This window comes from Mesorhizobium sp. WSM3866 (assembly GCF_002294795.1).
In the GTDB taxonomy this organism is placed as follows: Bacteria; Pseudomonadota; Alphaproteobacteria; order Rhizobiales; family Rhizobiaceae; genus Mesorhizobium.
Window position 1 is genome coordinate 1 of sequence record NZ_NSGC01000006.1, and the last position, 55852, is coordinate 55852.

The following is a 55852-nucleotide window of genomic DNA, read 5'->3' on the forward strand; positions in this document are numbered from 1 at the left end:
TCGCGCCGGCCACTTCCTCGCCTTCATCCATCTCGCCGCAGCTATGTTATGGATGCGCTGAATGTCGATTCAGCCTAGTCCTTGACGGTCGAGATGTCGGGCGCGTCGACCGCCTTCATGCCGACGACATGGTAGCCGGAATCGACGTGATGGACCTCGCCGGTCACGCCGCGCGACAGGTCCGACAGGAAGTAGACGCCGGAATCGCCGACCTCTTCCTGCGTCACCGTCTGCTTGAGCGGCGCGTTGTACTCGTTCCATTTGAGGATGTAGCGGAAGTCGCCGATGCCGGAGGCGGCAAGGGTCTTGATCGGGCCGGCCGAGATGGCGTTGACGCGGATCTTCTTGGCGCCGAGGTCGACGGCCAGATAGCGCACGCTGGCCTCGAGCGCCGCCTTGGCGACGCCCATGACGTTGTAGTGAGGCATAACCTTCTCGGCGCCGTAATAGGTCAGCGTCAGCAGCGAGCCGCCTTCGCTCATCAGCGGCTCGGCGCGCTTGGCGATGGTGGTGAAGGAAAACACCGAAATATCCATGGTGCGCAGGAAATTATCGCGCGTCGTCTCGACATAACGGCCGGTCAGCTCGTCCTTGTCCGAGAAGGCGATGGCATGGACGAGGAAGTCGAGCTTGCCCCAGTGCTTGGCGATGTCGGCAAAGACTGCGTCCAGGCTTTCCGGATCGGTCACGTCGCAATGGCCGGCGACATGCGCGTTGAGTTCCGCCGCCAGCGGCTCGACGCGCTTCTTGAACGCCTCGCCCTGATAGGTCAGCGCGATTTCGGCGCCGTGATCGACGCAAGCCTTGGCGATGCCGAAAGCGATCGACCGATTGTTTGCGACGCCAAGGATGAGGCCTCGCTTACCGGCCATCAGGCCCTGTCCACCCGCCATGTGCGCAATTCTCCGCAAGAATGTCTGCTTTGTGGAGCCCTATCGCACAGGCACAGGGCCCCTTCAAGCGTCGAAAACAGACTGGCTTGAGGAGAAAACCGCTTCGATCAGCCTTTCCGCTTGCGCATCAGGGCTTCGAGATCGGCGTCTCCACCCTCCGGCAGCATCAGCCGCACATGGGCGTAGAGATCGCCATGGCCACCTACTTTTTCCGGCAGGCCCCTGCCCTTCAGGCGCAACACCTTGTCCGAGCTCGACCATGCGGGAACGTTGACCGCGAGCTTGCCGGTCGGCGTCTCGACGGCCACCTTGGCGCCGAGCACCGCGTCGGCGAGTTCGATAGGCAGGTCGACATGCAGGTCGCGGCCCTCGATGCGATAGCGCGGATGGCGGCGAATGTGGATCTTGACCAGCGCGTCGCCCGGCTGGCCGGGCCCCTGCTCGCCCTGACCCTTCAGGCGGATGGTCTGGCCCTCCTCGACATAGGTGGGAAGCTTGACCGCCATCTTGCGGCCGTCAGGGAACATCGCCGTCACCTTCTCCGCGGTGGCGGCCTCTTCGACGGTGATGTCCAGCGTGACATTGAGGTCAGGCGCCTGGACCGGCTGGCGACGGTCGCCACGGCCTGGACCGCGCCCACCCGAAAAGGCCTCGCCGAAGATCTGGCTGAAGATGTCGCTGTTGCCGTCGAAAGGATCGCCGCCCGGACGACCGGTGCGGAATTCGAAATGCGCCCCGCCGGGGCCCTGCTGACGGCGGAATCCGGCAAACGGATCGCCACCGGCCGCGCCCTCGAAGCCCTGGAATCTCGGCTTGCCGTCGGCGTCGATCTCGCCGCGATCGTAAGCTGCGCGGCGCTTCTCGTCGCCGACGATCTCATAGGCCTGGTTGGCGGCCGCAAAACGCTCTTTCGCCTTCGGATCATTCGGATTCTGGTCCGGATGATGCTGCTTGGCGAGCTTGCGGTACGCCGATTTTATTTCCTTGGCCGAGGCGTTCTTGGCAACGCCCAGCACCTCATAGGGGTCGCGCATGCTTCCTGCCTGAAAGAGAGATTGGGTCCACAGTTGCCCTCTATATGCGCTCGCATAGGAAGAAATTCCAGTGGTGCAAGATGCCAATGGAGACTGAAATTAGAGCGCCTTGAACTCCTGCATGCGCCAGCCTCCGGCGTCGGCAATGCACAGCTCGCCCTGATACATGGCGACGCCGTCGAAACTTTCCCGCGTCGCGTTGAAGCGGCGGCAGGTCAAGCCGCCATCCTTGAGTTCCACCAGCTCGGTGATCGAGCCGCGGGAGCCGGTGCCGGCATTGGCCCATGGCACCGCCTGGCCGCCGAGCTCCTGGATGTCGGCGGAAGACACCGCATTGCCGATCGTGGTCTGGTCCGAGTCGTTGTCGCTGCTTGCCGGCACGGCGGGCGCGGACGGCGCGCTGGAGGTGATGATCGAGCGGTCAACCTCCGCCTTCTCGAGGCTGAAGCCGCCGGCGCCACAGGCCGCGAGCGGAAGCGCCAATGTCAGCAACGCAGCCTTGGCGCTGGCCGAAGCAATAACGCTCCATTGCCCGCTGTCAAAAGCTTGCGCGATACGCGACAATCGGCGAACTCCTCCCGCAACGTTAAAAATTTGGAAAACTATGAACGAAAGCGAGTTAACAAGCGGTGACTTCGCCGAGGCTTTGGAGCCGTTCCGGCTGTTTGCCGAGTGGCTGGACGACGCCGTCAAGAGCGAGATCAACGACCCCAACGGCGTTGCGTTGGCAACCGTCGACGCCGACGGCATGCCGGATGTGCGGATGGTGCTGCTCAAGGGGTTCGACGAAAGGGGATTTGTCTTCTACACGAATTTCGAGAGCGCCAAGGGCCGCGAGATTCTTGGCAGCATGAAGGCGGCGATGTGCTTCCACTGGAAATCGCTGCGCCGCCAGGTGCGCGTGCGCGGGCCGGTGGAGATCGTCAGCGACGCCGAGGCCGACGCCTATTATGCGACGCGGCCGCGCGGCAGCCGCATCGGCGCCTGGGCCTCGAAACAGTCGCGGCCGCTGGAAAGCCGCTTCGCGCTGGAGAAGGCGGTGGCCGAATACACGGCGCGCTATGCGATTGGCGAAATCCCGCGGCCGAAACACTGGTCGGGCTTCCGCATCCTGCCGGAGACGATCGAGTTCTGGCACGACCGCCCGTTCCGGCTGCATGACCGCATCGTGTTCTCGAGAAACGACGGCGGCGGCTGGGACAAGACGCGGCTTTACCCCTGATGTCGCCGAGAGCGGAGATTTTTCAGCCTTTCTTGCGGGTCATGAAGGCGGTCAACGCGGCGCGCGCCTCGTCGGACTTCAGCCGCTCGCGGAAATGCTCGCTCTCTAGCTTGATGCGGGCGACGAGTTCCTCGCGCGGCTCACGCATCAGATCGCGGGCAATCTTAAGCGCCTGCGGCGGCTTGGCGGCGATCTCGGCCGCCGCTGCCAGCACCGCGCCTTCCAGGGCGTCTTCCGCGACCACGTCGTAGATCAGGCCGGCGGCCTTGGCGCGCTCAGCCGAAAAGCCTTCGCCGAGACCGAGCAGCGCGAAGGCGCCCTGGCGGCCGAGGACCTGCGGCGCGAGCAGGCTCGAGCCGGCCTCCGGCACGAGGCCGAGGTCGACGAAGGGCGTGCGGAAGAGCGTTCGCGGCGTGGCGAAGGTCAGGTCGCAATGCAGATTGAGCGTGGTGCCGATGCCCACCGCTATGCCATCGACACCCGAGACCATCGGCTTCTCCGCCTTGGCCAGCGCCATCAGGAAATCCCACACCTCATTCCCCCCCTCGCCGCCGGTGGCGATCACCAGGAAGTCCGCAAGGTCGTTGCCGGAAGAAAAGGCACCGGGCACCCCGAGAAAGACATGGACGCGAACGGTCGGGTCGGCATCCCCTTCAGAAAGGGCGGCCGACATTTTCGCATACATGGCACGCGTCAGCGCGTTCTTCTTGTCCGGCCGATTCATACGGATGATCTGCACGGCGCCCCAGCGCTCGATAAGGATATGGTCGGTCACGGTCGGTTCCTTCGGCTGACTGGCTGTTCAGGCGATCAGCGCCTTGCCGGCGGCGGCGAGGCTTTCGGCGCCGTCGATGACGCGCTCCTTGAGCGCGCGCGTCTCGCCTAGGAGGTTCTCGGCAAAGAAGCGGCAAAGCGCGACGCGGCCGCGGTCGGCTAGGCCGCCTTGCGCCAAATAAGCGCCGCCGGCGGCGAGCGAGATTAGGCGCAGATAGGGCGTGGCGCCGGCCATCGCGGCATCGGCCTTGCCGTCGGCCAACAGCCTTTGCAAGAAGCGCGTTGCCTCGTCGAGATCGGCAAGCGCGCGATCGAGATTGTCGGCGGTGCGGCCAAAACCTTCGATGTTGGAGGTGCGCACCGCATCGGCCATCGCTTTCAATTCGCCGATATAGCGATGCACGTGCGCGCCGCCGCCGAGCGGCAGTTTTCGCGAGACGAGGTCGATCGCCTGGATGCCGTTGGTGCCTTCATAGATCGGCGCGATGCGGGCGTCGCGATAGAGCGCCGCCGCGCCCGTCTCCTCGATGAAGCCCATGCCGCCATGCACCTGGATCCCCAGCGAAGCGACCTCGACGCCGACATCGGTCGAAAAAGCTTTTGCCAGCGGCGTCAAGAGATTGGCGCGGTCGCGCCAGTTAGCGGCGGCCTCGCCCTCGGCGACACGGGCACGGTCGATGGCGTGCGCGCAGGAATAGGCGATAGCACGCGCGATCTGCGTCAGCGCCTGCATTGTGAGAAGATTGCGCTGCACGTCCGGGTGATGGGCGATCGGCGCCATGCCGGACCCTGAATAATCAGATGCCTTGCCCTGCCGGCGCTCATTGGCATAGGCGATCGCCTTCTGCGTGGCAGTTTCGGCCACCGCAACGCCCTGCATGCCCACCGCGAGACGAGCGTTGTTCATCATCGTGAACATGCAGGCCAACCCCTTGTTCTCCTCGCCGACCAGCCAGCCGATGGCGCCGGGCGTCATGCCCGCAAAACCGTCGCCATAGATCATGGTGCAGGTCGGCGAAGCGTGGATGCCGAGCTTGTGCTCGAGGCTGGAACAGAAGACGTCGTTGCGGGCGCCGAGCGAGCCGTCGTCATCGACCAGGAACTTCGGCACCAGGAACAGCGAGATGCCGCGCGTGCCGGCGGGCGCGTCGGGCAACCTCGCCAGCACCAGATGCACGATGTTGTCGGTGAAATCGTGCTCGCCATAGGTGATGAATATCTTCTGGCCGAAGATGCGGTAGGTTCCGTCGGCGGCAGGCTCGGCACGCGTGCGCAAAGCGGCGAGGTCCGAGCCCGCCTGCGACTCGGTCAGGTTCATCGTGCCCATCCACTCGCCCGAGACGAGCTTCGCCAGGTATTTGGCCTTGAGCGCCTCGGAGGCGTGCTTGTCGAGCGCCTCGACCGCGCCCATGGTGAGCGTCGGGCCGATGCCGAAGGCCATCGCGGCGGAGTTCCACATCTCGAGCGCGGCGACGGCTAGCATGGTCGGCAAGCCCTGGCCGCCATATTCGGCCGGCCCGGACAGCGCGTTCCAGCCGCCTTCGATCCAGCGCCGGTAAAGCTCCTTCCAGCCGGGCGGTGTGGTGACAGAAGCGCCCTTCAACACCGCGCCATGCTCGTCGCCGATCTTGTAGAGCGGCGCAACCTCCTCGCTGGCGAAGCGCCCGGCCTCGGCCAGGATCGCGTCGACCAGGTCCTCGCCGAGGTCGCCGAAGGTGCCGTCGTCCAGCGCCGGCTTCAGGCCGGCTACCTGCTTCAGCGTGAAGGCGATGTCCTCGACCGGTGCGCGATACATGTTTGCTGCTTCTCCTCCAGTGCGGCCAACCGTAGTCGCGTAGCCGAAGCGAGGCCATTCATTCTTGGGGTTGGCCTGCGTCCTTCTTTTTACGTAAACGTCAAACACGCGGATTTTGCAAGCGTTGACTCCGTCATCCACGGCCGGAGAGGTTCAGTCGCTGTTCCGGCGCTGAACACCTCGCGGTTTGACAGCACTTCCTTAACCATAGCGGTTCAGGATCGTCGTCTGGTCAGTGGGGACACCCTGATTTGAAAAAGCCGGCGCGCCCTCTTCGCCGCTTGGCGCTTCTCGCGGCTGCGGTTGCGCTGGGCACGGCGGCAAAGGCCTCGGATTTCTCCGAGCCGTGGAAGAATGCCGACCGCGCGCTGGTGATCGACGCCTACGAATATAACTCCATCGATTGGGCTGAGCTTGCCACCGACAAGCGCATTGTCGGCTTCATCAACAAGGCGTCCGACGGGCTGCCGCCGCCCTATTTCTGCTTCGGCGACGAGACAGAGGTGAAGCTCTGCAAGGCGCTGTGGAAGCGCCATGCGGTGACGCGCGAGCTTTTCCAGACACGCAAGGTGGTGGCGAAGGCGCTCGGCCTGAAGTGGGGCGCCTATCACCTCGCCCGCCCCGGCAATCCGGTCGAGCAAGCCAACAATTTCATCGATTTCGCCGAGCCGGCGCCGGACGATCTCATTGCCCTCGACATCGAGGGCATCGACCCCACGCAATGGATGTCGCTCGAGGATGCGGAAGAATTCGTGCGCCAGGTGCATCGCCGCCTCGGCCGCTTCCCGGTGCTCTACTCGAACGGCAAGACCGCCCAGTACATCGCCGACAACCGTTACACCTACCGGCTGTTGTCGCGGTTGCCGCTCTGGTATGCGCGCTACAAGCCGGACATCGACGTGCATTTCCCGATGGGCAACTGGCAGGGTTACGCGCTCTGGCAGTTCGCGGCAAAGGCGAATTGCGGCCGCTTCAGCTGCCCCTATCGCGTGCCGGGCACGCCCAACGACATCGACGTCAGCGTCGCGCCGATGAAAGCCGATGCGTTGCGCCAGCAATGGGCCTTTGGCGGCCTGATCGACGTGCCGGCGGATTACCTCGCCTCGATCCCGGTGCCGATCCCGCGCGAAGCGGGCCTCGCCGGCAAGGTCACCATCACCTATGCCGATGTGGCGACGCCGCCGACCATCGAGGAAATGGTCGCGGTGCTCGGCGCGCGCTGGGAGAAATTCCGCGACGGATTCCGCATGCCGGTGGTCAAGACCGTGCCGCAGCGCCCGAGCTTCGGCATCGTGCAATATGTCGCCTGGAAACGGGCCGGACAGCGCACGCCCGAACAGCTCGACGCCGCCTTCGCGGCCGCCGATCCGGTCAGCACTGCATCGACGACGCTCGACCACCGCAGGCAGTAGTCAACGGCAGCGTCAACGATGATTGCCCAGGCTGGCATACATGCCGGTGGTGCGGAACTGTGTGGGCGTGATGCCGTAGCAGCGGCGAAACACCTTGGAAAAGTAGTTCGGGTCGTCGAAACCGCACAGAACAGCGACTTCCTTTACCGGCAGGAAATCGGCCTTGGTCAGCAACTTGGCGGCGCGCTGCAGCCGCTGCTGCAGGACGAATTCGGCCGGCGGCAATCCTTCGCTCTCGGCGAAGCAGCGCGAGAAATGGGCGCGGCTGAGGCCGCTGATTTCGACCAGCTCCGCCACCGGCAGCGGCTTGTCGAGATTGGCGTTGATGTGATCGATGACCGGCTGCATGGCGCTCTGCTTCTCGGCGAAGGCGTGCGAGCCGAAGACATCGTCGTAAAGCGCCATCGCCGCCTCATAGGCGATCGCCGAGGCCGCGCCCGGCGAGGCGGCGCCCTTGATCAGGCGCAGGCTGCAATCGGCAAGGTGATCGATGGTCGCCGGCTGCAGCCGGAACACGGGACCTGAGACGCTGAGGATCGACTTGTGGACGCGGAGCGCCTCCTCGCCGTTCATCGATATCCAGAAATATTCCCAGCGGTCGCCCTTGGCCAGCCAGTAGCGATGGTTGTGCGGCACCAGCACCAACAGCGTATCGTTCGCCTGCAGGCGGTAATTGCGGCTTTCATAGCGCAATTGTCCGGTGCCGCTGATCGTATGCTGGAGCACGGTAAACGGGATCTGGCCGCGCTTTCGCCCGTCCCAGTCGTAAGTCTCGTCCTCGCGCACCTCGTAGCCGGTGCTGGTCGGCATGGCGTGCAGGCGCTGGCGCCCGCGCGGCAGCGAGATCGTGCGCATTAGCTTTCCATTGGCGATCAGATCCTGCAGCACAAAATTACCCTCGAAAGCATAATCCTTCTCTGGCCGCGCCGGCGAATAAGCGCATAATCCGGCTCACTCAAGAACGGGAAAGACCCGCGGTCGAGGAGCGGGCGGGAGGAGAAAGAGCTGGATTTCCGGCTCCACATGGCGAGCGCGCCTGCCGGCGCGCGGCCATATCCTCCCTTGCTGCTCCTTGCCTAACATTCGATTGGATCGAGGTGAAGGTGATGAGCTTCAAAATCGCTATTATTGGCGCCGGCAGCGTCGGCTTCACCAAGAAGCTGTTCACCGACATTCTCTGCGTGCCCGAATTCAAGGACATCGAATTCGCGCTGACCGACATCAGCGAGCACAATCTCGGGATGATCCAGGCGATCCTCGATCGGATCGTGGAAGCAAACGGGCTGCCGACCAAAGTGACGGCGACGACCGACCGCCGCAAGGCGCTGGAAGGCGCGCGCTACATCATCAGCTGCGTGCGCGTCGGCGGTCTCGAAGCCTATGCCGACGACATCCGCATCCCGCTGAAATACGGCATCGACCAATGCGTCGGCGACACGATCTGCGCCGGCGGCATCCTCTACGGCCAGCGCAACATCCCGGTGATCCTCGACTTCTGCAAGGACATCCGCGAGGTCGCCGAGACCGACGCCAAGTTCCTGAACTACGCCAACCCGATGGCGATGAACACCTGGGCCGCGATCGAATACGGCAAGATCGACACGGTCGGGCTCTGCCACGGCGTGCAGCACGGCGCCGAACAGATCGCCGAGGTGCTCGGCGCGAAGTCGCCCAGGGAGCTCGACTATGTCTGCTCCGGCATCAACCACCAGACCTGGTTCATCGAGCTCAGGCTGAACGGCCGCGCGATCGGCAAGGACGAGCTGGTCGCCGCCTTCGAAGCGCATCCGGTCTATTCGAAGCAGGAGAAGCTGCGCATCGACGTGCTGAAGCGCTTCGGCGTGTATTCGACCGAAAGCAACGGGCATCTGTCCGAATACCTGCCCTGGTACCGCAAGCGCCCCGACGAGATCACACGCTGGATCGACATGTCGGACTGGATCCATGGCGAGACCGGCGGCTATCTGCGCTACTCGACCGAGACCCGCAAATGGTTCGAAACCGAGTATCCGCAGTTCCTCGAAGCGGCGTCGAAGCCGATCGACCCGGCGAGGCGCTCCAACGAGCATGCCAGCCACATTCTCGAGGCGCTGGAAACAAACCGCGTCTACCGTGGCCATTTCAACGTCAAGAACAACGGAGTGATCACCAACCTGCCGCAGGACGCCATCATCGAGTCGCCCGGCTTCGTCGATCGCTTCGGCATCAACATGGCCGCCGGCATCACACTGCCCGAGGCATGCGCCGCCACCTGCATGTCCTCGATCAACGTCCAGCGCATGTCGGTGCATGCCGCGATCGCCGGCGACATCGATCTCTTGAAGCTCGCCATGCTGCACGATCCGCTGGTCGGCGCGGTGTCGACGCCGGAGGAGGTCTGGCAGATGGTGGACGAGATGGTCGTCGCCCAGGCCGCCTGGCTGCCGCAATATGCCGACGCCGTGCCGGCGGCAAAGGAGCGGCTTGCGAAGTCGAAGGTCAAGACCCGCGAATGGGCGGGCGCGGCGCGGCGCAACGTCCGCTCGATCGATGAACTGCGCGCCGAAAAGGCGGCACTGAAACAGGCCGGCTGAGATTTCGGGCAGGCGGACCTGCAGGAGGCAGGTCAGCCGAAACGGTCCCCAAAATAAAGATCAAGCGGCGGGCAAGCAGCAGACGTTCAAAACATCTGGGAGGAGACAATGAGGAACTTACACAGAATTGGCATTGCCGCCGGACTGGCGCTCGGCGTTTCTATTCCGGCGCTCACCGCTTTCGCTTCCGAACCGACGATCCCGCCAGAGCCGGCGACATTCCCGGCCGAGGGCAAGATCCATTATGTGGCGCGCGACTCCATCCTGGAGTTCAAGGCGCTGCCCGATTACCACGAGCCGGACTGGGTGACGCAGAAATACGTCAAGACCGGCAAGCTGCCGCCGCTCAACGACAGGCTGCCCAAGGAACCGCTGGTCTTCAAGACCGCCAACATGCCGGACGGCATCGGCGTCTATGGTGACACGATGCGCCATGTCATCGGCGGCAGGCCGGAAGGCTGGAACTACGGTGCCGGCCAGACGCAAGGCTGGGGCGGCATCGACATCGCGCTTTCCGAATGCCTGACACGCACCGCGCCGCTGTTCCAGGTCGACGCCGAGGACACCGAGCCGCTGCCGAACCTCGCCAAGAGCTGGGAATGGTCGAAAGACGGCCACAAGCTCACCATGCATCTCGTCGAAGGCGCCAAATGGTCGGACGGCGTGCCCTTCAACGCCGACGACGTCATGTTCTACTGGGACGACGAGGTCGTCGACCCCAACGTGTCGCCGCTCAACGGGGCGACGCCCGAAACCTTCGGCGTCGGCACGATGCTCAAGAAGATCGACGACTACACCGTCGAATGGACGTTCAAGGAAGCGTTTCCGAGGCAATATCTCTATGCGATGGCCTATGGCACCTTCTGCCCCGGCCCGGCGCACATTTTGAAGCCGCAGCATCCGAAATATTCGAAGAACACCTACGACCAGTTCAAGAACGCCTTCCCGCCGGAATACATGAACATGCCGGTGATGGGCGCCTGGGTGCCGGTCGAATACCGCCCGGACGACATCATCGTCATGCGGCGCAATCCTTACTACTGGAAGGTCGACGAGAAGGGCAACCAACTGCCATATCTCAACGAGCTGCAATACAAGCTCTCGACCTGGGCAGATCGCGACGTCCAGGCCGTCGCAGGCTCGGGCGACTTCTCCAATCTCGAGCAGCCCGAGAACTTCGTCGCTTCGCTGAAGCGCGCGGCTGACAAGAACGCGCCGGCACGGCTTGCCTTCGGTCCGCGGCTCATCGGCTACAATCTGCGTATGAATTTTTCCGCCAATGGCTGGGGCAACCCGGACGAGCGCGGCCAAGCGATCCGCGAATTGAACCGCAACGAGGATTTCCGCAAGGCCGTGACCATGGCGATCGACCGCAAGGCGCTCGGCGACTCGCTGGTCAAGGGACCGTTCACCGCCATCTATCCCGGCGGCTTCTCCTCCGGCACCAGTTTCTATGACCGCAAGTCGACGGTTTATTACCCGTTCGATCTTGAAGGCGCCAAGGCCGAGCTTGCCAAGGCCGGTCTCAAGGATACTGACGGCGATGGCTTCGTGAACTTCCCAGCCGGCACCGCCGGCGGCAAGAATGTCGAGATCGTAATGCTGGTCAACAATGACTACACCACCGACAAGAGCCTTGCCGAAGGCGTCGTGGCGCAGATGGAGAAGCTTGGGCTGAGGGTCGTGCTCAACGGGGTCAACGGCACGCAGCGCGACGCGATCCAGTATTCCGGTCGCTTCGACTGGCTGATCCGGCGCAATGACCAGGAGCTCACCTCCGTTGTGCAGAACACGGAGCAACTCGCTCCGGTCGGTCCGAAGACCAGCTGGAACCATCGCGCGCCTGAAAGCGGCGAAGTCGATCTGATGCCGTTCGAGAAGGACCTCGTCGACATCGTGAACAAGTTCGTCACGACGCAGGACAACGACCGGCGCGCCGACCTGATGAAGAAGTTCCAGAAGATCTCGACCGAGCACGTCTACAATGTCGGGCTGACGGAATATCCCGGCGCGCTGATCGTCAACAAGCGCTTCTCCAACATCCCGCAGGGAACGCCGATCTTCATGTTCAACTGGGCCGAGGATTCGATCATCCGCGAACGCGTCTTCGTCGCAGCTGACAAACAGGCGAAATATGAGCTCTTCCCCGACGAGCTTCCCGGCAAGCCCGGAGACAAGGGGCCGATGAACTAGTTAACCTCCCTGACGAAGAGAACTCCGGTCGCGCCAGCTGGCGCGGCCGGACAAAGCCAAATCTCCGGTAGCGCCCAAGGAGCGACCGGCCAGCAAAGGAAGCCGACCATCCATGTTGCGATTCCTGCTCATGCGCATAGCGTCGGCGCTTCCCGTGCTCGCCATCTTGAGCCTCGTCACCTTCGCCATCATCCAGGCGCCGCCGGGCGACTATGCCGACTACATCAAATCGCAGCTCATCAACCAGGGCGGCGCCTCCTATGCCGAGGCGGACGCACAGGCCCAGGCCTACCGGAAAGAACACGGCCTCGATAAGCCGCTGCCTGTTCAGTATCTCAACTGGATCGCCGGCATCGTCACCCGCGGCGATTTCGGCTACAGCCTGTATTACAACAGGCCGGTGGCGGACGTGGTCGGCGAGCGCCTGCCGCGCACGCTGCTCCTGGCGCTGGTCTGCCACCTGCTCGCCTCGGTGCTGGGCATAAGCTTCGGCATTTGGGCGGCGACCCGCCAGTATTCCTGGATCGACTCGACGCTCTCGGCCATCTCCTTCCTCGGCATGACGGTGCCGCGCTTCCTGATGGCGCTGATCATCGTTTATCTGCTGGTCTTCCAATTCAACGTGTCGGAGATCGGCAGCTTCTTCTCGCCGCAATATGGCGGCGCGCCATGGTCGTGGGCGAAATTCCTCGACCTGGTCAAGCATGTCTGGCCGGTGGTGGCGATCGCGACCTTCGGCGGGCTCGCCTACAATATGCGCGTCATGCGCGGCAACCTGCTCGACACGCTCAACGCGCAATATGTCGAGACGGCCAAAGCCAAGGGCCTGACTGGCGGCGCCGTGGTGATGCGCCATGCCGTGCCCAATGCGCTGCATCCATTGGTCATGTATCAAGGCGTGGTGCTGCCCTACATGCTGACCGGCGAGATCGAGACGGCGATCATCTTCGCGCTGCCGACCGTCGGGCCGGCGATCGTGGGCTCGATGGCGGTGGGCGATGTCTATGTGACCGCAACCTTCATGATGGTTCTGTCGGCGACGCTGATCGTCGGCAACATCATCGCCGACATGCTGCTGGTCCTGCTCGACCCCCGCGTGCGCCAGTTCGGGGAGCACTAGATGCTGGCCCGCGATCCCTCACCCCCGCCACCCGCCGAAGGAGCCGCGATTTCGGCCGAGCGTGGCAACGAGAGCTACATCGCGCTTGTCTGGCGCCGGCTGAAGCGCTCCTGGACCGGCATGGCCGGGCTATGCCTGGTCGTGCTGCTGCTTCTCATGACCCTGTTCGCGGAATTCCTCGCGCCTCTCGACCCGAAAGCGACCGATATCGCCTTCGCGCCGCCGCAGATGGCTAGCTTTCACGACAAGGACGGCCACTTCGTCGCGCGGCCAAGGATCTACGCGCTGGCCGAATCGACCGACCTCGACCCGGTGACCTTCCAGCCGATCGTCGGCCCCGATTACGATCATCCACGACTGCTCGGCTTCTTCGTCGAGGGCGCTCCCTACAAACTCTTCGGCCTCATCCCGGCGAACCGGCATTTCTTCGGCTCGATGGACGGCCAGCCAGTGCATTTTCTCGGCACCGACAAGTTCGGCCGCGATGTGCTGTCGCGCGCCATCCATGGTTCGCGCGTCTCACTGATGATCGCGCTGACGGTGGTCTTCATCATCACCCTGATCGGAACCAGTGTCGGCATGGTGTCCGGCTATTTCGGCGGCCGGTTCGATGTCTGGATGCAGCGCTTCGTCGAACTGGTGCTCGCCTTCCCGCAACTGCCGCTTTACCTGGCGCTGACGACGCTGATCCCGGTCACCGCGCCGACCAATGTCTTTCTCGCCTTCGTTATCATCGTCATGTCGGCGCTTGGCTGGGCGCAGATGTCGCGCGAGGTACGCGGCAAGACGCTGGCGCTGGCGCGCATCGACTATGTGCGCGCGGCCATGGCGGTGGGCGCCACCGATCGGCGCATCATCATCCAGCACATCTTTCCCAATGTGATGAGCCATGTGATCGTCGCCGTGACGCTGGCGATCCCAACGGTGGTGCTTCTGGAATCCTTCCTCGGCTTCCTCGGCTTCGCGGTGAAGCCACCGCTGATCTCCTGGGGACTGATGCTGCAGGACACCGCGACCTATTCGGTCATCGGCACCTATCCCTGGATCCTGTCGCCGGTCGGCTTCGTGCTGGTCACCGTCTTTGCCTTCAACGCGCTGGGCGACGGCCTGCGCGATGCCGTCGATCCCTATTGAGGTGGCAGGAATGACGACGATCGCGCTTGCCCAATCCTTCGCACCCGCCGTCCGACTCGACCATGACGGACGCCACGACCAGCCGGTCATCGACGCCCGCAACATCGAAGTCGCGTTCAAGGTCGAGCACGGCATCGTCGAGGCGGTTAAGGACGTATCGTTCCAGCTCTATCGCGGCGAGACGATCGCGATCGTCGGCGAATCCGGCTCCGGCAAATCGGTGACGGCGCGCACCGTCATGGGGCTCTTGTCGCGGCGGGCGACGGTATCGCCGAGGTCAAGCGTCGACTATCTCGGGCAAAACATCCTGAAATTCGCCGAGAGCGCCCGGCGCAAGCTGCGCGGCAACCGCATCTCGATGATCTTCCAGGAGCCGATGAGCTCGCTCAACCCGATCTATTCGGTCGGCAGCCAGATCGTCGAAGCGATCAGGGTGCACCGCAAGGTGAGCCGCAAAGAGGCCTGGGCGCGAGCACTCGAGCTTTTGCGGCATGTCCAGATTCCCGAACCCGAAGCACGCCTCAAGCAGTATCCGCACCAGCTCTCCGGCGGCCAGCGGCAGCGCGTCATGATCGCCATGGCTTTGGCCAACGAGCCCGATGTACTGATCGCCGACGAGCCAACCACCGCGCTCGACGTCACCGTCCAGGCGCAGATCCTCAACCTGATCCGCAATCTGCAGAAAGAAATGCGGATGGCGGTGGTTCTGATCACGCACGATCTCACCGTCGTGCGCAAGTTCTCCGACTATGTCTATGTCATGCAGCATGGCGAGATGCGCGAGCATAACGTCACCGAGCGGCTCTTCGCCGATCCGCAGCATCCCTACACAAAGCGGCTGCTCGCATCCGAACCACACGGCCGGCCGAAGCCGCTGCCCGATAAGTCCAGCACGATCCTCGAGGCGAACGGCGTGCGCGTCTGCTTCACGCTGCGGCACGGCACGTTCCTTAAGCCGGACTGGCGCGAGCTGGTTGCGGTCGACGATCTCGACCTCAAACTTTGCCGTCACGAGACGCTGGGCCTGGTCGGCGAATCCGGTTCCGGCAAGACCACTTTCGGTCAGGCGCTGCTTCGGCTGCTCGACGCGAGGCGCGGCGAGATCCGCTTCGATGGCCAGCCGATCCAGGATCTCACGCGCGCCGAGATGCGGCCGCTGCGCTCGCGCATGCAGATCGTCTTCCAGGATCCGTTCTCCTCGCTCAACCCGCGCATGACGATCGGCCAGATCATCGAGGAAGGCCTGGTCGTGAACAGGATCGGGGCCACACGGCGCGAGCGGATCGAGCGGGTGCGTGAGGCGCTGGTCAGCGCCGGCATGCCCGGCGATATCCTGTCGCGGTTTCCGCACGAATTTTCGGGCGGCCAGCGGCAGCGCATCGCGATCGCGCGGGCCATCGCACTGGAGCCGGAATTCATCCTGCTCGACGAGCCGACATCGGCGCTCGATCTTTCCGTCCAGGCGCAGATCATCGACCTGCTGCGCAAGCTGCAGGACGAGCGCGGCTTGAGCTATCTCTTCATCTCGCACGACCTCAAGGTGGTGCGGGCGCTCTGCCACCGCGTGATCGTCATGCAGCACGGCAAGATCGTCGAACAGGGGCCCGTAGACGAGGTCCTCACCAGTCCCAAGACCGCCTACACCGAACGGCTCGTCCGGGCCGCTTTCGACGTGGCGTGACCATATTCCGGAGGCTCACAGTGGCAAGAAATCCCAGGATCACCTTCATCGGCGCCGGCTCGACGGTGTTCATGAAGAACATTGTCGGCGACGTGCTGCAGCGCCCGGCGCTGTCGGGCGCGACGATCGCTTTGATGGACATCAACCCGCAGCGGCTGGAAGAGAGCGCCATCGTCGTCAACAAGCTGATCGCGACCCTCGGCGTGAAGGCGAAGGCCGAGACCTATTCCGACCAACGCAAGGCGCTGTCCGGTGCCGATTTCGTCGTCGTCGCCTTCCAGATCGGCGGTTACGAGCCCTGCACCGTCACCGACTTCGAGGTGCCCAAGAGATATGGCCTGCGCCAGACGATCGCCGACACGCTAGGCGTCGGCGGCATCATGCGGGGCCTGAGGACGGTGCCGCATCTGTGGAGGATCTGCGAGGACATGCTCGCCGTCTGCCCCGACGCGATCATGCTGCAATACGTCAACCCAATGGCGATCAACACCTGGGCGATCGCCGCGAAATTCCCCCACATCAAACAGGTTGGGCTCTGCCATTCGGTGCAGGGCACGGCGATGGAGCTGGCGCACGACCTCGACCTTCCCTATGAGGAGATCCGCTACCGCGCAGCTGGCATCAACCACATGGCGTTTTACCTCAAGTTCGAGCATCGCCAGCCGGACGGCTCCTACCGCGACCTCTATCCCGACCTTGTCCGCGCCTATCGCGAAGGCCGCGCGCCGAAGCCCGGCTGGAACCCGCGCTGCCCCAACAAGGTGCGCTACGAGATGCTGACCCGGCTCGGCTATTTCGTCACCGAAAGCTCGGAGCATTTCGCCGAATACACGCCCTATTTCATCAAGGAAGGTCGCCCCGACCTGATCGAGAAATACGGCATCCCGCTTGACGAATATCCGAAGCGGTGCATCGAGCAGATCGAACGCTGGAAGGGTCAGGCGGAGGCCTACCGCTCGGCCGACCGGATCGAGGTCGAGCAGTCAAAGGAATATGCCTCCTCGATCATGAACTCGGTGTGGACCGGCGAGCCGTCGGTCATCTACGGCAATATCCGCAACAATGGCTGCATCACCTCGCTGCCTTTAGACTGCGCGGCGGAAATGCCGTGCCTGGTCGATGCTTCCGGCATCCAGCCGACCTATATCGGCGAGCTGCCGCCGCAGCTAACGGCGCTGATCCGCACCAACATCAACGTTCAGGAACTGACGGTGCGGGCGCTGATGAGCGAGAGCCGCGAGCACATCTACCACGCGGCGATGATGGACCCGCACACGGCGGCCGAGCTCGATCTCGATCAGATCTGGGCGCTAGTCGACGACCTGCTTGCAGCGCATGGCGACTGGTTGCCGGCCTGGGCGCGACCGGGCAAAAGCAAGGCTGCCTGATTAGAGCAATTTCAGAAAAAGTGTGAAGCGGTTTTCCGTCCGAAATTGCGTCAAAACAAAGAGATACGACATTTCGCCGTTTCCGTGAAACGGTGAAATGTCCTATTTGCCGGTCTGCTCGCGCTCGACCGCGCGCCAGCCGATGTCGTGGCGGAAGAAACCCTGCGGCCAGTCGATACGATCGATCGCCACGTAGGCCTTTTTCTGTGCCTCCCCGACGGTGGTGCCGGTTGCCGTGACGTTGAGCACGCGGCCGCCATTGGCGACGAGCGCGCCGCCGTTGATGGCGGTGCCCGCGTGGAAGATTTCGGCGCCGTCGCTGGCGGCCTCGTCGAGACCACGGATCACCGAGCCCTTTTCCGGCGTGCCGGGATAGCCCCTCGCCGCCATCACCACGGTCAGTGCCGCCTCGTCGCTCCAGCGCGCCGACATATGCGCGAGCTGGCCGTCGACGGCAGCGTTGAGCAGGACGAGCAGGTCGTCCTTCAGCCGCATCATCAGCACCTGGCATTCGGGATCGCCGAAGCGGGTGTTGTACTCGATCAGCTTGGGGCCTTGGTCGGTGATCATCAAACCGGCGAAGAGGATGCCGGCGAAAGGCGCGCCGAGATTGGCCATGCCGCGCATCGTCGGCTCGATGATCTCGCGCATGGTGCGCTCGGTCATCTCGGGCGTCATCACCGGCGCCGGCGAATAGGCGCCCATGCCGCCGGTGTTCGGACCGGTATCGCCGTCGCCGACGCGCTTATGGTCCTGCGCGGTGCCGAAGGGCAGCGCGGTGGCGCCGTCGCATAGGCAGAAGAAGCTCGCTTCCTCGCCGGTCAGATATTCCTCGACGACGACCTCGGCGCCGGCGGAGCCAAAAGCGCCGTCGAAACAGGCCTCGAGCGCGGCAAGCGCCTCCTCCAGCGTCATGGCGATGGTGACGCCCTTGCCGGCGGCAAGCCCGTCAGCCTTGATGACGATCGGCGCGCCCATCTTTTCGACATAGGCTTTGGCCGCGGCGAGATCGGCGAAGCGGCCATAGGCTGCGGTCGGGATGTTGAACTTGGCGCAAAGATCCTTGGTGAAGCCCTTCGAGCCTTCGAGCCGCGCCGCCGCCTTGGAGGGGCCGAAGACGCGGATGCCCCAGGCGCGCAAATCATCGGCAATGCCAGCCACCAGCGGCCCTTCCGGACCGACCACAACGAGGTCGATCTTCTTCTCCTTGCAGAAGGCGGCCACAGTGGAGTGGTCGGCGATGTCCAGCTTGACCAGTTCGGCGAAACGGCCGATGCCGGGATTGCCGGGCGAAGCATAGAGCTTCGTCAGCAGCGGCGACGCGGCGATCTTCCAGGCAAGCGCATGTTCGCGGCCGCCGGAGCCGAGAAGAAGAACGTTCATGGCCACCTCTTGCTGATCGTCTCCCCGAACCCGCTATTGGTCCAAGGGCGACGGGTCAAGGCATCTTGGCGTTTCGGGGGGCGATTGCACACGGGAAGATTGCCCACATCAAGACGCAATGAGGCAATTTGCCGATGGGAAACCGATCCCGCCCGGCCCAATCCAAAGTCGACTCAGCTCCGGAAAACGACAGGGAACCAGTCCTCGCGCAACTTCTGGCCGGGCTTGATGTGCTTCCCATGCAGCGCATTGTTCTCGCCCGCGACGCGCGCCTGCGCCTATCGAAGGCGGCACTCGCCTTCATCGAGACAGCGAAAGCATGGTTCGCCAGTCACGATGTTTTCACTGCCTGAGCGACAACGCGGCTGCTTGACGGCGCCCATCGCTGCTGCCACTCCAGCACGATGGAAACTATCCAGTCGAAAGCAGCCCAGGGCCGCGTCGCGGACGCGCCGAGCGGCCATTGGGTTTACCGGGTGCTGCCGCGCTGGCTGTGGCCCTATGCGCAGCTTGCGCGCTGGGACCGGCCGATCGGCTGGCAGCTGCTCTTGTGGCCCTGCTGGTGGTCGGCGGCTCTTGCGGCCAGCGCCTATCCGCGGCCGACGGATCCGCTGCTGACGCTGTTGCCCGCGCCCTGGTACCTGTTCCTGTTTTTCATCGGCGCCGTCGCCATGCGTGGCGCCGGCTGCACCTACAACGACATCGTCGACGAAGACATCGACAACCAGGTCGAGCGCACCCGCTCGCGGCCGCTGCCGGCCGGCAAGGTGAAGCGCCGCCAGGCCTGGGCGTTTCTGATCATCCAGGCGCTGGTCGGGCTCGCAGTGCTTTTGCAGTTCAACAGCTTCGCCATTCCGCTCGGCATCGCCTCGCTGGCCATTGTCGCGATCTACCCGTTCATGAAGCGCATCACCAATTGGCCGCAATTCGTGCTCGGGCTCGCCTTCTCCTGGGGCGCGCTGATGGGCTGGGCGGTCGAGTTCGGCGATCTCGATGGCCCCGCCATCATGCTCTATATCGGCTCGATCCTGTGGGTGATCGGCTACGACACGATCTACGCGCATCAGGACAAGGAAGACGACGCCATCGTCGGCGTGCGCTCGACGGCACGCCTGTTCGGCGACAACACGAAGACCTGGCTCACCGGGCTCTATGGCGGCACGCTTGCCTGCTTCGCCATCGCCTTTGCCTCGGCTCAAGTGCCGATGCCGGCGCTGGCCGGGCTGATTGCCGCCGGCGCGCATATGGCGCGCCAGATCATCCGGCTCGACATCAACGATCCCGATCAGTGCCTGAAGCTGTTCAAGTCGAACAACCAGGTCGGCTGGCTGATTTTTCTGGGGCTGATCGGCGGGGCGTTTTGGGTGGTGCTGAAGCCGCTGGTGTAGCGCCTCTCCTTCTCCCCTTGTCGTGGGAGGGTGGATCGGCGCGCAGTGCCGAGACGGTTGAGGGTGTTTCAGCGGAGTGAGAGCTCGGCGTTTCCTGGAGAACCCCTCATCCGTCGCCTTCGGCGACACCTTCTCCCACAGGGGGGAGAAGGGAAGGGTCGCAGCTATTCGCGCGCGATAATCTCCTCACCGCCGACGACGAGACGCAGGCCGAGATTGCCGGTCCTGCGGCGGGCGAGGAAGCGCGGGCGGCGCATGTTGGAGACACGGCCCTGGCGGCGTTCCTGCGGCGGCAGCGCTTTGATTGCGGCGCCCAGCGATTCCTCCAGCGTGCGGGCGACGCCGTCGGCCTCGATCAGAAGCATCGGCAGGCGATAGGCGTCGGCCCAGGCGCGCCAGTCGGCGGCGACGTCGTCGAGATCGTCGGCGACCAAAAGCGGCACCGACAGCATCGGATCATTGTGCAGAAGTTCCAAAGTCACGGTGACATTGCCGTCCGGATCCTCCATGGCGCGGGCGGCGACACCACGGAAGGCATTGGCGGGCAGCGCGATGATCGCCGGCACGCCGCTCATCTCCAGCGTGCGGCGAATGACGGCGCCGCGCGGGTCGATGGTGAAGGTTACATCGCCATAGTCGTCGCGCGTGGCATAGCTTACCATCTGCGGCAGGCGAAACGGGTCGAGACGCATGTTGCGCCCCGCCCAGACTGGCTTCAGTCCAGAGTTCATCGAATGCCTTCCTGTTTCTCCTGAGGGCCGTTTTCCGGTTCTCTCCGGGCCGGTTTTTCCGGCCTCGTTATGCGGGAAACATTAGCGCTCGCTTCTTACCGCCGCGCTTAAGAAAGTCAGTTAAATTTTGCTGATCGGAGCCGATGGTTATCGGAATGCGACCAGCCACAAGATGTTGGAAGAATTAGATAACCTTACCGGGATTCATGATGCCGGCCGGGTCGAAGGCCGCCTTCACCCGGCGCATCAGATCGATCGCCATTGGCGGGGCCGTGGCGATCAGCTCGTCGCGCTTCAATTGGCCGATGCCGTGCTCGGCCGAGATCGAGCCGTGGAAGGAACGCACGACATCGTGCACGGCCTTGTTCATCGGGTGGTAGAGCTCAAGGAACGGGTCGTCCTGCCAATCCAGAGGGCGAGAGATGTTGTAGTGAAGATTGCCGTCGCCCATGTGGCCGAAGCAGACGACGCGGGCGCCGGGACAGACAGTCTGGACCACGCCTGCCGCCTTTTCGATGAACTCCGGGATCGAGGCGATCGGCACCGAGATGTCGTGCTTGATCGAGGCGCCCTCCGGCTTCTGGCATTCGGGCAGCGTCTCGCGGAAATTCCAGAAGGCGTCGCCCTGGGCAAGACTTGCCGACACCACCGCATCGCCGACGATGCCCTGCTCGAGGCCGGCCGAAAGAATCTCCTCGATCAGCGCCTTGCCATCTTCTTCCGAGCGACCTGAAGAGACCTGCATCAGGGCATACCACGGCCAGTCATCCGCCAGCGGTCGGGTGATCCCTTGCCCATGCTTAAGCGTGAAGTCGTAAGGCCGTTTGGCGATCAGCTCGAAAGCCGTGAGCGAAGCACCGGCGCGATCCATCGCCAAGCTGAACAGCGAGAGCGCTGCCTGAGGCGACGACAGGCCGGCGAAGGCAACCTCCCTGCCCTTCGGCTTCGGAAAGAGCTTCAGCACCGCGGCGGTGATGACGCCGAGGGTGCCCTCGGCGCCGACGAAGAGGTTTTTCAGATCGTAGCCGGTGTTGTCCTTCTTCAGCTTGCGCAGATCGTCGAACACTTCGCCGGTCGGCAGCACCACTTCGACGCCGAGGCAAAGCTCGCGCGCATTGCCATAGGCAAGCACGCCGGTGCCCCCGGCATTGGAAGAGAGATTGCCGCCGATCTGGCAGGAGCCTTGGGCCGCAAGCGACAGCGGGAACAGCCGGTCGGCAGCGTCGGCCGCTTCCTGGAGCGTCTGCAGGATGACGCCGGCCTCGGCGGTGATGGTGTTCGACAGGACATCGATTTCGCGGATGCGGTTCAGCCGCGACAGCGAGAGCACGATGTCGCGGCCGGACTTGTCCGGCACTTGGGCGCCGACCAGCCCGGTGTTGCCGCTCTGCGGCACGACCGGCGTGCCGGTCTCGGTCGCGAGCCGCATGATGCGGCTCACTTCCTCGACGCTGCCTGGCCTCAGCACCAGCGGTGTCCGGCCATGCCAGAGGCCGCGCCGTTCGGTGATGTATGGCGCGATGTCAGCCTGATCGCGCAGCGCGTATCTGTCGCCGACGATGGCAGCGAAGCGGTCGATGAGGGCAGGATCGAGGTCGAAGGGCTGGTCGTTCATGCGCCCAAACCTAGAGCAATTCCAGGAAAAGTGTGAAGCGGTTTTCCGTCCGGAATTGCGTCAAAACAAAGAGATAGGCTCAGTCGATCTTGTCACGCGGGGCGGCGGCGCGCGCGAGCCGGTCGTTGATCGCCTCGCCCAAGCCGTCGGCCGGGATCGGCTCGACGGCGATAGTGGGCGCGCCGCTGCGGTCGAGCGCCTGCATATAGGCGAACAGATTGGCGGCGGCCTCCCGCAGATCCCCCGCCTCGGAAAGATTGCGCAGCGCCACGGCATCCTGCCAGCCTTCAGCGCGAGCGCGGCCGAAGGCGAGCAGCGCCTCGCCGCTCGTGAGCTTGCCGACGTTGAGCCGCATCGATGCGCGCGGCGCGTAATGCGAGGCGAGCATGCCGGGCGCCTGGATTCCGGTAGCGCCGCGGATCACCTCAATTCCGGCGACCGCTCCAATGTCCCGGGCAGCGATGCCGCCGGGTCGTAGCAGACGCAGCTTGCCGTCTTCGATCTTGACGATCGTCGATTCCAGGCCGACGGGCGTCGCGCCGCCGTCGACCACCAGCTTGATCTTCCCGCCGAGATCGGCCGACACGGCCTCGGCCGTCGTGGCGCTGATCCTGCCGGAGGAATTGGCGCTGGGCGCCGCGAGCGGCCGGCCTAATCTCGCGATCAGCTCGCCGCCGAAGCCTCTCGGCATGCGCAGCGCGATCGTGTCAAGCCCGGCTGTGACGAGCGGATGGATGCCGTTTTCCGCGCGCTGCGGCAACACCAGCGTCAGCGGACCGGGCCAGAAAGCTTCCGCCAGCTTTGTTGACAATGGATCGAGCGCAGCAATGCGGGTCGCCATGGCGAGGTCGGCGACGTGGGCGATCAGCGGGTTGAAGCGCGGGCGCCCCTTGGCCTCGAAGATACGCGCCACGGCAGCCCCATTGGTGGCGTCACCTGCCAGTCCGTAAACGGTCTCGGTCGGGATGGCGACAACATCGCCGCCTTCGAGCAGCGCCAGCGCCCTTTCCATCGCCTCGCCGACGCCAAGTATCTCAGCCAAATTCACCACCGATCCTGAACATGCCGGTCCCGTAATACGGCTTGGAAGCAGGGGCAAGGGCGGGCATTGGCGATTTATCAATCCCTAAAATGTTAGGTTTCCGCGCAAGCCGGCATCAATTCGCCGACGCTAGGGTGTGGATTTCCGGTTGGTGGGCGGAGAGTTGTCGTGATGCGTATGTCTTGCTTCGATGCAATTGCGAACGGAAAGCTGTTACGTCCCTTTCCTGGAATTGCTCTAGGAGCGGTCGTTATCGGTCTTCTGGCGACGAGCGGCTTGGCACAGGCTTCGTCCATCGTCGTGCTCGGCGCGGCGACCTCGACGCCATCCATTGTCAGGCTGGCCGCGATCGAGCCCGGCAAGGCTACACCGTCAGTTGTGGCGCTCGGCGAGCCGGTGCCAGCCGTCATCGATGAGAAAGTGGCCGCGATCCCGGAGAAATCCGGACAGAGGCACGCGCAGGCGCCGACGATCATTCGCGGCGGCATCGTCGGCGGCGCTTCGGCGACGCCTGCGGCGACTGCCCCGGCCAAAGAGGCCGCGACACCGGCAAACGGCACCGCGCCCGCCGCCACGCCTCCCAACGGTACGGCTGCGGCCACGCCCCCCAACGGCACGGCTCAGGCTGCCGCCAACGGCGATACCAAGGCTTCCGAGAACAACCCCGCCACGACGGCAACCGCGTCTGGCGGCGAGACGCAACCGGAAGCCCAACCGGAAGCTGCCCCGACGCCGCCGCGGTTCAGCAAGGCGATGTAGGCGCGACGGCCTCCCGCGCCTTACGGAGCATGCAGCTTCCGACCGGCATTCTGGCTGTCAGCCGACGATTTTTGAAAAATCGGCGACCTGGTCGGTGGCGGCGCGGATGCGAGCAAGCAGGGCCAGGCGGTTGGCGCGCACGGCCTGGTCCTCATCATTCACGAGAACCCCTTCAAAGAATGAATCAACCGGTTCACGCAGGACGCTAAGCGTCAGCATGGCGGCGGAAAAATCTTCGTTTTGAATCGCTTGGCCGGCTTCCTTCTCGGCCTGATTCACCGCGGCAGACAGCTTCTTTTCCGCATCCTCGCGGAACAGCGCCGGCTCAACAATCCGGGCGACCGGTGTTTTCTTCTTCTCCTCGGCAGCCAGGATGTTGGCGGCGCGCTTGGTACCGGCGAGCAGGTTCTTACCATCCCCCGTGTCGAGGAACTTGCCCAGCGCCTCGACGCGACGAACGATCTGCAGAAGGTCGTCGGACTGCGGCGTGATGACGGCGTCGATCAGATCGTACCGTGCACCGCTTTCGCGGAGATATACCTTGAGGCGGTCATGGAAGAAGCCGAGGAGATCCGAAATTTGTGCGGCATCGCCGGCGAAGCTCGAAAAGGCGTTGGCGAAGACCGATGTCAGTCCGAGGCGAATGCGGTTCTCGATCAGGATCCGGACCACGCCGAGTGCAGCTCTTCTGAGCGCGAACGGATCCTTGCTGCCTGTCGGCTTTTCATCAATCGCCCAGAAGCCGGTCAGCGTGTCGAGCTTGTCGGCCAGCGCGACAGCAATCGACACCGGGTCGGTCGGCACCCGGTCGGACGGGCCTTGCGGTTTGTAGTGCTCCTCGGCGGCCGCGGCCACCGACGGATGCTCACCCTGGAGCAGCGCATATTTGCGGCCCATGGCGCCCTGCAATTCCGGGAACTCGCCTACCACCTCGGTCTGCAGGTCGGCCTTGGCGAGCACCGCGGCGCGGGCGACGAGCGCGGTAATCTCCCCTCTCGAGGGGGAGATGTCGCCAGAGGCGACAGAGGGGGTCGTCTCGCGTGGAGTGCCAACCTCTTCCCTCTTCGAAATGCCAGAATGCGTCGCACCAGCCGAAGCAACCCCCTCTGGCCTGCCGGCCATCTCCCCCTCAAGGGGGGAGATCGACTTCGCCACCGTCGGCGCCAATTCCTCGGCCAAGCGCTTGATGCGCGCCACGCGCTGCCCTTGTGTGCCAAGCTTGGCATGGAAGGTCACATTGAGATGGTCAAGGCGCGCCATGCGCTGGTCGAGCGGCTTCTTTAGATCCAGCTCGAACTTCGCCGCCGACTCTTGCAGCGTGCCGAGGTCGGGCAGATCGCCCTGGTCGGTCTTCCAGAAATAGAGGGCGTCTGAGAGACGCGCCCGCACCACCTTGCCATTGCCGTAGGCGATCTCTTTGCCGCCGTCCTTCGCTTCGATATTGGCAACCAGGATGAAGCGATCGGAGAGTGGCGATTGGCCAATCTCCCCCCTTGAGGGGAAGATGCCCGGCAGGGCAGAGGGGAGTGCCTCGCGCTGAGAGAACGGCGGGACGGCACCCCCCTCTGTCGGCTTCGCCGACATCTCCCCCTCTAGCGGGGAGGTTGGGCGCGACGTCACGAAGCATTTCTGATTGGCGCGAATGGTTAGGCGAATGACCTCGGCCGGGATGGTGAGAAAATCCTGCTCGAACTCGCCCATCAGCACGACCGGCCACTCGACCAGGCCGGAGACCTCTTCCAGCAGGCCCTCGTCCTCGACGAGATCGAGGCCGTTGGCGAAGGCGACATTGCGGGCATCGGCCAGGATGATCTCCTTGCGCCGGTCGGCATCAAGCACGACCTTGGCCGCTTCGAGCTTCGCCACATAGTCGTCGAAGCGGCGCACGGTGATCGGGCCCGGTGCATGGAAGCGGTGGCCGTAGGTGACGTTGCCGGAGCGGATGCCGTCGATCTCGAAATCGACCACCACCGGCTCTTCGGTCTCCGGGCCGAAGGTGCAGACGATCGATTGCAGCGGCCGCACCCAGCGCAGCGAGCCGGGCTTGGCCGAGGCCGCGCCCCAACGCATCGATTTCGGCCAGGGAAAGTTCTTGATGATGCCCGGCACCAGCTCGGCGATGATCTCTTCCGCCGCCCTGCCCGGCTTCGAGATGTGGGCGACGTAGAAGTCGCCCTTCTTGGGATCGGAATGGACATGCGCCTCGGCGATCGACGAAAGGCCGGCCTTGCGCAGAAAACCCTGCACCGCCTGGTCGGGCGCGGTGGTCGAGGGGCCCTTGATCTCCTCGCGAATGTCCTTCGAGCGCGCCGTCAGCCCGCGCACGTCCAGCGCCAGGCGGCGCGGCGTCCAGTATTCGCGCGCCGCCTCATAGGTCAGACCCGCCTCGACCAAGCCGTCGGCCAGCATCTTGCGAAGATCGCCAGCCGCCTTGCGCTGCATGCGCGCGGGGATCTCTTCCGAGCGGAGTTCTAGGAGTAGGTCAGGCATCAGTTAGCTCCTTACCCTCCCCTTGATGGGGAGGGTCGGCGCGCAGCGCCGGGGTGGGGTGGCGGCGTTTCAGCCGCCAGCACCTTCGGCACCATCGCGCAGACCAAGGTGTGATTTTCGTTCTTCCACAGCCGCATAGATTGTATCGAGAACGGAATCCAGTTCGTTTTTTATCTCGTGGTTCCAGAAGCGGACGACGCGATAGCCCTGGCTCTCAAACCATCTCGTTCGGACTGCATCATGGCACTGCTGGCCATCAAAGCCATGTTGGAAGCCATCCACCTCGATGATCAGCTTCAGCCGATGGGAGATAAAGTCAGGATAGTAACCGCCAACCGACGCTTGTCGACGAAAGTGCGTTCCTTCGACCGGAATACGCCAGAGGTGCCGCCACTGCGTTCCTTCCTCGGTCATTGCCGCGCGCAGCCTTCGTGCGGACTGCAGCTTGAACCGATCAAGTTTTGGCATAGGGAAGCGCCCGTCACCCCCACCCGCCGCTTCGCGGCGACCTCCCCCATCAAGGGGGAGGTAGAGGGCGCATAGCAACTCGGCTCGCGCCTGTCACCCTGCCTGCCGGTCGGCAGTTCGAGCTATTTCAGGAAATTTTCAGTTCTTTGTCGGGACGACGCGAGCCCATCCGTCATAAGAACAGACACCCCATGAACCAAACGCAGCGCTGAAGCGACCAACGCTCAGACGGAGAACTATTGGCTGAACGACCATGAAGACGGCATCGAGAATCCTGCAGATCCTGGCACTGAGCGCCTGCTTCGCCGCCCAGATGCATGGCACATTCTCGATGCCGGGCGTGCGACAGGCACTGCGCACGATCGATGCCGCGGCAGTCCAGATCACGTTGCCGATGGCCGCCGCCGAGATCGCCAGCGTGACTTTGGGCTAAGTCGCCAGGCCGCCCGCCCGCGTCTGCAGGAACGCCTCGCCGCAAGCCTTGGCAAGGTTGCGCACGCGCAGAATGTAGCTCTGGCGCTCGGTCACGGAAATCACGCCGCGGGCGTCAAGCAGATTGAAGACGTGGCTGGCCTTGATGCACTGGTCATAGGCGGGGAAAACCAGACGGTGCATCGACGAATTGTCGTTCGACGCCGGCGCGCCGGCGGCGAGCAGCGCCTTGCACTCGGCTTCGGCGTCCTCGAAATGCCGAAGCAGCATCGCCGTGTTGGCGAATTCGAAGTTGTGGCGCGAATATTCCTGCTCGGCCTGCAGGAACACGTCGCCATAGGTGACCTTCTCAGGCCCCTCGCGGCCGTTGAAATTCAAGTCATAGACATTGTCGACGCCCTGCACATACATGGCGAGGCGCTCGAGCCCATAGGTGAGCTCGCCCGCCACCGGCGCGCATTCGATGCCGCAGACCTGCTGGAAATAGGTGAACTGCGACACTTCCATGCCGTCGCACCAGCACTCCCAGCCGAGGCCCCAGGCACCCAGCGTCGGGCTTTCCCAATCGTCCTCGACGAAGCGGATGTCATGCAGCAGCGGATCGACGCCGATGGCTTCCAGCGATCCGAGATAGAGCTCCTGCAGGTTCGGCGGGTTCGGCTTCAGGATCACCTGATATTGATAGTAATGCTGCAGCCGGTTCGGGTTCTCGCCGTAGCGGCCGTCCTTCGGCCGGCGCGACGGCTGCACGTAAGCCGCGTTCCAGCGCAACGGGCCGAGCGCGCGCAAAGTGGTGGCGGGATGGAAGGTGCCGGCGCCGACTTCCATGTCGTAGGGCTGCAGGATGACGCAGCCGTAAGCTGCCCAGTAGTTGTGCAAGGTCAGGATCAGCCCCTGGAAGGAGCGGCTGGGATGCATGTGGGCAGGGATCTCGACGGTCACGGCGGCCTCGGAAAGCGCTGGGAGTGGGCTTTCCCTAGTTGCCGGGCCGGCAAGCGTCAAGGCACGGCGCCGCATCGAGGAGAGGTTGAACGCTTTGCCGGCGGCTGGCCCATTGAAGGCCGCTCACGCGGGCCGTTTGCTTCGGTGAGCCGCAACGACAAAGGTTCCCGCCATGCGTGGTCAACTCACCGTCCGCCCCGTCACCCAGCAGGATTACGAGCAGTGGCTGCCGCTCTGGGACGGCTACAACGAATTCTACGGCCGCTCGGGCGAGACCGCGCTTGCCGGCGAGATCACCCAGATGACCTGGTCGCGCTTCTTCGACGCTTACGAGCCGGTGCATGCTCTGGTGGCCGAGCGCGACGGCAAGCTTCTCGGCCTCGTCCATTATCTCTACCACCGCTCGACCACGGCGATCGGGCCGAACTGCTATCTGCAGGATCTCTTCACCTCACAAGCCGCGCGCGGCCAAGGCGTCGGCCGGGCGCTGATCGAAGGCGTTTACGAGCGCGCCAAAGCCGCGGGCTCGGGTCGCGTCTACTGGCTGACGCACGAGACCAACCACACCGCCATGCAGCTCTATGACAGGATCGGCGAGCGCTCGGGGTTCGTCGTCTACCGCAAGATGTTTTGAAACGTTGCGGGGCAAGGGCCCCGCCAAACTGCAGAAATGTGCGCCTCAGCCCTTCGGCGCCGCGGGCGGGACCGGTTTCACCTTCGGCGTTTCCTGCGCCGTGTTGGACTCGATCGGCGGCAGGCCCTTCAGCAGCTTCTGCTGCAAGGTGGCGAGCACATCCGGGTCCGGCTTCAGGTCGCGTGCCTGGGTCCACTGGAAGGTCGCTTCCAGCTTGCGGCCGACGCGCCAATAGGCGTCGCCCAGATGGTCGTTGAGAACCGGATCCTCGGGCTTCAGCGACACGGCGCGCTCCATTTCGCGCACGGCGTCGTCGAAGCGGCCGAGGCGGTAATAGGCCCAGCCAAGCGAGTCGACGATGTAGCCGTCGCTTGGCCTGAGATCCACGGCCTTCTGGATCATCGCCAGGCCTTCCTTGAGGTTCATGTTCATGTCGACCCAGGAATAGCCGAGATAATTCAGAACTTGCGGCTGGTCGGGCTGCAGCTCCAGAGCCTTGCGGAAATTGGGCTCGGCCTTCGGCCATTCCTTCAGCCGCTCATAGGCGATGCCGCGCTGGTAGAAGATGTTCCAGTTGGCGGCGGTCGGCGTCTTCAGCTGTTCGACCGCCTTGTCGTAGAGATTGGCAGCCGAACGGTAGTCCTCCTTGGAGGAGTAGACGCCGCCAAGCGCCAGGTAGCCGCGCATGTCGGTCGGGTGCGCATCGACATAGCCCTTGAGATGCGCGATGGCTTCGTCGTGACGGTCAATGTCGGCAAGGTTCAGGCCAAGCTGCAGCTCAGAAAGCTCCTTCAATGGCGAGGAGGCCGGAATGCGCCGATAGAGCGCGATCGCGCCTTCGCCGTCCTTCAGCTGCTCGGCGACGGCGGCGAGCTGCACGAGGGCGGCGTCGCTGTCCGGCTTCAGCGCCAGCGCATATTGCAGATAGAGCCTCACGAAAGGCTCGCCGCCGCCACGGTTGAGCGCGGTGGCGAGGTCGAGCAGGATTTCCGAGGCGCCGTCGGCCGGGGTAGCGACCAGGGGCTCGATCTTGTCGCCCTTGCTGATCCTGTCGCGCAGCGTGGTGATTTCGAGCTTGCCAGGCGCGAAGGCTTCGGCCTGGTTCAGCACCGCCATCGCCTTTGTCTTGTCGCCCTTGCGGGCGAGGAACGAGGCATAGGCCTGGGCATTGCGCATCCACGTCTCGGGCGCGGAGCCGCCGGCGGCGGTATCGGCCAGGGTGGCGGCGTAGATCTCATCGGCCTTGGCGGAAAGGCCGGCGGCGTCGGCGATGAGGGCGCGATGGAAGGACTTGAACAGGCCGAACCAGTCCGGCCCCTTCAGCTTGTCGATCGAAGCCATCGCCTCGGAGGCATCGCCCGCGCCTTCCTTGGCCCAACCGTCCATGACGCCGGAGAGCAGCCGGTCGAGATCGGATTCGAGCGACAGCTTCAGCCAGTACTGAGCCTTGGCGTAGTCCTTCTTGTGGAAGGAGTCGATGGCAAGCGCCAGACGTGAGAAGCGCTCGACATCGGGAACTTCCTTGAGCTTGTCGGCATAGACCAGCGATTCCTCGAAGCGGCCCTGGGCGACCAGCGCCAGCATGAGGCTCTGCTGCAGCTCGGTGTCATTGGGGGCAAAGGCCAGCGCCTGCTTGTAATAGGCGATGGCATTGTCGAGATCGTTGTCGCTTTCGGCAATATGGGCGGCAAGATAGGCGCCCGAAAAGGACGTGATCTGGACCGGTTGGGAGTTTTCCTTGGCATGGGCAGGCAGCACCGACAGCGCCACACCCGCTAAAAATGCCAGCCTCGTCAGCCAGCGCGCACGTCCTTGCCGCATTGTATCCCTTTCAGCCAGACGCGATCCCCCTTGGCGGACCGCCCACAGAGTCGATGTTTTCCCGACAAAGCATGGCCTTTTTGGGGTCAGGCTTCAATCCGCAGCGAATCACAATGCAATCATCGGGCTTAAAAAATACGGCGTGCATCCAAAAAGTCCGGCGCGGGAAGCCGCAGACAGCGCCGCCTAAAGACGCGTATCTTGGAATCCGCTGAGGGCAACCGCGCTGCACAGGTCGGACCATTCGCAGCCCGAGCACGCCTGACGCGTCAGGCCGGAGGAAAACGCCTTGCGCATCGGCGCCAGGCTGGAGGCATCCAACACGAGCCGGTCGCCGGCCCGGACGGGCCGGCCGAGGAGAGCGCCGACGTCGCGCGCCGCGAGCGCGTCGCGCTCGGCGGCGCCTTCGCCCAGGCAGTGCGGCTCGCGCTCGTCCAGCATCGGGGCGCAGATGGCGTCCGGCCCGGACACGATCAGGACCGCCTCGCCCTCGCCCAGCCGCTTCACCACCTTGTCGTAGTTGGCGGTGAAGGCGGGCGAGTAGCCTTTGCCGACATAGGTCAGCAGGCAGAGCAGATGGTGGGCGCGCAGCCTGACAGTCATTGCATCTTTGACGAGCGGTCGCGCGGTTCGGCCCGATAGGTGGAAAAGAGCTTCAGCGTCGCGGCGCCCAGCGCCGACTTCAGGAGGCCGCCGACAATGAAGGGCAGGAAGCCGAAGGTGATGGCCTTCTCGGCGCCGATCATGGCGGCAAGCCAGGCCGTGCCGAGCACCAGGCAGAGAAGATTGCCGATGAGCATGGCGGCGAAGGCAAGCATCACCCGATTGCCGTTCCAGCCGCGCTCGGCCAGCCAGCCGACGATCGCACCGACGATCGGGAAGGAGAAGAGATAGCCGCCGGTCGGGCCCATAAAATGCTGCACGCCGGCCGCACCGCCGGCCAGAACCGGGAAGCCGGCGGCACCCTCGACAAGCCAGGCCGCGATGGTCAGCGCGCCGAAGCGCCAGCCATAGAGCGCACCGACCAGCGTCACCGCGAAGGTCTGCATGGTCACCGGAACCGGCACCATCGGCACCTCGATATAGGATGACAGCGCCAGGAACAGCGAGCCGAGGACGACGGCGCCGAACTGCCAGGCAACGGAGCGGCTGTGCAGTTGGAGCGGGCTGAAGGAAGACTGGCGGGTCGAAACGGCGATGTTTGTCACGGTGAGGCCCTGGTTGAGTTGAAATTATAGATAATTCCTGCAATCGATCTATTATCGAATCCACAATTTTGCGGAGATAGCAAGCGCTGCCTTGCGGAGGCAGATCGCAGGAGCAATGAGGCTCAGCCATTCACCGACATTTGACTGCTACGGAGCGCAGAAAGGCAGCTGTGTCTGCGTTCTCGCGCTAGCCGACGATGGCGAAGGCGTCGCGAGTCCTGCCGGAAGCGGTCTTGACCGGTTTTTGGCCGATCCATTGCACATGCCGGCCGAGCGTGGCGGCGGCCGATTCCGTGTTGCCTTGCCTCAGCGCGCTCAGGATCGCCCGGTGATCCTGATCGGTGCGGGTCTCCCATTCGGAGCGCCAGGCGGCGAACAGGAAACGCGCGCTTGCGGCATGCAGGTCGTCGATGGTGGAAAGCAGGCGCGGCATGTTGCAGGGCGTCAAGATCAAGCGGTGGAAGGTGCGATTGGCCTCCTCCCAGGAGCGGACATCGCGGGATTTGTCGCCCGCCTTGGTCGCCTCCTCGGCGCGGTCGAGGATCGCCGGCGTCAGATGCGGCGCGGCGTGGCGCAGCGCCAACACTTCGAGCGCGGCGCGCATCTCGGCCACTTCCCTGACCTCGCCGAGATCGAAAGCGGCCACACGCACGCCGCGGCGCGGCTCGCTGATCGCCAAACCCTGCGCCTCGAGGCGGCGGAAGGCCTCGCGCACCGGCACGTGGCTGGTGCCGAATTCCTCGGCGACATGATCCTGGCGCAGCCGCGATCCGGGCTCGATAGCGCCCGAAATGATGCGGTCCGCCAGTTCCTTGCTGATGCGGACGGCGATCGTGTCCTCTGTGGTGGCCATGTTTTATAGATAATTTGCTGAGCGGCCGTTTGTCGAGACGGCCAGAGCGGAATCACAGGCGCCCGCCCGGCGGACGCCAGGCGATGCCAAGGAGAACCGACAGGCGCTCAGTTGACGCGGCTGATGCAGAAATCGATGACGTCGATCAGCGCCGATTTCTGCGGCGTCGCCTCCAGCGGCGCGAGCGCGTCGCGGGCGATCTCGCCGAAGTGACGGGCGCGGCCAATCGTGTCGGCGATGGCGCCATGGCGGGTCATCAGACCGATCGCCTTTTCGAGCCCGGCATCGTCGGCGACATTTTCCTCGATGGCGCGCTTCCAGAAGGTGCGCTCGGCCTTGGTGCCCCGCCGATAGGCGAGGATCACCGGCAGCGTCACCTTGCCCTCGCGGAAATCGTCGCCGACATTCTTGCCGAGATCCTTGCTGGAGCCGCCATAGTCCAGCGCGTCGTCTATGAGCTGGAAGGCAAGGCCGAGATTCATGCCATAGGAGCGCAGCGCCGCCCGGTCGGTGCGGGAAGCGAGCGCGATCACCGGACCGACCTCGGCGGCGGCCGAGAACAGGGCGGCGGTCTTGGCCTTGATGACGGCGAAGTGCTCGTCCTCGGTGGTCTCCAGATTCTTGGCAGCCGCAAGCTGCATCACCTCGCCCTCGGCGATGATGGAGGCGGCGCTCGACAGGATGTCGAGAGCCTCCAGCGAGCCGACTTCGACCATCATGCGAAAAGCCTGGCCGAGCAGGAAGTCGCCGACCAGCACGCTCGCCTGGTTGCCCCAGATCATGCGCGCCGTCTTCTTGCCGCGGCGAAGCGCGCTCTCGTCGACGACGTCATCGTGGAGCAGCGTCGCGGTGTGCATGAATTCGACTGCGGTGGCGAGCTTGACGTGCCCCTCGCCCGCATAGCCGAACATCTGGGCGGCGGCGAGCGTCAGCATCGGCCGCAGCCGCTTGCCGCCGGACGAGATCAGGTGGTTGGCGACCTCCGGGATCATCTCGACGTCGGAGCCGGCCTTCGACAGGATCAGCTCGTTGACCCGTCCCATGTCGGCTGCCGTCAGGTCGATGAGATCCTGGATGGAAGCAGGTTCCCGCTTGCCTTCGATATTCAGAACGACACCCACCACGATCACTCCCGTCTCATTGACGCGCCCGACAACACCCTGGTCCCGGTGGGACTCTAGGTCGGCACAACCGCGCACGGCAAGAGGCGAATTGGCGCGGTTTGGCTGGCGCTGGGCTGCCCTGGCGTTTACATGAGCGCCGCAACCTGCGATTTTCATTCCATGATCGAGCTTGTCCGCACCAACGACGCCGTCCTCATCTCCTTCGTCGAATCGCTCATGCGCGACGCCGGCATCGCCTGCTTCGTCGCCGACCAGAACATGAGCGTGCTCGACGGATCGATCGGCATCCTGCCCAGGCGCGTCATGGTCGATGCCGAGAAAGCCGATGCCGCGCGGCGCATCCTGAAGGATGCCGGCATCGAGAACGAGATCCGCCGGCAATAATGGCAGCATCAACCGCCCTCGCCCCGGACACGCCGGCCCACACGGTCGACGCCTTCCATCGCGGGCGCTTCTGGCTGGTGCAGCCGCGACAAGGCCACCGTGCCGGCATGGACGCCATGATGCTGGCTGCTGCCGTCCCGTCCGGCTTTTCCGGCCGGCTCGCCGATTTCGGCGCGGGCGCCGGTGCGGCGACGCTCGCCGTGCTGTCGCGCTGCCCTTTGGCACACGCGGTTCTGGTCGAGCGTTCCGCGGAGATGGCGGCCTTTGCCGCGGCCACGCTTGCCCACCCCGGGAACGCGCATCTCGGCGACCGCGCCTCGGTGCTTAAGGCCGACGTCACGCTTGCGGGACGGGCACGGCACGGAGCCGGACTTGCCGACAATTCGTTCGACTTCGTCGTCATGAACCCGCCCTTCAACGCGGCGCAAGACCGCGCAACGCCGGACGCGCTGCGCAGAGAAGCGCATGTCGCGGAGGACGGCCTGTTCGAGCGCTGGGTCAGAAGTGCGGCTGCCGTCGTCAAGCCGCGCGGCGGACTGGCGGCGATTGCGCGGCCGGAGCAGCTTGTCGCCATCCTGGATGCGATGGAAGGCCGCTTCGGCGATGCCGAGATGCTCTGCGTGCACCCGCGCCCAGACGCGGCGGCGATCCGCATCGTCGTCAGGGCGGTGCTCGGCGCGCGCGGAAAACTGTCGATCCGGCCTCCGCTCACCTTGCACGGCGCATCCGGCAACGAGCCGACGGAGCGGACCGAAATGATCAACAACGGGCTGGCGTCGCTGTTCGGCGATTGATCAGAGGCCGGCGATGCGGCATTGCCGTTGCGCGGCGAATTCCTACATGCCCGGGAGTAAGGATGAGGTCTGACCTTGCTCTAGCATCTCTTGTGGAGACAAGCTTTCGTGAAACGCTTCTTCAACCGCCTGCTGCCGAAATCCTGGCGCTCGACAGTCGTCACCATTCCGGTCATCCGGCTGCATGGCACGATCATGCCCGGCGGCGGCCAGTTCCGGCCAAGCCTGTCGCTCGCCTCGACGGCCGGGCTCATCGAGAAGGCGTTCGGCTTCGACGCGCCGGCGATTGCGATTTCGATCAACTCGCCGGGCGGCTCGCCGGTGCAGTCGCGGCTGATCTTCAAGCGCATCCGCGACTTGGCGGCAGAGAAGGACAGACGAGTGCTCGTCTTCATCGAGGATGTGGCGGCCTCCGGCGGCTACATGATCGCAATCGCCGGCGACGAGATCTTCGCCGACCCTTCCTCGATCGTTGGCTCGATCGGCGTCGTCTCCGCCTCCTTCGGCTTCCCGGAGCTGATGAAGAAGATCGGCATCGAGCGGCGCGTCCACACCGCGGGCCAGAACAAGGCCGTGCTCGACCCCTTCAAGCCGGAAAAGAGGGAAGACGTCGAGCGGCTGAAAGCCTTGCAGCTCGAAGTGCACGAGACCTTCATCGATCTCGTCAAGGAACGGCGCGGCACCAAGCTCAAGGACGACCCGGATCTGTTCACCGGACTGTTCTGGACCGCCAAAAAGGGTCTCGAGCTCGGCCTCGTCGATGCGCTGGGCGACATGCGCAGCGTGCTCAAGACCCGTTTCGGCGAAAAGACGCAGCTCAGGCTGATCACCGCGCCGCGCGGGCTTTTCGGCCGTTTCGGCCTGTTCGGATCGCGTTTTTCGGCGCCGGACATCGCCGCGGCCGCGGCCGGCGGCGTCATCGATGCGGCGGAAGAGCGCGCGCTGTGGGCGCGCTTCGGGCTTTGAAAAAGCCATGATTGCGTCTAGCATGGCCGCTTGACCGACCCATCCGGCCGGCCTTGCCGCGAGAAACGCGGGAGGAGTTGTGAGATGCCGCAGATCATTTTCTTCGTTGTCGTCGGCGCCGCCGCCTATTTCGGTTATCGCGCTTTCGTACGCGAGGCCGAGCGCGTGACGGCCAAGATCCGGCGCACCGAGAAGCAGGCGGCCAACGGCACGATGGGAACGCTGGTCAAGGATCCGAAGACCGGCGAGTACCGTCTGGCTAAGGACTGAACACCATCTCGCCAGCAGCCGACATTCTGGAGGCCGAGGCCAAGTCCCGGACATGGCTTGCGCCTGCCAAGATCAACCTCGCGCTGCATGTCACCGGACGGTGCGCGGACGGTTACCACCTGCTCGATAGCCTTGCCGTGTTCACGCGCTTTGGCGACCGGCTCGAGATCGAGCTGGCGCAAGACGATGCGTTTTCGGTGTCTGGCCCCTTCGCCGCCGGCGTGCCAATCGATGGCGACAATCTGGTACTCAAAGCGCGCGACGCGTTGCGGCGGGAAGCCGGCGCGCAACAGACGCCACCAGTCGCCATCCGGCTGGAGAAGAACCTGCCGGTCGCTTCCGGCGTCGGCGGCGGCTCGAGCGACGCGGCGGCGGCGCTCAACGGCCTTTCGCGCCTCTGGAAGCTCGACATCGGGGAGGCGGGGCTGGCGCGGATCGGGCTGACGCTCGGCGCCGATCTGCCGATGTGCCTCAAGGCAAGGCCGCTCATTGCGCGCGGCATTGGCGATGAAGTGTCGCCGCTGACGGAGTTTCCGGCGCTGGCGCTCATCCTGGTCAACCCGGGCGTGGCCGTTTCGACACCCGAAGTGTTCAAAGCGCTTTCCAAACCTGACAATGAGGCATTGCCGCCGCTGCCCGGCCGGCTCGATTTTCACGGCATACGCAATTGGCTGGACACGACGCGGAACGATCTCGAACCTGCCGCTCGCGCCATCCAACCGGCGATTGGCGATGCGCTCAAGGCGCTGAAAAAAGCGGGAGCCGCCTTTGCCCGCATGTCGGGCTCCGGCGCTACCTGCTTCGGCCTGTTCGAGACTGGCAATGTCGCCAAGCGCGCGGCGATCGACATCCGCCGACGCCATCCCAGTTGGTTCGTGGCCGCGACGCGCAGCATGGAGACCGACTGATGGCCAACGAAAGCCGCCCCTTCATCCCGGTGCGCATCGCGGTGCTGACCGTTTCCGACACGCGCAGCCTGGCCGAGGACAAATCCGGGCAGATATTGGCCGACCGCATCGCAGAGGCTGGCCATATACTGGTGGCTCGCGACATCGTCACCGACGACCGCGAGAAGATCCGCGAAAAAGTGCTCGCCTGGTCGAGGGATGAAACGGTGGACGTCGTTATCACCACGGGTGGCACCGGCTTCACCGGCCGCGACGTAACGCCGGAAGCGCTGGAGCCGATTTTCGAAAAGCGCATGGACGGCTTTTCGGAAGTCTTCCACCGGATTTCCTATGACAAGATCGGCACATCGACGATCCAGAGCCGGGCGACCGGCGGCGTCGTCAACGCCACCTTTATCTTCGTGCTGCCGGGCTCGCCCGGCGCGTGCAAGGATGCTTGGGACGGCATCATCAAGGCGCAGCTTGACTACCGGCACATGCCCTGCAACTTCGTCGAGATCATGCCGCGGCTGGACGAGCACCTCAGGCGCCGCGGCAAGCCGGAGTAGCGGCCCCGTCCGGCTCAGCGGATGACCGGCTCGCCGTGGAAGCGGCGGCGCGACGGCCGCGAGACGCCGAAGCCGATTTCCATCATCAGCCGCGGCGTATGCGTCGGCACCGTTCCCATATGGAAGCCGAACGGATCCTCGACGAAGCCGAGGCCCGCCTCGCCCGTCAGCGTCGCAGCGCTTTCCGGACCGTAGACGTCCAGCACGTCTTCCGCGGGGTGGCCGACCAGAAGCGTGAGCTGGTGCTTGAGCGCGCGGCGCCTGTGGCTGCCGCGGACATAGACATGCGGGCCGGTGCCGGCGTCGACCGGCACCAGATAGAAGAAGAATTTCAGCATCCGCCAATCGTCGAGATCGAAATGGTATTTGCCGAGCGAGGCGAGATTCTTGTCGGCATCCGAGGCCTTGCCGGTCGGAAAGCTCCACCACACGCGCGTCGTGATCAGTTTCGCCTGGCCGCCGAGATAGTGCTGCGCGACCTCGAGGAGCAGCGGATCCCGCTGGATGGCAAGCGCCGCCGGGCAATCGAGGATGCGTTCGAAATAATGCCCGCTGAGCAGCGAGCGGCCGAAACGCTTCTCCGCCTCGGCATGGTCGCCCGGAATGAATTCGAGACGGCGGTCGAAATTGCCGAAACAGGGCGTGCGTTGCGCAAAAACGGCGATCTCCTCATGGATCGCCGACGGCAGCGTGAACCCCGAAAACAGTCCATCGGAGCGAAGCGCCGCGACCACCGCCTCGCGATCGACGCCGGCAAACATCGTCTCTCCCGCATTGTCGAGCGGGCGAACGCGTCTGGCGCCTAGCCAGTGCATGCGGCGCCCCGGCATGGTGCGCGCCAGCACGAACATCGGCAGCCAGGCCGGATTTTCGCGTAGATCTTTCAGATAGGTCGGGATGCGCACGGCGATGCGCCTGAACAGGCTGCCATTACGAGCGATCGCCTCCAGGCTGGCCGCGCCTGAATTGTCTGGAGTACCAAGGTTCATCGGGTTCCTCGTATGCACGGCGTCCGACGAAGCGCCAGCCGTCTGCCGCTTCATCGTCACCCAATCCCGATTGTCCCGCTTCAAGCAGATGCTAATCCACTGCAGGTTTTTGTGCAATGCACAATAGAATGGGCCGGCAAAAGTTTGGCGACCTCTTCTATCTTCTCGCCTTCTGGAGAGGAGGAGGGCGTGCGCTCACTTCGGCGGCGCCACCCAGATTTCGGCATTCAGCCTTCTGGTGGCGAGGCCGCGCGCCAGGGCTTCGGCGCTGCGGGCGCTTTTCGCCAGCACCGTGGCCTGGCGCTTGCTGATGACAAGCCCTTCCTCCAGAGCCCGGTTGCCCGAAAAAACCCGGACCAGAAACGGCGTGCGATTGCCGCGGGCGCGTGAAAAACGCGCCGGCATCGTCTGCCTCGCCGCGTGAGCGACGACGTCGTCGATCCAGCCTTCGGCGAGCCGGGCGCCGGGTTCCAGAAGCAGGAGCCAGTCGCCCTTGGCCTGGCCGATGCCTGTTGCGATGCCGCCGGCGACGAGGTGACAGCCGGCATGCTCGGCGACGCGATGCGTCTGGTCGGTCGAGCCGGTGTCGCAGACGATGACGTCGCGCACCACGCCCTCGACCGCGCCGCCGATCAGCGAGGCCAGCGTGCGGGCAAGGCCTTCTTCGTCGTTCCTGGTTTCGATGAGGACGCTGAGCATTTTAGCCGAATAGCGGAAAGCGCGGCGCTGCGCCAGATGCGCGTTCTGAACGAAAAAGTTCTTGCTTTGTTCTCATTGGCAAAATAGGAATAGTTTCATGAACAGAGCGATTCGACAGCCTGCCGACAGTCCCTGGGAGAGGGCGAAAATGGAACAGATCGTGCGCGCCGACATTGCCGCTTTCGGAGCAGGCAGAGCCGAGATGGCAAATGCAATGATAGAACAGAGCGGCATGCGCGTGCGGCCGGACCGCAATCGCGGACGCTCCGCGGGCATCAATCCGTCCGGCCGCTTCGAGCCGGTCAGCCGGCATGTGTTCGACGATGGCTGGAACTCGCTGGAGGAACTGCCGCCGTTCAAGACGGAGGTGCAGGTCGAGAAGCCGCGCACCATCATCACGCGCAACGAGTCGCCGGACATTTCCTTCGATCGTTCGATCAATCCCTATCGCGGCTGCGAGCATGGCTGTGTCTACTGCTTTGCCAGGCCGACGCATTCCTTCATGGGCCTGTCGCCGGGGCTCGATTTCGAATCGAAGCTCTTTGCCAAGCCCGATGCGGCGCGAATGCTGGACAGGGAATTGTCGAAGCCCGGCTACCAGCCGCGCACCATCGCCATCGGCACCAACACCGATCCCTACCAGCCGATCGAAAAGCAATACCGGATCATGCGCGAGATCCTGGAGGTGCTGGAGGCGCGTGGCCATCCGGTCGGCATCGTAACCAAGTCGGCACTGGTGACGCGCGATATCGACATCCTGTCGCGCATGGCCGAACGCGGCCTCGCCAAGGTGGCGCTGTCGGTGACGACGCTCGACCGCATGCTGGCGAGAACCATGGAGCCGCGCGCCTCGACGCCGACAAAGCGTCTGGAAGCGATAAGGCAGCTTTCGGATGCCGGCGTCCCCGCCTCAGTGATGGTGGCGCCGATCATTCCCGGCCTCACCGATCCGGAGATGGAGCGCATCCTCGATTCGGCGCGTGCCGCCGGCGCCAGGGAGGCAGGCTATGTCGTGCTGCGTCTGCCGCTCGAGGTGGCGCCGATCTTCAAGGACTGGCTCTTGCGCCATTATCCGGATCGCTACCGGCATGTGATGTCGCTGATCCGCTCGATGCGCGACGGCAAGGACTACGATTCGGAATGGGGCAGGCGCATGAAGGGCGCCGGACCCTATGCCTGGCAGATCGGCCGGCGCTTCGAGATCGCCGCCAAGCGGCTCGGCCTCAATGCCGAGCGGCGGCAGCTTCGGACCGACCAATTCGTCGCAGGCTCCGGCGTCGGCGAGCAGTTGATGCTGCTGTGAAGATGATGCCGGCCGCGAAGGCCGGCGGCTAAGGCAACTCGGGAGGCAGAGTTTTGCGCCCGGATTGCGATCCGCTAACCCTCTGTTTTGATGTAACTTCGTACGGAAGGCCCGCTACGCACTCTTCCTGGAATTGCTCAAGAATCCCGTCCGGCCCAGTCCCCCGGCCGTGAGACGGTGCCCTCCCGGTCCGACGCCCCATCCGACCCGGAGGGACTTGCGGAGAATCGGAGCCGATGCGAACCTCGCCGCACCATGGCTCGCGCGCGTTCCGATTCTCCGCTTCTCTTCGAAATGGTCGAGAAGCCCGACTTCTCGATTGAAACGAAAGCGATGGCCGAGGGGCTGTGGCCGGTAGCGGGGATGGACGAGGCGGGCCGCGGGCCGCTTGCCGGTCCGGTGGTGGCCGCGGCCGTGGTGCTCAACCCGGCCAACATTCCCGAAGGGCTCGACGATTCCAAGCGCCTCACCCATCTGCAGCGCGAGGCGCTGTTCCTCAAAATCCTGGGCTCGGCGCTCAGCGTCTCGATGGCCTCGATCAGCGCCGAAGGCATCGACAACAGCAACATTCTGAAAGCCAGCCTGGAAGCCATGCGCCGCGCCGCCGCCGGACTGTCGCTGCCGCCCAAACTGGCGCTGGCGGACGGCCGCGACGTCCCGCCAGGGCTCACCTGCGAGGGACGCGCGCTGATCAAGGGCGACCAGCGCTCGCAATCTATCGCCGCCGCCTCGATCATCGCCAAGGTGATGCGCGACCGCATGATGTGCGGCTGCGGCGGCCATCATGAGCATTACGGCTTCGAAATGCATATGGGCTACGCGACGGTCCGCCACCGGACCGCGATCGAGGCGCATGGCCCGGTGGCGCGACTGCACAGGGCGTCGTTCGCACCGTTCCGGTTTGGCGGCGTCGAGGTGGCGGAAGCGGAAGAGAGCTTCGAGGGAATAGATTAATCTCCTCCTTGAGGAGGAAATGGCCGGCAGGCGGAGGGGGTCGTCGCGCGTGAAGCACCGACGCCCTCTTTAGTCGCACAAGGGGTTGAGCTCTACGCGCAACGACCCCCTCTGTCGCCTTCGGCGACATCTCCCCCTCAAGAGGGGAGATTATTCGCGCCCAAAACAAAAAAGCCGCCGGGTTGCCCAGGCGGCTTCATGTCAGCAACGGCAGAGCCGCTCAGTTCAGCTTGGCCTTCACGTCCTGCAGCGCCGACTTGAACAAATCGGCGCCGGCCTTGGCGTCGACCTTGGCGGCAAGCAGCGCACGGGCGGCCTCGACGGCGATGTCGACGGCGCTGGCACGCACCTCGCCGATCGCTTCGCGCTCGGCCTGGCTGATCTTCTGCTCGGCAAGCGCCGTGCGCCGGGCGACGTAGTCCTCGGTCTTCTTATGCGCCTCGGAAGCAAGGAGCTCGGCCTCGCGCTTGGCGGCGGCGACGATGTCGGCGGCCTCCTTCTCGGCTTCCTTGCGCTTCTGCTGGTATTGGCCGAGCAGCTGCTGGGCCTCTTCGCGCAGGCGGCGCGCTTCCTCGAGCTCGCTGCTGATCTTGGCCGCGCGGGAATCGAGCGACTTTGCGAGCATGCCCGGCACCTTCAGATAGATGACGGCGCCGAGGAAGATGATCAGGGCAATGGTGGCCCAGAGCGTGGCAAGTGATGTGGCGTCCATGATGGCCTCCTCACCGGGTCGCGGATTTGACCGCGGCCGAAATCTCGGCCTTGTCGGTCTTGCCGCCGACCAGCGCCTCGACGATGGCCGACGTGGTGTCCTCGGCTATCGTGCCGACTTCCTTCATCGCCTTGGCCTTGATCGAGGCGATGCTCGCCTCGGCTTCGCCGAGCTTCTTCTCGAGTTCCGCCTCGAGCTTCTTGCGCGTGCTTTCGGCTTCGCTCTTGGCGGCGTCGCTCGCCTGCTGGCCGATCTTGTTGGCGTTGGCCTTGGCTTCCGCCAATTCCTGCTCATAGGCGGCAACGGCAGCGTCCGCCTCGCCCTTCAGCCTGGCGGCGTGGTCGAGATCCTGGGTGATGCGATCGTTGCGGACATCGATGATACCGCCGATGCGCGGCATCACAACCCGCTTCAGGAACAAATAGAAGAGCCCGAAGGTGATGACGAGCCACAGGATCTGCGACGGGAAGGTCTCGGCATTGAACGGCGGGAACGTGCCATGCTCCTCGGCAGGCACGGCGGTGCCCGCATGCGTATCGCCCTCGGCCGTGGCCGGCGCGGATTCTTGCGCAAAGGCAGATGTCACGAACATCTCATTCCCCTGTCCATACGGCGGGGCCGCACCATGCGGCCCCTTTCGTCAGCGCGTGGTTCTTACCTGAAGACCAGCAGCAGCGCGATGAGGAGCGAGAAGATGCCCAGCGCTTCGGTCACGGCGAAGCCGAAGATCAGGCGGCCGAACTGGCCGTCAGCGGCCGACGGGTTGCGGAGCGCACCCGAGAGATAGCTGCCGAAGATGTTGCCGAGGCCGATGCCGGCGCCGCCCATGCCGATGCAGGCGATACCAGCGCCGATAGCAGCTGCTGCAGTTGCGTCCATTTCAAAACTCCTGTGGTTTTCGTAATCGTTGCGGTTGGTACGTTGGGTATGCTGGCGCCGGGGCGCCGGTGAAAATCGATCAGTGGCTCGGGTGCAGAGCGTCGTTCAGATACATGCAGGTCAGCACCGCGAAGACGTAGGCCTGCAGGAAGGCGACCAGCAGTTCCAGCGCCGTCAGGGCAACCGCCATGGCGAGCGGCAGGACCGAGCCGGCGATGCCGACCGCACCCAGCGCGCTGAGGCTGACCACGAAGCCCGAAAACACTTTCAGCGTGATGTGGCCGGCCAGCATGTTGGCGAAAAGACGAACGGAGAGGCTGACCGGACGCGAGACAAAGGAAATGACTTCGATCGCCACCACCAGCGGCATCAGATAGCCAGGCACGCCATGCGGCACGAACAGCTTGAGGAAGCCGAGGCCGTGCTTGGCGAAGCCGTAGACGATGACGGTGCCAATGACCAGGATCGCCAGCGTGAAGGTGACGATGATGTGGCTGGTGACGGTGAAGAAATAAGGGAACAGGCCGATCAGGTTGGCGACCAGCACGAACATGAACAGCGAGAACACCAGCGGGAAGAACTGCATGCCCTGCTTGCCCGCCGCATCGCGCAGCATGTTGCCGACGAACTCATAGGCCATTTCCGAGACCGACTGCAGGCGGCCAGGAATGAGGGCGCGGCTGGCGGTGCTCATGTAGAGGAAAGCGGAAGCGACGGCGATCGTCACGACCATGAACAGAGCGGAGTTGGTGAAAGAAATGTCGTAGCCGCCGATATGAAGCGGGATGATCGGATGGATCTGGAACTGGTGGATCGGATCGACCTGGTCAGCAGCAGCCACTTTAAATCCCCGTCAAAGCCACAACCGGCTTCTTAAGTTTCTTTCGCGCCTTGCGGCGCCTTACTTCAGTCCTTCGGTTCGGGCGGCTTGCCGCCCTGGCCGAATTCCGATGCAAGTCCCGACGAACGCAGGACATTGAGTATACCGGCGCCAAAACCCAGCAGCAGGCCGACGATCAGACCCCAGGGCGCGATTCCCGCCAAGCGGTCGATGATCCAGCCCAGGCCGACACCAACCACCACTCCGGCGATGAACTCGCTGGACAGTTTCAGGGCCTGACCGTAACCGGTCGCAGCTTTCGCTTCGTCTTTCCCCTCGAGCCGGTCCGTGCGTCTTGATGCAAGCGATGCTTCAAGCTCGCGCCGGCGGCGCTCAAGTTCGTCGTCGCGGATGGTGGCTTCTGGCTGCCTGCCGCGGCCGGTTTCTCCGGTTCCGTCTGGCCCGTTTTTGTCGGCCATCGCAACCCCCCTGCCCGGGCAGACGATCACCGTCCGTCCGCTTCTAAAGTCGCCGGCAACATAGTTAGCGGGTCCGCGCCCGTCAAGCCACGGGCCGAACTTCAAAGCGATGTATTTTCCGCTTTCAAATCAATGGCTTATCCGGGTGCGACATCGTGCCCGTCACGCCTGTGCGAGGACTCGGCGCGAATCCGGGCGACAAGCCGCGCTGATCGGTGCGCGCAGCAAACGAGAAAGAGCGTTGCCGCGGGGTGCCGATCAAGCGGCTCAGTTCGAGCCGCCTAAACGGCTCAGCTCCAGCCGCCGCCATAGGTGCGATAGAAGATATGCAGGCCGATCCTGGTCATGCGCTGCATGGCGCGCGCCCAGCCCGGATGGACGTAATTGGCGTAGTAATGGGTCGAGGATCCGACCTCGGGGATGAAGATCTTGCCGGCGGTCACCGCCATGGCGACATCCTGGGCGGTCTTGTACGCGACCGGGTCGTTGATGCGCTTCTTCCTGCCGTCACAGGCGAAGGAGAACTGGCAGCGGTTGAACCAGTTGTCGTTCTGGTAGACGACACCGCAGATCGTCTTCGGATAGGCAGGGTTGCGGACGCGGTTGAGGATCACCTGCGCCACCGCGGCCTGGCCGCGCACCGGTTCGCTGCGCGCCTCGAAATAGATGCCCTTGGCGAGGCATTCCTGTTCCGGCTTGGAGAAGACGGCCGCAGGCAGCGGATTCTGCATCCAGGCGTGATCCCCCTTGCCCATCGGCGGGATGAAGCGGCCGTCATTCGGATCGTCCTGCAGCAGAGCCTCAAAGGGCGAGGCCTTGGCATAGTCCGGCGCCGACTGGGCATAGGCGGTGGCGAGGATGTCGGGCTTGTCGTTGTTGACGAGAGCGACGAGAGCCGCCGGCAAATCCGGATCGGGCTTCTTGTCCTCGCGGATGTGGAAGGCCTGGGCGATCTGGATTTCCTTGCCCTTGATGCCGGGCTTGGCGAAAGTCAGCTTCAGGCCGCTGTCCATCGCCGGACGGAGCAGCGAGGAGGTGCGCTCGAAGATGGAGCCGGCGCTGAAATTCTTCGGCGGCGCAACGGGCGACACCTGGACGAGGCGGCCCTTCTTGTCGGCGCGCACGACGCGGTCCTCATCGGGCGTAGCGCCGGCGACATTGCCCTTGCCGCGGAGCGCCACCGTGCCAACGCCAGGCAGGTCCACGCCGGAGCCGGAGATCGAGCCCGTGGCGGCCGAATCGACGAACGGCATCTCGGCGGCGTGCACCGAGCCGGCGACGGATTTTTCGACATAGGCATTCCAGCGATGGCTGGGCGACTCCAGCCCGGACACGAGGCTTGCCATATCCTGGTAAGCGACGACGGACGGAAAGCCGACCCAGAAGCCGAGCCCCAGAACCAAAGGAGGAAGGAAGGAACGTTTATTCGCAACGGCGGCGGCGACGAGCCGCGTAAGAACGCGTCGATGCACGGAACTCTCCAGAAACGCTACTGACCCCGGAGAGCCAAAATGAAGCATTAACCTTGATGGGGGGTTAACGGCACCGATCGTGTTTTTTTCATGTTGCAGATAAGCCGGCCTCCGCCAGCTGTGGAAAGCCGGCGAAAACGTCAGGCCGTGCGCAGAAAAATCGGCCATGCGATCGCCGCGCAGATCGCGGCCGCCAGCCACACGCCCGGCCATGCGAAGAGAAGCAGAAGCCAGGGAATGGCGATCGGCACCAGGCAGAAGCCGACAAAGACCAGAGTGTTGGCGAGGCTGAGCGCGGTGCCGACATGGCCGGCACCGGCAAGCGTCGCAAGCTCGGTATAGGCAACGCCATGCCAGGCCGATACGCAGATGCCGGCTACGATCACCATAAGGGGCAGGAGCAACAGCACCGACGGCTGCCTGGCTGCAGCGATGGCCAGAACCCATAGCACCAGGAAGGCCAGCGCGCTCAGCGCGCTGCAGAATCTCAGGAACGGCCTTCGGTTGCGGTGGCGGTCGGTGTAGCGGCCGCTCCAGACACGCATCACCATGGCGCCCGTCTGCACGGCGGCGAGGGTGGCGCTGGTCACCCATGTGCCCGTGCCGGCAAAGTCGTGCAGGAAGACGGAGGCAAAGGTGAGCACCGCCACCTGCGGGAAGCAGAGCAGGCCGATGGCTGCCGAGATGCGCCAGACCTCGATGTTGCGCAGCGGCGCCGGGCCGGTCGTGACGGCGGCGGCATGCGCGTCGCCTTGCGTCGGCGGCTCGTGCAACCAGCGCCGGGCAAAGCAAGCCGAGAGCGCGGAGAGAGCCGCCAGCAGGCCGAAGACGGCGGCGAAGCCGAAGCCCAAGGCTAGCCACGGCAGGACGAGCGCGCCGAGCCCGCCGCCAAGCGGCACCGCCGTCTGCCTGATGCTCATGGCGAAGCCGCGCTCGTCTTCGCCGAACCAGCCCATGATGGCGCGGCCGCTGGAGCCGTTGACGCTGCCGCCGAGCAGGCCTGCAACGAGCAGGCTGGCCGAAAGCAGCACGACACCGGGAGCGGCTGTTTTCGTCGGCACGACGAGGATTGCCATGGCAAAAAGCCACATGGCGGTCGCGCCGAGCCCGGTCAGCAGCACGCGGCGGTCGCCCCAGCGGTCGGTAAGCACGCCCCAGGGCAGTTCGCTGAGCGCCACGCCGAGGCCGAGCAGACCGAGCGCAGCGCCGAGCGAGGCATTGTCGAGATGGTAACCCTGGCGCATCACCACAGCCGTCGCCGGGATGCCGGAGAAGGTAGCGGAGAAGCCGGCATTGGCGGCGACGCCGATGCCGAGCACTTTCCATCGATGGGTGGGCCCGAAGGCGCGGCCAGCCGAAGCGGCGGCGCCTGCCGCGGACCGCCGGCAATCGTTGCGAGTTACGATGGCGGACATGATCTCGTATTCCCTCTGCGCCGGTCGATCGGTCTTGACCGGTCGGATGTAGCGCCATAGCTTCATCCAGAAAATCAGCAAGTTTTTGATTGATAATCCTGAAAATAAGGACAATCTCATGCGACGCGTCACATTCGACCTCGACGTGCTCAGGACCTTCGTCACCGGCATGGAGCTTGGCAGTTTCGCCAAGGCGGCCGAGCGGCTCGGCCGCTCGACCTCTGCCGTCAGCGCGCAGCTGAAGAAGCTGGAAGAACAGGCGGCGACCCCGGTCCTCCGCAAGGCGGGGCGCGGCCTGGCGCTTACCGAAGCTGGTGAAACGATGCTCGGCTATGCGCGGCGTCTCATCGAGCTCAATGACGAGGCGGCCTCAGCTATCCGCGACGTCGAGCTCGAAGGCTGGGTGCGGCTCGGCCTGCAGGAGGACTTCGGCGAGGCCGTGCTGCCGGAGGTGCTCGGCCGGTTTGCCCGTGCGCATCCCAAGGTCCGGATCGAAGCGCGGATCGGACGCAGCCATGAGCTCGCCGAGCGCGTCGTCTCAGGCAGCCTCGACATCGCGCTGGCCTGGCACGACGGCACGATCCTGCCCTACAGCCGGCATGTCGCCGAGGTGCAGGCGCGCTGGATCGGCCCGGCTAAACCGATGCAAGCCGGCCACAATGGTGAAGCGCTGCCGCTGGTGTTGTTCGAGGCGCCATGCCTGCTGCGCACCGTGGCGACCGAGACGCTCGACCGCGCCGGCCTCGCCTGGCGCATGGCGTTCTCGAGTCCCAGCCTCGGCGGCATCTGGGCGGCGGTCGCCGCGGGTCTCGGGCTGACGATCCGCACCGATATCGGCCTGCCAGCCACTGTCAGGGCGATCGCGCCGGGCGTGCTCGGGCTGCCGCTCCTGCCGAGGATGGCGCTGCATCTGCACCAGAAGGATGCCGAGCTCGATCCGGTGGCGGCACGGCTGGCAGAGATATTGCTGGAGGCGGCGCTGGATACGCTGCCCGAGGGAGCGCGTTTCGGCGAGGGCTTGCGAGCGGTCGCGTAGGTTCCAAGCCATTCTTCATCCTCGAGCGGAGCAAGGAGCGAAGCGACACGGCACAGACCCGTGAATGACGACGGGAGGGGCGCTGCCGACCCTTTCCCACAAAGGGCTCAGCGCTTCTTCGCCCGACCTGCGAAAGGATTGTCCGAGGTGCGCAGCGCCATGCGGATCGGCACGCCGGGCATGTCGAAAGCCTCGCGCAGGCTGTTCGAGAGGTAGCGGACATAGGATTGCGGCATCGCGTCCGGGCGCGAGCAGGAGACGACGAAACCCGGCGGCCGGGTTTTTGCCTGCGTGACATATTTGATCTTCAGCCGGCGGCCGGCGACGGCGGGCGGCGGATGATGCGCCAGAATGCCTTCCAGCCAGCGGTTGAGCTTGCCGGTCGAGACGCGGCTGTTCCAGACCTTGTGCGTCTTGATGACGGCGTCCATCAGCCGATCGAGGCCGCGCCCGGTCTCGGCAGAGACCGTCACCGCCTGAATGCCGCGCACTTGGGGAAGCAACCGCTCGGTCTTTTCGCGCAGCTCGGCCAGAAGCTCCTGCGGGTTGTCGATCAGGTCCCATTTGTTGAAGGCGATCACCGGCGCGCGGCCCTCGCGAATGATCAGGTCGGCGATTTGCAGGTCCTGCTTCTCGAAGGGGATGGTGGCGTCGAGCACGATGATGACGATCTCGGCGAAGCGGATAGCGCGCAGGCCATCCTGCACCGAAAGCTTCTCGAGCTTTTCCTGGACTTTGGACTTGCGCCGCATGCCAGCGGTGTCGAACAGCTTTATCCGGCGGCCGCGCCAGTCCCAGTCGACCGAGATGGAATCGCGGGTGATGCCGGCCTCGGGTCCGGTCAGCAGCCGCTCCTCGCCGATCAGCGCATTGATCAGCGTCGACTTGCCGGCATTGGGGCGGCCGACCACGGCTATGCGCAGCGGCTTGGTCTCGTCATAGGCCGGCTCGGCGTCGGGGTCGGCGATATCCTCGCCGATAAGCACCTCGCTCACGGCGATCTCATCGCCCGGCTGTTGCGCGTGCTCGCCGAAGGCGCGTTCCTCGCCGAGTGCCGCGATCACCGCATCGCGCAGATCGGGCATGCCTTGGCCATGCTCGGCCGAGACGGGGATCGGCTCGCCGAGGCCGAGTTCCCAGGCTTCCAGCATGCCGCCTTGCGCGCCTCGCGCTTCCGCCTTGTTGGCCACCAGCACCACCGGCTTGCCGGATTTGCGGACCACGTCGGCGAAGGTCCGGTCGTCGGGCATCAGGCCCGACTTGGCATCGACGGTGAAGAAGATCAGGTCGGCCTCGCGGATGGCGATCTCGGTCTGCTGGCGCATGCGGCCGGGCAGCGTCGAGGCCGCCGCATCCTCGAAGCCGGCGGTGTCGATGACGTCGAAGTGAAGATCGTAAAGCTTGGCGGCATGGACGCGACGATCGCGCGTCACGCCCGGCGTGTCGTCGACAAGCGCCAGCTTCTTTCCCACCAGCCGATTGAAAAGAGTCGATTTGCCGACATTAGGCCGGCCGATGATGGCGACTTTGAACGTCATCCGGGGTCACGAAGCGTTGCCCGACCCGCGGATCAGCTCGGACATCAACTGCGCCCGCTGGCGCGCATTGCGCGGGGCGCCGTCATCCGAAGCGATCTGGTCGAACAGTTTCAGCGCATCCGCCGACTTGCCTTCCTTCCAGGCGGCAAGGCCGAGCGCCTCACGCGCCGAGCTGCGCAGCGGATTGGTGTCGGCGGTGAGCGCCTCGACACGGCTGGAGACATCGGCAAACGAGCCGTGATCCACCAGCAGCAGCGCCGCTCTCAATCGCGCCATGTCGCGGATGCCTGCGGGAATGGCGCTGTCGGCCGCGACCGCATCGAAATCCTTGACGGCGGCGTCGACGTCTCCCTTGTCGGCCTTGACGGTCGCGGTCCGCATGCGGGCGAGCAGCGGATAGGCGCCATAGCCATCCTTTTCCAGCTGATCGAGAGCGGCGATCGCCTCGTCGTTCTTGCCGTCATTTGCGAGCTTGAGCGCCTGCGAGAAGGCATCGCCCGACCGGTTGGCGCGGGTCTCGTCCCAGTAGCGGTAGCCGACGAAGGCGGCAGTCGCCACCACGATCAGGATCGCGGCACCGAGCAGGGCCGGACCAAAGCGGTCCCACAGCGCCTGCGCCTGCTCGCGACGAATCTCTTCGTTGACTTCGCGGATAAAACTGTCGTCCGACATCAATCAAAAACCATTGCGGCCCCGGAACGGAGCGCTTCTTGAGCCCCGCGTTTTAGCGAAATTTCGTCGGCATGGAAGGGGGATCGCCGGAAAATCGGCGGAGGCTCCCAGTGCCCCACAGGCCTTGCCGGAACGCATCGATGCTACATTTGGGCGATAGACGGCTTTCCTACAGCCCCAAAGGTTGCCCAAAAGGTTGCCAGTGCCACGTTCGTTCCGCGTCCTTGCGTTCAGCCTCGCCTGGCTTGGCTCCGTTGGCACGGGGCTTGCCGATCCGCCCGAAACCGATGGCGGCGAAACCAAAGCAGATCGTGCTTATCTCCTTCGACAGCGCACGCGAGATCTCGCAATGGGAGCGCAGCCGCGCGCTGGCAAAGCGCACCGGCGCGCATTTCACGTATTTTCTGTCCTGCGTCTTCCTGCTCTCGCCGAAAACGCGCGCCGAGTACGTCGCGCCCGGCAAGGGTGCCAGCAAATCGAATATCGGCTTCGCCGCCTCGGAGCCGGATGTCGCGGACCGGCTGCAACAGATCCGGCTCGCGGCCGCCGAAGGTCACGACATCGGCAGTCATGCCTGCGGACATTTCGACGGCAAGGGCTGGAGCAAGGCCGACTGGCTGGCCGAGTTCTCAGCGTTCCGCCGCGTCCTCGAAAACGCCTATGCGATCAACGGCATTTCGCCGGAGCCGCCTGGCTGGCGTGATTTCGCCCGCCATGCCGTGATCGGTTTCCGCGCGCCGTACCTCTCGGCCGGCAGGGCCCTTTACGAAGCGCTGCCCGAGGCCGGCTTCCAATATGACGCAAGCGGTGTCTCGAACGGCCCTGCCCTGCCGCGCGCAAAGGACGGCACCACCCGCTTTGCATTGCCGCAGATTCCGGAGGGGCCGAAGTCGAAGCGGGTGGTGGCGACGGACTACAACCTCTATGTCCGCCATTCGGGCGGCTTCGAGAAGCCGTCGATGGCAGGCGAGTTCGCCGACCGCGCCTATCGGGCGTTTCGCGCCGCCTTCGATGCGCAATACAACGGCAAACGACTTCCGCTGGGGCTCGGCTTCCACTTCACGCAGATGAATGCCGGCGCCTACTGGAACGCGCTGGAGCGCGTTGCCGGTGAAGTCTGCGTCATGGAGCAGGTCGAATGCATCAGCTTCCGCGACTATATCGAGCGGCAGCGCTCCGGCGATGCACGGGTTGCCGTGGGCGGCTGAGCCGCCCACTTCCAATCTCTTGCCTGGGCGCAATTCCGGACGGAAAGGCGCTCCGCAATTGTTCCGAGTTCAGGCCGGATCCTCCGCGCTCTGCCGCGCGAGATAACGCTGGTCGATGTCTGGCAGCGGCTCGCCTTCCAGCGTCGCCTCGAAGGCGCGCAGGCGCTTGTGCACCGACTGCAGCTCGACGATGGTCGACCAGGAATTCAACAGGAACTGCAGCGAATTCGTCACCTTGCCGAAGGCGTTCGAAATCTGGTTCAGCGCACCGAAGGTGATCTTGTGCGCAACCAGCGAGGGCCCGAGGATCAGCAGCGAGAAGATGTTGTCGGCCTGCAGGTAGGTGTACCGGACGACGTTGAAATAGATGTAGTGGAAATAGAGCCTGAAGTAGTTGCGGCGCACATTGTCGAACAGTTCCGTCGTCGTCGCCGGCTGCGCCCGGTCGGGATGGTCTTCGCCGTAGACGAGTTCCTTGCGATAGGCGGCCTCGACGCGCTGGTTGCGGAACTGGAGGCCCGGCAGCTTGATGCCGGCGAGCATCACCGAGGCCGTGCCGAATATGCACCACCCCAGCGCGGCAACGACCAGGGGCTGCGGCACCGCGCCCAGGATCGGCAACTCGGTGATGTGCGCTTGCAGCTGGATCATCACCGGCAGGAAGGCGATGAGGGTCATGATCGACTGGACGAAGCTCGAGCCCAGGTCCTCCATGATCTGCGAGAAGCGCATCGTATCTTCCTGGATGCGCTGCGAAGCGCCCTCGATGTGGCGCAGCCGGCCCCAGTTCGCCATGAAGTAGTCGTTCATCGCCGTGCGCCAGCGGAAGATCCAGTGGCTGACGATAAAGGCGTTGACCACCTGCACGTTCATGCCGACCAGCGCCAGCCAGGAGAAGTCGGCCAACCCCCTGTAGAACTCGATGTCAGTCGATGGCGTCGTCCCCGACATCAGCCCCTGGACATAATCGAAGAAAGGTCCGTACCAGTTGTTGACGGCGACGCTGACCTGCACGTTGAAATAGATGAAGAAGAGAATGACGGCGGTCATCAGGATCGACCAGTTCTGCCACGGATGCGGAGCATACCAGCTCCAGAACGCGTAGAAGATCGCCACACAGGCCACGAAGTACATGTAGAACCACAAGAACGGCTTCGACCATAGAACCGCGATGCCGATGATGGGCGGCGCACCCGCAGCCGCCGGCGGCATGCCGAGGATGGCGCCCAGCTGTTCGCCGCCGAAGAACCAGAACAGGATCGCCGCAAGGCTCCAGAGGGCGGCCGAGGTGAAGAAAAGCTTCGGCTGCGGGAAGAAGGATACGAACACTGTGGCGGGTTTCCTCGGTCTGACCGCAAATCAGCGGCGTTGCTGTTCGGCGGGCATAAGGTCACACATTACTGGGAAAGAAAATGCCCGGCCCGGCGCTCGGCACCGAACAAGACCACAAATCATGGCGATTTTGGTGCAGCCGACCAGGCAACGACGCCGGAGACCAGCAGAGCGGCAGCCGCCATGATCGAGGCGAGCACATAATTGCCCGAGGCCTGGGCGAGCAAGCCGGCGGCAATCGGACCGATGATCTGGCCGAGGCCGAAGGCGGCGGTCATCACCGCGAAGATGCGGCGCGGCGCCTGCGGCGCAAGCTGCCTTGCTGCCTGCAGGCCGAACGCGGTGATGGCGATGAACGTGCCGCCGAGCAATATGGCAGCCAGAAGCGGCCCGCTGAAACCTTTGACGACGACGCTGGCGATGACGCCGACCACTTCGACCAGGCAGCTCACGGCATAGGCCGTATAAAGCCCGATCCTGGCGGCGAGCTTTTGCCAGAACCAGGTCGAGGGGAAGCCGGCAAGACCGGCGATCATCCAGACCGAGGCCTCGAAGACACGTCCGCCGCCGTCCTGGCGAACGATGGCGACCAGAAAAGTGGCCGTCACCACATAGCCCAAGCCGAACAGCCCATAGGCAAGGATTATCTTCGTCAGCGATCTATCCTTCGGCAACGCCGGTTCAGGCCCATCGACGCCATTGGCGGGCGTGGCGGAGCCCGCGAGGATCGCGACGAGGAGCAGGCCGACAGCGGAAATTGCTCCCGACCATAGCCAGCCCGCGGGCCAGCCGGCATGGGCCGTGACGAGGATGGCCAGCAGCGCCGAGGACGCCGCAATGCCCAGGCCGACACCGCCGAAATGCAGCGCTTGCAGATCGCCGCGGCCTGCCTTTGCAAGATGGCTGAAGACGATCGACGACATGAAAACCATGACGAAGGCGCTGGCCAGGCCGGCGAGAAAACGAATGGCGAGGAAAGCGGCCATCGTCTCGTTCAGTCCCATCAGAGCCGCGAGCACGGCGCTCGCGGCAAGGCTTGCGAACATCAGCAGACGCTCGCGGCCATGCGCCCAGCCGCCGGCCGCGGCGAGCGCGCCAATGAGATAGCCGAGATAGTTAGCGGAAGCGATCCAGCCGGCGTCTGCCGGCGTCAGGTGCAACTCTTCCATCATGCCGGGCAGGATCGGCGTGTAGACGAAGCGGCCGATGCCCATGGCGACGGCGAGAGCCGTCATGCCGGCGAGGGCAAGGCGCAAGGGAGATGGCGAAGCGGCTTTCATTGCAGCGCAGCATAAATGTGTGCACGTGCGAAACAATGCGATTGCGTTGGGCCAGGCCGGCTTGGCCCGCCTTCAGCGGCAAGCCGTCTCGTACACCGTGCGGCCGGCCGTGAGCCGGAACGGCATATCGCCGAGCTCGCGCTCCGACATGGAGTCCAGCACCGGATGCGACAGAGGATCGACCGTCCAGCGGGCAATCTCGCCGTCGTCCTGCCAAGCCTGTCTTGGCTCAGCGCCGGAAAGCCCCTTCAGCAAAGAGAAAATCTTCATCGACCTGCCTCCAAGCCCGGTTTGCCTCGCTAGAATCCGCTTTTCTTCGGCACGTTTCAATTGAGATTTGAGACCAGCAAGTTTAGAAAAACTGGATGACGATCCTGAACCGTGTCCACCTCAATGGCTTGCGTGCCGTCGAAACCGTTGCCCGCGTTGGATCGCTTGCCGCGGCGGCTGCCGAACTCAATGTTTCGGTCAGCGCCGTCAGCCAGCAGATCAAGCGCACGGAAAAACAGCTGGGGCAGGCGCTGTTCGAGCGGACGTCCGGCGGACTCGTGACGACGGAATTTGGCGTCGTTTTCACGGCCCGGCTGAGCGCCGGCTTCCGCGAGCTTGCGCAAGCGGTGGCGTTGGCCGACGAGGCAACGGAATGCACCCTGGTGGTGTCGGTGGCGCCCGCCTTCGCCTCGAAATGGCTGTTGCCCAGGCTGTCGCGGCATTTTGCCCGCCATCCCAACGTGCTCTTGCGCATAGACGCTTCAGGCAGGCTCGCCGATCTCGACCATTCCGATATCGACATTGCGATTCGGATGGGCGACGGCGCTTGGCCGGGAGTAAACGCGGAACTGCTTTTGGCGCAGGAAGTGTTTCCGGTCTGCGTACCAGCGATCGCGGCCAAGCTGAACTCGACCGAGGACCTGGCGCGGACCTGCGCCATCACCGACGAGCGGGCAATGATCAGCTGGGATAGCTGGTTCAAGGCGGCCGGCGTCGAGCCGGTCACTTTCCAAAAAGGCGCGCGCTTCACCGATCCGATGCTCTGCCTGGAATCTGCAATCGCCGGCCATGGCGTGATGCTCGCCTGGCAATTG

At 64.4% G+C, this 55852-nt stretch carries 56 protein-coding genes (1 of these 56 cut by a window edge); 24 read left to right on the forward strand and 32 right to left on the reverse strand.

Features of this window, described 5'->3' with window-relative positions:
* Positions 1-74: 74 nt before the first annotated feature.
* The 3 genes from fabI to CK222_RS15170 all read right to left on the reverse strand — a co-directional run bounded on the left by fabI (position 75) and on the right by CK222_RS15170 (position 2491).
* On the reverse strand, positions 75-893 hold the full coding sequence (gene fabI, locus CK222_RS15160; protein WP_059186698.1) for an enoyl-ACP reductase FabI: 819 nt from the start codon (positions 891-893) through the stop codon (positions 75-77).
* A 107-nt stretch (positions 894-1000) separates the two neighbouring features.
* Entirely contained in the window at positions 1001-1927 is a 927-nt protein-coding gene (locus CK222_RS15165) for a DnaJ C-terminal domain-containing protein (protein ID WP_066998086.1), read from the reverse strand.
* 99 nt (positions 1928-2026) lie between these two features.
* On the reverse strand, positions 2027-2491 hold the full coding sequence (locus tag CK222_RS15170) for an RT0821/Lpp0805 family surface protein (protein ID WP_067327836.1): 465 nt from the start codon (positions 2489-2491) through the stop codon (positions 2027-2029).
* 40 nt (positions 2492-2531) lie between these two features.
* Here CK222_RS15170 and pdxH point away from each other — a divergent pair, with 40 nt between their 5' ends.
* The gene (gene pdxH / locus CK222_RS15175; protein WP_095800897.1) at positions 2532-3149 is read left to right on the forward strand and encodes a pyridoxamine 5'-phosphate oxidase; all 618 of its coding nucleotides are present in this window, start codon (positions 2532-2534) and stop codon (positions 3147-3149) included.
* Positions 3150-3171: 22 nt separating this feature from the next.
* Here the strand turns inward: pdxH and CK222_RS15180 are convergent, their stop codons facing one another.
* Both CK222_RS15180 and CK222_RS15185 read right to left on the reverse strand, forming a co-directional pair.
* Positions 3172-3924, reverse strand: a complete 753-nt coding sequence (locus CK222_RS15180; protein WP_095800898.1) for a crotonase/enoyl-CoA hydratase family protein — start codon at positions 3922-3924, stop codon at positions 3172-3174.
* A gap of 27 nt (positions 3925-3951) precedes the next feature.
* Entirely contained in the window at positions 3952-5718 is a 1767-nt protein-coding gene (locus CK222_RS15185) for an acyl-CoA dehydrogenase (protein ID WP_095800899.1), read from the reverse strand.
* Positions 5719-5969: 251 nt separating this feature from the next.
* Here CK222_RS15185 and CK222_RS15190 point away from each other — a divergent pair, with 251 nt between their 5' ends.
* The gene (locus CK222_RS15190) at positions 5970-7130 is read left to right on the forward strand and encodes a glycoside hydrolase family 25 protein (protein ID WP_067327832.1); all 1161 of its coding nucleotides are present in this window, start codon (positions 5970-5972) and stop codon (positions 7128-7130) included.
* A gap of 12 nt (positions 7131-7142) precedes the next feature.
* Here the strand turns inward: CK222_RS15190 and CK222_RS15195 are convergent, their stop codons facing one another.
* On the reverse strand, positions 7143-7985 hold the full coding sequence (locus CK222_RS15195) for an AraC family transcriptional regulator (protein WP_095801111.1): 843 nt from the start codon (positions 7983-7985) through the stop codon (positions 7143-7145).
* Between the two features lie 251 nt (positions 7986-8236).
* On the opposite strand from CK222_RS15195, the gene CK222_RS15200 reads away from it, so the two are divergent.
* From CK222_RS15200 to CK222_RS15225, 6 genes are all read left to right on the forward strand, one after another.
* Positions 8237-9703, forward strand: a complete 1467-nt coding sequence (locus CK222_RS15200; RefSeq protein ID WP_095800900.1) for an alpha-glucosidase/alpha-galactosidase — start codon at positions 8237-8239, stop codon at positions 9701-9703.
* 108 nt (positions 9704-9811) lie between these two features.
* Positions 9812-11896 carry an ABC transporter substrate-binding protein gene (locus CK222_RS15205; protein WP_095800901.1) on the forward strand — a complete coding sequence of 695 codons (2085 nt, stop codon included), beginning with the start codon at positions 9812-9814 and terminating at the stop codon, positions 11894-11896.
* 112 nt (positions 11897-12008) lie between these two features.
* Positions 12009-13016 carry an ABC transporter permease gene (locus CK222_RS15210; RefSeq protein ID WP_095800902.1) on the forward strand — a complete coding sequence of 336 codons (1008 nt, stop codon included), beginning with the start codon at positions 12009-12011 and terminating at the stop codon, positions 13014-13016.
* The gene (locus CK222_RS15215) at positions 13017-14150 is read left to right on the forward strand and encodes an ABC transporter permease (protein WP_095800903.1); all 1134 of its coding nucleotides are present in this window, start codon (positions 13017-13019) and stop codon (positions 14148-14150) included.
* Between the two features lie 10 nt (positions 14151-14160).
* The gene (locus tag CK222_RS15220; protein WP_095800904.1) at positions 14161-15831 is read left to right on the forward strand and encodes an ABC transporter ATP-binding protein; all 1671 of its coding nucleotides are present in this window, start codon (positions 14161-14163) and stop codon (positions 15829-15831) included.
* 20 nt (positions 15832-15851) lie between these two features.
* Positions 15852-17219: an alpha-glucosidase/alpha-galactosidase gene (locus CK222_RS15225; protein WP_095800905.1), complete on the forward strand. Its 1368-nt coding sequence runs from the start codon at positions 15852-15854 to the stop codon at positions 17217-17219.
* Between the two features lie 102 nt (positions 17220-17321).
* On the opposite strand, the gene purD is transcribed toward CK222_RS15225, so the two are convergent.
* A complete protein-coding gene (gene purD, locus CK222_RS15230) occupies positions 17322-18602 on the reverse strand; it encodes a phosphoribosylamine--glycine ligase (protein WP_095800906.1) in 1281 nt (426 codons plus the stop codon).
* A 134-nt stretch (positions 18603-18736) separates the two neighbouring features.
* Here purD and CK222_RS15235 point away from each other — a divergent pair, with 134 nt between their 5' ends.
* The gene (locus CK222_RS15235) at positions 18737-18955 is read left to right on the forward strand and encodes a hypothetical protein (protein WP_067327823.1); all 219 of its coding nucleotides are present in this window, start codon (positions 18737-18739) and stop codon (positions 18953-18955) included.
* Between the two features lie 51 nt (positions 18956-19006).
* The gene (gene ubiA / locus CK222_RS15240) at positions 19007-19990 is read left to right on the forward strand and encodes a 4-hydroxybenzoate octaprenyltransferase (protein ID WP_067327822.1); all 984 of its coding nucleotides are present in this window, start codon (positions 19007-19009) and stop codon (positions 19988-19990) included.
* Between the two features lie 164 nt (positions 19991-20154).
* Here the strand turns inward: ubiA and CK222_RS15245 are convergent, their stop codons facing one another.
* The 3 genes from CK222_RS15245 to CK222_RS15255 all read right to left on the reverse strand — a co-directional run bounded on the left by CK222_RS15245 (position 20155) and on the right by CK222_RS15255 (position 23378).
* Complete coding sequence (locus CK222_RS15245; protein WP_095800907.1) at positions 20155-20721, reverse strand: DUF6101 family protein; 567 nt, start codon at positions 20719-20721, stop codon at positions 20155-20157.
* Between the two features lie 184 nt (positions 20722-20905).
* A complete protein-coding gene (locus tag CK222_RS15250; RefSeq protein ID WP_095800908.1) occupies positions 20906-22336 on the reverse strand; it encodes an FAD-binding oxidoreductase in 1431 nt (476 codons plus the stop codon).
* A 79-nt stretch (positions 22337-22415) separates the two neighbouring features.
* Entirely contained in the window at positions 22416-23378 is a 963-nt protein-coding gene (locus CK222_RS15255) for an L-threonylcarbamoyladenylate synthase (protein ID WP_176477649.1), read from the reverse strand.
* Positions 23379-23654: 276 nt separating this feature from the next.
* Between CK222_RS15255 and CK222_RS15260 the strand changes: the two genes are divergently transcribed.
* On the forward strand, positions 23655-24137 hold the full coding sequence (locus CK222_RS15260) for a hypothetical protein (protein WP_095800910.1): 483 nt from the start codon (positions 23655-23657) through the stop codon (positions 24135-24137).
* Positions 24138-24194: 57 nt separating this feature from the next.
* On the opposite strand, the gene glyS is transcribed toward CK222_RS15260, so the two are convergent.
* Positions 24195-26627: a glycine--tRNA ligase subunit beta gene (gene glyS / locus CK222_RS15265; RefSeq protein WP_095800911.1), complete on the reverse strand. Its 2433-nt coding sequence runs from the start codon at positions 26625-26627 to the stop codon at positions 24195-24197.
* Between the two features lie 69 nt (positions 26628-26696).
* A complete protein-coding gene (locus tag CK222_RS15270; RefSeq protein WP_095800912.1) occupies positions 26697-27095 on the reverse strand; it encodes a DUF559 domain-containing protein in 399 nt (132 codons plus the stop codon).
* Between the two features lie 253 nt (positions 27096-27348).
* Here CK222_RS15270 and CK222_RS15275 point away from each other — a divergent pair, with 253 nt between their 5' ends.
* The gene (locus CK222_RS15275) at positions 27349-27528 is read left to right on the forward strand and encodes a hypothetical protein (RefSeq protein WP_095800913.1); all 180 of its coding nucleotides are present in this window, start codon (positions 27349-27351) and stop codon (positions 27526-27528) included.
* Here CK222_RS15275 and CK222_RS15280 read toward each other — a convergent pair.
* Positions 27525-28469 (reverse strand): glycine--tRNA ligase subunit alpha, encoded by a 945-nt coding sequence (locus CK222_RS15280; protein ID WP_082954005.1) that lies wholly within the window; start codon positions 28467-28469, stop codon positions 27525-27527. The two genes, CK222_RS15275 and CK222_RS15280, sit on opposite strands and share 4 nt — an antisense overlap.
* 172 nt (positions 28470-28641) lie before the next feature.
* On the opposite strand from CK222_RS15280, the gene CK222_RS15285 reads away from it, so the two are divergent.
* Positions 28642-29103, forward strand: coding sequence for a GNAT family N-acetyltransferase (locus CK222_RS15285; RefSeq protein ID WP_095800914.1), 462 nt, complete (start codon positions 28642-28644; stop codon positions 29101-29103).
* A gap of 45 nt (positions 29104-29148) precedes the next feature.
* On the opposite strand, the gene CK222_RS15290 is transcribed toward CK222_RS15285, so the two are convergent.
* The 5 genes from CK222_RS15290 to CK222_RS15310 all read right to left on the reverse strand — a co-directional run bounded on the left by CK222_RS15290 (position 29149) and on the right by CK222_RS15310 (position 34106).
* Positions 29149-30924: a tetratricopeptide repeat protein gene (locus tag CK222_RS15290; RefSeq protein WP_095800915.1), complete on the reverse strand. Its 1776-nt coding sequence runs from the start codon at positions 30922-30924 to the stop codon at positions 29149-29151.
* 186 nt (positions 30925-31110) lie between these two features.
* Positions 31111-31527 (reverse strand): DUF1284 domain-containing protein, encoded by a 417-nt coding sequence (locus tag CK222_RS15295; protein WP_095800916.1) that lies wholly within the window; start codon positions 31525-31527, stop codon positions 31111-31113.
* Positions 31524-32132: a biotin transporter BioY gene (locus tag CK222_RS15300; RefSeq protein WP_095800917.1), complete on the reverse strand. Its 609-nt coding sequence runs from the start codon at positions 32130-32132 to the stop codon at positions 31524-31526. Before CK222_RS15300 ends, CK222_RS15295 begins: the two co-directional genes overlap by 4 nt.
* A gap of 187 nt (positions 32133-32319) precedes the next feature.
* The gene (locus CK222_RS15305) at positions 32320-32985 is read right to left on the reverse strand and encodes a GntR family transcriptional regulator (RefSeq protein WP_095800918.1); all 666 of its coding nucleotides are present in this window, start codon (positions 32983-32985) and stop codon (positions 32320-32322) included.
* 107 nt (positions 32986-33092) lie between these two features.
* Entirely contained in the window at positions 33093-34106 is a 1014-nt protein-coding gene (locus CK222_RS15310; protein ID WP_095801112.1) for a polyprenyl synthetase family protein, read from the reverse strand.
* Positions 34107-34268: 162 nt separating this feature from the next.
* Between CK222_RS15310 and CK222_RS15315 the strand changes: the two genes are divergently transcribed.
* The 6 genes from CK222_RS15315 to moaB all read left to right on the forward strand — a co-directional run bounded on the left by CK222_RS15315 (position 34269) and on the right by moaB (position 37979).
* A complete protein-coding gene (locus tag CK222_RS15315) occupies positions 34269-34493 on the forward strand; it encodes a DUF2007 domain-containing protein (RefSeq protein WP_066999078.1) in 225 nt (74 codons plus the stop codon).
* Complete coding sequence (locus CK222_RS15320; protein WP_176477650.1) at positions 34493-35287, forward strand: methyltransferase; 795 nt, start codon at positions 34493-34495, stop codon at positions 35285-35287. The genes CK222_RS15315 and CK222_RS15320 overlap by 1 nt, the downstream gene beginning before the upstream one ends.
* Positions 35288-35395: 108 nt before the next feature.
* The gene (locus CK222_RS15325) at positions 35396-36253 is read left to right on the forward strand and encodes a S49 family peptidase (protein WP_095800919.1); all 858 of its coding nucleotides are present in this window, start codon (positions 35396-35398) and stop codon (positions 36251-36253) included.
* A gap of 84 nt (positions 36254-36337) precedes the next feature.
* The gene (locus CK222_RS15330; protein ID WP_066999017.1) at positions 36338-36523 is read left to right on the forward strand and encodes a hypothetical protein; all 186 of its coding nucleotides are present in this window, start codon (positions 36338-36340) and stop codon (positions 36521-36523) included.
* A gap of 26 nt (positions 36524-36549) precedes the next feature.
* Positions 36550-37431 carry a 4-(cytidine 5'-diphospho)-2-C-methyl-D-erythritol kinase gene (locus CK222_RS15335; protein ID WP_095800920.1) on the forward strand — a complete coding sequence of 294 codons (882 nt, stop codon included), beginning with the start codon at positions 36550-36552 and terminating at the stop codon, positions 37429-37431.
* Positions 37431-37979 carry a molybdenum cofactor biosynthesis protein B gene (moaB, locus tag CK222_RS15340; RefSeq protein WP_066999023.1) on the forward strand — a complete coding sequence of 183 codons (549 nt, stop codon included), beginning with the start codon at positions 37431-37433 and terminating at the stop codon, positions 37977-37979. Before CK222_RS15335 ends, moaB begins: the two co-directional genes overlap by 1 nt.
* Positions 37980-37993: 14 nt before the next feature.
* Here the strand turns inward: moaB and CK222_RS15345 are convergent, their stop codons facing one another.
* Together CK222_RS15345 and CK222_RS15350 are read right to left on the reverse strand one after the other, a co-directional pair.
* Positions 37994-38968 (reverse strand): hypothetical protein, encoded by a 975-nt coding sequence (locus CK222_RS15345; RefSeq protein ID WP_095801114.1) that lies wholly within the window; start codon positions 38966-38968, stop codon positions 37994-37996.
* A gap of 195 nt (positions 38969-39163) precedes the next feature.
* Entirely contained in the window at positions 39164-39667 is a 504-nt protein-coding gene (locus CK222_RS15350) for a glycosyltransferase (RefSeq protein WP_095800921.1), read from the reverse strand.
* A 148-nt stretch (positions 39668-39815) separates the two neighbouring features.
* Between CK222_RS15350 and CK222_RS15355 the strand changes: the two genes are divergently transcribed.
* Together CK222_RS15355 and CK222_RS15360 are read left to right on the forward strand one after the other, a co-directional pair.
* Positions 39816-40970: a PA0069 family radical SAM protein gene (locus CK222_RS15355; RefSeq protein ID WP_141247067.1), complete on the forward strand. Its 1155-nt coding sequence runs from the start codon at positions 39816-39818 to the stop codon at positions 40968-40970.
* A 255-nt stretch (positions 40971-41225) separates the two neighbouring features.
* Entirely contained in the window at positions 41226-41924 is a 699-nt protein-coding gene (locus CK222_RS15360) for a ribonuclease HII (RefSeq protein WP_067327805.1), read from the forward strand.
* 220 nt (positions 41925-42144) lie between these two features.
* Here CK222_RS15360 and CK222_RS15365 read toward each other — a convergent pair whose 3' ends face one another.
* The 7 genes from CK222_RS15365 to CK222_RS15395 form a co-directional block, all read right to left on the reverse strand.
* On the reverse strand, positions 42145-42636 hold the full coding sequence (locus CK222_RS15365; protein ID WP_066999035.1) for a F0F1 ATP synthase subunit B: 492 nt from the start codon (positions 42634-42636) through the stop codon (positions 42145-42147).
* Positions 42637-42646: 10 nt separating this feature from the next.
* Complete coding sequence (locus CK222_RS15370) at positions 42647-43228, reverse strand: F0F1 ATP synthase subunit B (protein WP_066999038.1); 582 nt, start codon at positions 43226-43228, stop codon at positions 42647-42649.
* Between the two features lie 62 nt (positions 43229-43290).
* Positions 43291-43515 (reverse strand): F0F1 ATP synthase subunit C, encoded by a 225-nt coding sequence (locus CK222_RS15375; RefSeq protein WP_066999040.1) that lies wholly within the window; start codon positions 43513-43515, stop codon positions 43291-43293.
* 79 nt (positions 43516-43594) lie between these two features.
* On the reverse strand, positions 43595-44356 hold the full coding sequence (locus tag CK222_RS15380) for a F0F1 ATP synthase subunit A (RefSeq protein ID WP_066999043.1): 762 nt from the start codon (positions 44354-44356) through the stop codon (positions 43595-43597).
* 65 nt (positions 44357-44421) lie between these two features.
* Complete coding sequence (locus tag CK222_RS15385) at positions 44422-44814, reverse strand: AtpZ/AtpI family protein (RefSeq protein WP_066999046.1); 393 nt, start codon at positions 44812-44814, stop codon at positions 44422-44424.
* A 290-nt stretch (positions 44815-45104) separates the two neighbouring features.
* Complete coding sequence (locus CK222_RS15390) at positions 45105-46286, reverse strand: cell wall hydrolase (RefSeq protein ID WP_067327803.1); 1182 nt, start codon at positions 46284-46286, stop codon at positions 45105-45107.
* Between the two features lie 140 nt (positions 46287-46426).
* The gene (locus tag CK222_RS15395; protein WP_067328016.1) at positions 46427-47701 is read right to left on the reverse strand and encodes an MFS transporter; all 1275 of its coding nucleotides are present in this window, start codon (positions 47699-47701) and stop codon (positions 46427-46429) included.
* A gap of 118 nt (positions 47702-47819) precedes the next feature.
* Between CK222_RS15395 and CK222_RS15400 the strand changes: the two genes are divergently transcribed.
* A complete protein-coding gene (locus tag CK222_RS15400; protein ID WP_095800923.1) occupies positions 47820-48737 on the forward strand; it encodes a LysR substrate-binding domain-containing protein in 918 nt (305 codons plus the stop codon).
* A 107-nt stretch (positions 48738-48844) separates the two neighbouring features.
* Here CK222_RS15400 and der read toward each other — a convergent pair whose 3' ends face one another.
* Both der and CK222_RS15410 read right to left on the reverse strand, forming a co-directional pair.
* The gene (der, locus tag CK222_RS15405) at positions 48845-50275 is read right to left on the reverse strand and encodes a ribosome biogenesis GTPase Der (protein WP_095800924.1); all 1431 of its coding nucleotides are present in this window, start codon (positions 50273-50275) and stop codon (positions 48845-48847) included.
* A 6-nt stretch (positions 50276-50281) separates the two neighbouring features.
* The gene (locus CK222_RS15410) at positions 50282-50947 is read right to left on the reverse strand and encodes a tetratricopeptide repeat protein (RefSeq protein ID WP_095800925.1); all 666 of its coding nucleotides are present in this window, start codon (positions 50945-50947) and stop codon (positions 50282-50284) included.
* 287 nt (positions 50948-51234) lie between these two features.
* Between CK222_RS15410 and CK222_RS15415 the strand changes: the two genes are divergently transcribed.
* Positions 51235-52155: a polysaccharide deacetylase gene (locus tag CK222_RS15415; protein WP_348628810.1), complete on the forward strand. Its 921-nt coding sequence runs from the start codon at positions 51235-51237 to the stop codon at positions 52153-52155.
* A 69-nt stretch (positions 52156-52224) separates the two neighbouring features.
* Here CK222_RS15415 and sbmA read toward each other — a convergent pair whose 3' ends face one another.
* The 3 genes from sbmA to CK222_RS15430 all read right to left on the reverse strand — a co-directional run bounded on the left by sbmA (position 52225) and on the right by CK222_RS15430 (position 55037).
* Positions 52225-53484, reverse strand: coding sequence for a peptide antibiotic transporter SbmA (sbmA, locus tag CK222_RS15420; protein WP_066999060.1), 1260 nt, complete (start codon positions 53482-53484; stop codon positions 52225-52227).
* Positions 53485-53606: 122 nt separating this feature from the next.
* On the reverse strand, positions 53607-54767 hold the full coding sequence (locus CK222_RS15425) for a YbfB/YjiJ family MFS transporter (RefSeq protein ID WP_095800926.1): 1161 nt from the start codon (positions 54765-54767) through the stop codon (positions 53607-53609).
* Between the two features lie 72 nt (positions 54768-54839).
* The gene (locus tag CK222_RS15430; protein ID WP_095800927.1) at positions 54840-55037 is read right to left on the reverse strand and encodes a hypothetical protein; all 198 of its coding nucleotides are present in this window, start codon (positions 55035-55037) and stop codon (positions 54840-54842) included.
* A gap of 95 nt (positions 55038-55132) precedes the next feature.
* On the opposite strand from CK222_RS15430, the gene CK222_RS15435 reads away from it, so the two are divergent.
* Positions 55133-55852, forward strand: the 5' portion of a protein-coding gene (locus CK222_RS15435; protein WP_095800928.1) for a LysR substrate-binding domain-containing protein. It continues 195 nt past the right edge of the window; the window shows 720 of its 915 coding nt (coding positions 1-720); its start codon is at positions 55133-55135; the stop codon falls past the right edge of the window.

What these genes read in the sequence shown, in the direction of transcription:
- CK222_RS15400 (WP_095800923.1), top strand. Translation starts at nt 47,820, where the DNA reads ATGCGACGCGTCACATTCGACCTCGACGTGCTCAGGACCTTCGTCACC.
- CK222_RS15205 (WP_095800901.1), top strand. Translation starts at nt 9,812, where the DNA reads ATGAGGAACTTACACAGAATTGGCATTGCCGCCGGACTGGCGCTCGGC.
- CK222_RS15360 (WP_067327805.1), top strand. Translation starts at nt 41,226, where the DNA reads ATGGCTCGCGCGCGTTCCGATTCTCCGCTTCTCTTCGAAATGGTCGAG.
- CK222_RS15275 (WP_095800913.1), top strand. Translation starts at nt 27,349, where the DNA reads ATGAAGACGGCATCGAGAATCCTGCAGATCCTGGCACTGAGCGCCTGC.
- CK222_RS15370 (WP_066999038.1), bottom strand. Translation starts at nt 43,228, where the DNA reads ATGTTCGTGACATCTGCCTTTGCGCAAGAATCCGCGCCGGCCACGGCC.
- CK222_RS15250 (WP_095800908.1), bottom strand. Translation starts at nt 22,336, where the DNA reads ATGAACGACCAGCCCTTCGACCTCGATCCTGCCCTCATCGACCGCTTC.
- CK222_RS15345 (WP_095801114.1), bottom strand. Translation starts at nt 38,968, where the DNA reads ATGAACCTTGGTACTCCAGACAATTCAGGCGCGGCCAGCCTGGAGGCG.
- moaB (WP_066999023.1), top strand. Translation starts at nt 37,431, where the DNA reads ATGGCCAACGAAAGCCGCCCCTTCATCCCGGTGCGCATCGCGGTGCTG.
- CK222_RS15270 (WP_095800912.1), bottom strand. Translation starts at nt 27,095, where the DNA reads ATGCCAAAACTTGATCGGTTCAAGCTGCAGTCCGCACGAAGGCTGCGC.
- CK222_RS15245 (WP_095800907.1), bottom strand. Translation starts at nt 20,721, where the DNA reads ATGAACTCTGGACTGAAGCCAGTCTGGGCGGGGCGCAACATGCGTCTC.
- glyS (WP_095800911.1), bottom strand. Translation starts at nt 26,627, where the DNA reads ATGCCTGACCTACTCCTAGAACTCCGCTCGGAAGAGATCCCCGCGCGC.
- CK222_RS15395 (WP_067328016.1), bottom strand. Translation starts at nt 47,701, where the DNA reads ATGTCCGCCATCGTAACTCGCAACGATTGCCGGCGGTCCGCGGCAGGC.
- CK222_RS15235 (WP_067327823.1), top strand. Translation starts at nt 18,737, where the DNA reads ATGGGAAACCGATCCCGCCCGGCCCAATCCAAAGTCGACTCAGCTCCG.
- CK222_RS15285 (WP_095800914.1), top strand. Translation starts at nt 28,642, where the DNA reads ATGCGTGGTCAACTCACCGTCCGCCCCGTCACCCAGCAGGATTACGAG.
- CK222_RS15410 (WP_095800925.1), bottom strand. Translation starts at nt 50,947, where the DNA reads ATGTCGGACGACAGTTTTATCCGCGAAGTCAACGAAGAGATTCGTCGC.
- CK222_RS15220 (WP_095800904.1), top strand. Translation starts at nt 14,161, where the DNA reads ATGACGACGATCGCGCTTGCCCAATCCTTCGCACCCGCCGTCCGACTC.
- CK222_RS15165 (WP_066998086.1), bottom strand. Translation starts at nt 1,927, where the DNA reads ATGCGCGACCCCTATGAGGTGCTGGGCGTTGCCAAGAACGCCTCGGCC.
- CK222_RS15375 (WP_066999040.1), bottom strand. Translation starts at nt 43,515, where the DNA reads ATGGACGCAACTGCAGCAGCTGCTATCGGCGCTGGTATCGCCTGCATC.
- CK222_RS15290 (WP_095800915.1), bottom strand. Translation starts at nt 30,924, where the DNA reads ATGCGGCAAGGACGTGCGCGCTGGCTGACGAGGCTGGCATTTTTAGCG.
- CK222_RS15330 (WP_066999017.1), top strand. Translation starts at nt 36,338, where the DNA reads ATGCCGCAGATCATTTTCTTCGTTGTCGTCGGCGCCGCCGCCTATTTC.
- CK222_RS15185 (WP_095800899.1), bottom strand. Translation starts at nt 5,718, where the DNA reads ATGTATCGCGCACCGGTCGAGGACATCGCCTTCACGCTGAAGCAGGTA.
- der (WP_095800924.1), bottom strand. Translation starts at nt 50,275, where the DNA reads ATGACGTTCAAAGTCGCCATCATCGGCCGGCCTAATGTCGGCAAATCG.
- CK222_RS15315 (WP_066999078.1), top strand. Translation starts at nt 34,269, where the DNA reads ATGATCGAGCTTGTCCGCACCAACGACGCCGTCCTCATCTCCTTCGTC.
- CK222_RS15385 (WP_066999046.1), bottom strand. Translation starts at nt 44,814, where the DNA reads ATGGCCGACAAAAACGGGCCAGACGGAACCGGAGAAACCGGCCGCGGC.
- CK222_RS15200 (WP_095800900.1), top strand. Translation starts at nt 8,237, where the DNA reads ATGAGCTTCAAAATCGCTATTATTGGCGCCGGCAGCGTCGGCTTCACC.
- CK222_RS15210 (WP_095800902.1), top strand. Translation starts at nt 12,009, where the DNA reads ATGTTGCGATTCCTGCTCATGCGCATAGCGTCGGCGCTTCCCGTGCTC.
- CK222_RS15425 (WP_095800926.1), bottom strand. Translation starts at nt 54,767, where the DNA reads ATGAAAGCCGCTTCGCCATCTCCCTTGCGCCTTGCCCTCGCCGGCATG.
- CK222_RS15350 (WP_095800921.1), bottom strand. Translation starts at nt 39,667, where the DNA reads ATGCTCAGCGTCCTCATCGAAACCAGGAACGACGAAGAAGGCCTTGCC.
- CK222_RS15415 (WP_348628810.1), top strand. Translation starts at nt 51,235, where the DNA reads ATGGCGGCGAAACCAAAGCAGATCGTGCTTATCTCCTTCGACAGCGCA.
- purD (WP_095800906.1), bottom strand. Translation starts at nt 18,602, where the DNA reads ATGAACGTTCTTCTTCTCGGCTCCGGCGGCCGCGAACATGCGCTTGCC.
- CK222_RS15365 (WP_066999035.1), bottom strand. Translation starts at nt 42,636, where the DNA reads ATGGACGCCACATCACTTGCCACGCTCTGGGCCACCATTGCCCTGATC.
- CK222_RS15195 (WP_095801111.1), bottom strand. Translation starts at nt 7,985, where the DNA reads ATGCGCACGATCTCGCTGCCGCGCGGGCGCCAGCGCCTGCACGCCATG.
- ubiA (WP_067327822.1), top strand. Translation starts at nt 19,007, where the DNA reads ATGGAAACTATCCAGTCGAAAGCAGCCCAGGGCCGCGTCGCGGACGCG.
- CK222_RS15430 (WP_095800927.1), bottom strand. Translation starts at nt 55,037, where the DNA reads ATGAAGATTTTCTCTTTGCTGAAGGGGCTTTCCGGCGCTGAGCCAAGA.
- CK222_RS15305 (WP_095800918.1), bottom strand. Translation starts at nt 32,985, where the DNA reads ATGGCCACCACAGAGGACACGATCGCCGTCCGCATCAGCAAGGAACTG.
- pdxH (WP_095800897.1), top strand. Translation starts at nt 2,532, where the DNA reads ATGAACGAAAGCGAGTTAACAAGCGGTGACTTCGCCGAGGCTTTGGAG.
- CK222_RS15320 (WP_176477650.1), top strand. Translation starts at nt 34,493, where the DNA reads ATGGCAGCATCAACCGCCCTCGCCCCGGACACGCCGGCCCACACGGTC.
- CK222_RS15215 (WP_095800903.1), top strand. Translation starts at nt 13,017, where the DNA reads ATGCTGGCCCGCGATCCCTCACCCCCGCCACCCGCCGAAGGAGCCGCG.
- CK222_RS15295 (WP_095800916.1), bottom strand. Translation starts at nt 31,527, where the DNA reads ATGACTGTCAGGCTGCGCGCCCACCATCTGCTCTGCCTGCTGACCTAT.
- fabI (WP_059186698.1), bottom strand. Translation starts at nt 893, where the DNA reads ATGGCGGGTGGACAGGGCCTGATGGCCGGTAAGCGAGGCCTCATCCTT.
- CK222_RS15355 (WP_141247067.1), top strand. Translation starts at nt 39,816, where the DNA reads ATGGAACAGATCGTGCGCGCCGACATTGCCGCTTTCGGAGCAGGCAGA.